Raw genomic sequence first — 56,227 nt, forward strand, 5'->3', positions numbered from 1 at the left:
TAAGAACCTGTCTAGTATCTTTTAAGAACTATCTTCAGGAAGGCCAATACAACCATTTGAAGACTGCTGTTAAGGGCACGTTCACAGTTTTTCCAAAGTCGCCGACATTTGTCTAGCCAACTCCATGAACGTTCAACGATCCATCGTTGCGGTAACACCGTGAACATATGCAACTCGTTGCGTTTAGCTACCGTCGTCTTAGCATTCAAAATGAGCTTCACCTGATCCGCAAAGTCATTGCCAGTGTAGCCACCATCAACCATGACATGCTGAACCAGCTCTAAATTTTGGCTAGCCAAACTAAACATAGCCAATGCACCTGAACGATCTGATACATTAGCTCGTGTCACGAGAATGGCTTGTGGTAAACCATTAATATCAACCGCCATATGACGCTTAATCCCTGAAATCTTTTTGCCGCCATCGTAGCCACTATTTTTCGTTAAATCAGTGGTTTTAACACTTTGAGCATCAACAATCACAAACGACGTTCGGGCCGATCGGCCCTGTGCAAAGCGATAGGAAGCAACAGTTTTTTTAAAAGCCTTTCTAATAGCGAATCAGCTGTCGGGTCTGGTTTATCTCGCCACATATCGTAATAGCGGTAGACAGTGTGCCATTCCGGGAAATCGTGCGGTAATTCACGCCATTGACACCCTGTAGTAAGCGAGTAAAGGATGGCATTGAATACGTCATAAAGATCATAACGACGCGGTCTTGTATGCTTGCGGAAGTTTTCTAAATCAGGTTGTATTAACGCAAATTGCGCTCGAGAAATATTGCTTGGATAATCTGGCATGACAAACTCCTCAGTCGGTTTTCCACAATTCTACCAGATTCAGCAGATACTAGACAGGTTCTAAGAGATCTGATCGATCAATACATGCAAAAAAAGGAATTGCTCTATCAAACTTGGTTCACTCACAGCGAAGAACGTTTAAAGGCTTTCAATCAGGTTCGGAAAGGAACTAAAAAAATTATCGAAACAATCCGCGATGCTTCTTTCCCGCGTGATCTTCACGGTTCCGCGCTTGAAACAGTCATGGACGTAATTGCAAGCCAGGAAGAGATTTTTAAAGGCGCTAAGCATGCCTTTATGTGGAAACCGAAAATGAGAATCCCCGACATCTATGAAAACCGGGAAAATCAGTTGGCATTCGCCGAGATGTTCGATCAAATACTTCACACAAATAACGATCTTAAAATGCTGATGGCAGTTAATGAATTAGATAAACATAAAATCAAAGGGCTTGGGCCTGCTGTCGCTAATATTCTTTATTTTCTCGAACCAACAATTTTTTGTCCATTCAATACGAAAATTGTCGAGGGCTATAACTATTTAACGCATTCAAAGATTCGTTTGGGCAAATGGGTCGATTACTTTAAATTACGGGATGGGGTTATTGAATTAAATCAGGCTAGTGGACTTTTCTCAAAGGATCTTGGAGCCGTTTCGGCCTTTTTGTTTGATATTGGAAAATTGAATTATGTTGTCCGGGAAAACTCGGAAGTTTATATCAAAACAGAAAATAAAACACAGAAAAAAATTGAAGAAAAATTGGAAAATGATGAATTAAAAAATTTGCACTATAAAATTCAATATATTTTAGCCGATATCGGTAACAATATCGGCTATCGTTCTTGGATCGCTTCAAATGATCATAATCGACATTATCAAGGAAATCGTCTTGGGGATGTTTCTTTAGCAAGACTTCCGGAAACTATTAATCGATTACCAATTCATATTCGTGAAACGGTCTCTTTAATTGATGTAATCTGGTTTTCAAAAAACGATCTGCCGATTGCTTCTTTCGAAGTCGAGAAATCAACATCGATCATGTCCGGCATGAATCGAATGGATGACTTCTATCAAGTTAATCAAAACGATATGATGCTCTATATTGTGGCACCGGACCATCGCGAAAATGAAGTTTTAGCACAATTCAATCGTCCTCATTACATGCGCAACCATGATTTGCATGATCATATTCGTTATATTCTTTTTAAAGATTTAATTGAAAACTATCTTTCTATTAAACGATTTGGTAAGGATTTTTCAATTTTGGCAGCTATTTCGCATTTTTCAGATGGAAATCCTGTCAAATGATCAATATTCAAAGATAACCCTTTGATCGTCTTCCAGTAAAATAACCAAGAAAATAGTTGTAAATTGGATCTTTACATGATACCTTTTGAATGAAATAAAGCTTTTCGACAAACTTCGCTAGCTGATTGAATCCTTTGGAAGCTTATTTCTAATCTATTTTAATGGAGTTTTATCATGGGATCGGAATCAACAGGAATTTTTCATTGGATTTACGTTCAATTATTCGCTAATTGGAAGAAGTTTGAAGTAATTTATATTTCAATTTTGATTTTGTTGCAATTTGCAGTCTACGCAATTGTTCCAGATTCTTTAATCGGCATGGTTTCCGGCGTTGCCGGAGTTCTCTGCCTGATTTACGGAATGAAGGGGCGGAAAATAAATTTCATTTTTGGCTTAATCCAATGCCTGGCAATGGCTTATGTCGCTTGGATCAGCCATGCTTATGGATCATTCGCAATGGATATCGTTTATGTCATTTCACAACCAATCGGATGGTTAATGTGGGGACACGACGAAGCAACTCATTCCTTTTCCAAAACAATTCGAAATTGGATCTTTTTAGGCGCCTTCATTGCCTGGGCAATTGGTTGGTGGATTCTTTCAATCATACATGGACAATTACCATACTTGGACAGCATTAACTTTGTTGTAAGCATTATCGCTCAAACGCTTTATATATTGAAGTAAAAAAAACTGGTCGCTATGGATTATTGTCAATTCAGCCAATATAATTTATTGGGCAGCTTTGGCCTATCAAACGATTGCCGGTTACACGAATATCGGTAATTTAGGAGCCAATCTTTCACAAATCGCTTTACAGGCTGCCCTGCTCTTTAACAGTATCTATGCCATCAAAGTTTGGGGAAGCGGCGAGGCCGACAATGAAGGAGGAACCAAGAATGCCTAACTTGTCATCATTAAAAAAACGGCTCCCATCATCAAGTGATGAGAACCGCTCTCGGATTATCTGAGATCCGATTTGCTCATATAGGAGAAATCTCTTTAGCAGACTCAAGCCGCTGTTTACGATCTCTATTAATCCTTATCTATATTATAACAATATAAAAAAGCGCTTTCAATACTCAATTGACTTGACATGTGGATTATCTTTAAAAAGATCCATTAATCGTGCAGGATCATACCCTTGTGGTAATTTGACAAACAATTCTACATGGATACTATCATTGCCATTTTTATCGGCACTAAGATTTATAATCTCGATATTGTTGGAGGCAAATTTTTTCTGTATAAAAGCAATCGAATCAGCTATTTTGTCAAATTCAATATCAATTTGCTCAGATTCAGGCAACGGCATCCACTTAAAATTATGACGAAGAATAATTTGAACCAGTAAAACAATTACTGTAGCTGAAACGCCGATAAAATATAATTTAGCACCAATGGCCATACCAACTCCGGCTGTTGTCCAAACACCTGCTGCCGTCGTTAAACCATTGATTGCCTGTTTTCTAACAAAAATCATTCCAGCGCCAAGAAAACCGATTCCACTAACAATTTGTGCCGCAATTCGTGACGGATCAAGTACATACCCTTTCAGTTGGACAACATCGACAAAACCGTATTTGGAAACAATCATAATCAGGGCCGCTCCAAGAGCAACGATCATGTGGGTTCGAACTCCAGCCTCTTTTAATCGGCTTTTTCTTTCATAACCAATTGCAAAACCACAAACCCCTGCAACAATTAATCTGAGCAATAATTCAATCTGTGTAATTAAATATGTATCGTTCATAGATTGTTCCTTCTAGCTAATTATGGCATAGACAAAAATTAAAAAACCTATGGCTTGAAAGCTTTTTTATTTTCCTGCTAACTCGAAGTTAATATTTTGCCTAGATACCATGTTTGTTTCAAAAAAGCTTATACAGAAGTCCCCAAGTTTCTACATAATATAATATAAAAAAGTTCATTAGAATAAGAACACAAAAATTATCTTAAAAATGCTTGATAAAATTCCTCAGAATCATTATTTGGAAGAATATATTCAATCGATATCGATTTAATTTCGCTTTCAAAAAGAAAACTTTTTTTATTCAATTGACGAGCCAGTCCTTCAGCTTGAAGTGCCCTCAGCTGTTGCCCAACCGTCAAATGAGGAACATAAGGAATATCTTTCCGCAAAAAAATGGATAATTCCGAGTTCCTATATAACGAATCATGAATAATTTCTATTTCCTTTCGACCCTGCCCGACTTCAAGCCAAATATAACCGCCACGGAAATCGCCATCCAGATGATTTAGTTCAATTTTGAAACAGTCGACTTTTTTCAAACTCTCTTGAGTAAGCGTAATTAAACGATCATCGGAAATTGGACTGTCAAAAGGAAAAACCAAGGATATATGCGGCCTGATATTCTTATAGAGAGGATCAATTCGTTTCCTAATCAGATCTATCTCCAAATTATTTGCAAATTGTGGAAAAATGAGTATCGATCTTAACATTTTATTCAAAAAAATTATTTCAAATTAGTTCATTTAAAAATTATCATGTCTTTATTCTTGAATATAAGATCATATCGAGAAAATTGTTCACACAAAATTTTTTCTTAATGGAAATTCAACTTTTTCTATCGAAAGCTTTTTTATGTAAACACAGATTGAAAACTCTGACCTCAATATAGTTGATTTGTTGATCTACAGATTGGAGTTCAATTGAAAAGTTGTATAATTAATTTAGTGAGTGACCGCTCACTTACTCAACCGATTACGAGGAAATTATGACTAACGTAATAACGCTGGAAAAAGTTTCAAAAAGTTTTGGACAAAATCATGTTTTAAAAAATATAAGTCTTCAAATAAAAAATGGCCAATTAATTGGCTTGATCGGTCCATCAGGCACCGGAAAGACGACTATGATTGCTGCTATTTTAGGCATGATTAAATTGGATAGCGGAAAAATAACCGTACTCGACAAAAGCATGCCAAACCGAGAAGTCTTAGGAAAAATCGGCTATATGGCGCAAAGCGATGCTCTTTACACATCCCTCAGTGGCAGAGAAAATTTAAGGTTTTTTGCCGGTTTAATGAAACAACCCGGTGAAATTTTAAGAGATCAGATCAAGCGGGTTAGTGAAATTGTCGACCTACAAGATTCTTTAGATATAAGAGTTTCAAATTACTCGGGAGGCATGAAACGTCGTCTATCATTGGCAATTGCTTTATTAGCGAACTCGCCAATAATTCTATTGGACGAACCAACCGTTGGAATCGATCCGGAACTAAGAGTTCAGGTCTGGGCAGAATTAAGAAAACTTCATAAATCAGGAAAAACTATTATTGTTACCACCCACGTAATGGATGAAGTCGAACATGTTGATCGGGTATTAATGCTGCGAAACGGCCAAATAATTGCCGACGATCTGCCACAAAAATTAGAGTCTGATTATAAAGTTAATTCAATAGAAAAAGTATTCATAAAAACAGGAGAAAAAAATGCGCACTCTAGTGATCTTTGAAAGAATCCTAAAAGAACCTAGTCGCGACAAAAGGACTCTAGCACTTGTATTTTTGGCGCCTTTGCTGGTTCTGGGACTTCTTTATTTAATCTTGCAATCAAATACCAATTTAAGTGCTCGATTGGGAACTGAAAATGTCAGCCCAAATTTAATGAAACAATTGAAAAAAAACAGTAAAATCAACTTGGTTGCTATCAATAATAAAAGGAGTATTTCAAGAAATTTGAAGAAGTATCATCTTGCGGCTCTTTTAAAACAAAAAAACCAGAAATTGACAGTCACCTATCAAAATGCAGATACCTCTTTAACAGCCGTTGTTAAAGAGAATCTGGTTAAAAGTATTACAAAAGATCAAATTAAATCAATTAAATCGAAAATTAATCAATCGCAACAAGAATTGAATTCCGTCATCAAATCATTGCCGACTACCGAGCAAAAAGCAATCGAAAGTAAATTAGGAAGCAAAAAAAATGGAAATTCTCTATCGCTATCAGAAAAGTATATTTATGGAAACGCCAATAGCAGTCTTTTTACCGCAATTGCGCCTGTTTTAGTTGGATTTTTAGTTTTCTTCTTTGTCTTCTTAATTTCCGGCGTTTCGCTACTACAGGAAAGAACTACGGGAACACTTGGCAGGTTATTAACCAGTCCGGTTAAAAGGCAGGAAATAATTGCCGGCTATGTTGGAGCATATGGATTACTAGCAATTCTGCAAACTATCGTGGTAGTTATTTATGCAATTTACGTTCTTGGCATAAATAGTCGTGGATCAATCTGGTTGGTAATGCTAATCAATCTATTACTCGCATTAGTCGCTTTGTCAATGGGACTATTGGTTTCAACGCTTGCCTCATCCGAATTTCAGATGATTCAATTTATACCGATTTTAATCGTACCGCAGGTTTTCTTTTCCGGAATGTTTAATCTTAGTGATATGAATAGCTTTTGGCGAATCTTCGCCCATATCTTTCCAATGTATTATGGCGGCGATGCTTTGATCGACGTAATTAAAAAAGGAGCCGGAATAGAAAATATCGGAATCGACTTATTAATCTTGGCTGCCTTTGCAGTCATTTTAATTTCTATTAACATTATTGGTTTAAGACGTTATAGGAGAGTCTAAATTGACGAAAGAAAATAGCTTACTGTCCTTATTTGAGAGCGCTATAAAAGAAAAAGTTGTTCTAACCAAAAAACAACGAGCCGTGTTAAACGCCAGCTTGATTTTATTTTCCGAAAAAGGTTACGAAAAAACTTCAACATCCGACATTGCAAAAAGAGCTGGTGTAGCAGAAGGCACTGTTTATAAGCAATTTAAAACGAAAAAAAATCTGCTCATTAACGGTATCGCACCAATATTAAAAATAGTCTTTGAAGATGCAATTAATGAATTTTCGGAAAATAGTTTAAAAGATAAGGAAATGACTCTGCATGAATATTTAACCGATATCGTGCAAGACCGTAGTAATTTCGTTGAAAAAAATCTGCCGGCAATCAAAGTTATCTTAAATCAGATGTTAACAAATCCTGAATTCGCAAAGATTGTAATCACAAAGTTTAAAAAAAGTTTAGAAGCTTATGTTAACCCGATTTTGAATAACTTGCGACAAAATAATCAATTAATCGAGCTGCCTAATTATCAAATATTCAGATTTATTTTTAGTTCAGTTGCCGGGACGGTCATAGGCTATCATGTCAACGATAAAAGTTCTCTGGGAGAGGAAATCAACGCAACAATTCTTCTACTGGAAAAAGCCTTATCAAAAGCAAATCAAGATAATTAATTTGCTTCGACAATCACTATTCTTTCAGTTTCATTCTGCCATCGAGAATTTCATAAATCTTGTCGGCAAAATCCACTAAACGCAAGTCGTGAGTGACAACTACGATGCTTTTGTGTTGTTCTTTTGCTAAAGATTTAAATAAACTGCCAACCTCTTTCACATTATCGCTATCCAGCGATGCCGTCGGTTCGTCCGCCAATATAATACTGGGGTCCGTGTACAGTGCTCTTGCAATTGCCGCTCGCTGATTTTGGCCGCCTGATAATTCCCCGGGGTATTTTTCTTGCAGTTCCTCAATTCCTAATTTCTTTAAGAGCGAATCCAAACTGGAACTATCCAAATTACCCTTATTTTTGACTTTATCAACCAAGACAAATTGTTCTTTTACGGTTAAGTATGGAAGCAAATTATATGATTGGAGAATGAAAGCAATTTTATTTAAACGCAAAGTATCCCGGTCCTTTGACGAAAGACCTTCAATTGGTTGACCTTCAATATTTACCTGACCGGAGGTTGGTTTTTGCAATCCACCTGCGATTGTCAAAAAAGTGCTTTTACCAGAACCAGAAGGACCCAACACTAAATTAAATTGATTATTTTCGGCAGAAAAATTTATATTTTTCAAGACGTGGACTCGGCTTATTTTATTTCCAAAAATTTTATTGATATTCCGTAATTCAATCACTGACATATTTATTCTCCAATCACGCTAATCGGGTTAATACGGACAATGATCCTGGCTGGAATCAATGCGCCGATAAGTCCGGTTATAATCAAACCAACAGCAACGGACAGCAAAATAGGTAAATTAAAACTCATTGGCACGGCAGTCGGGATAAAAACAGCAGTCAAAATTGTCAAAAGAGCAGCAATAATCAAACCGCTAACAACAAGAATTGCCGACTGGCAAATCGTCGCAATAACAAGAATTTTCGCCGGAATTCCTTGGGCCCGCAGAACCGCATAATTTTTTATTTTTTGAATTGTCAATATATATAAGAAAACAGCAATTACAATTAAAGAAATAATCATTAAGAAAGCAATCATGAAAGTAAAAGTTGAATTTTGGGCCGAATAACCCGGTAATTGATTAATAAATTTTCCTGATGAATAACTTTTTAGTTGAGAATTAGCTGCCTTAAAATTAGAAGATTGGGAAACGACCGCACTGGCTTTAAAGTCGCTTCTGCTACTCTGCATTTTTTTCCAGGCACTCAAAGTTCCGTAAACGACTGGAGCAACACTCAATTTAGCGCCTTTAGTAAAGCCAACAATTTGATATTTTCCAGAGAAGGAATTGAAACTGACTTTCTCGCCGAGTCGATAGCCGTCATCTTTGAATTGTTCGTCGACAACAATTTCCCGATTACTAGCTGCTTTACGTCCACTAAGCAGTTTGATATTCTTAAAAATAAATTGGTGTTTATCCAAGCCGATAAACTGAGCAGATTCCTTTTTATTCCCTTTCGATTTAACTACTATCGAAGCTTGGCCGATATAAGCATCTTTTCTGCTTAGCTTAAAAGTGCTTAACTCCTTCTTCGTGATCAAAGATTGAGATAAATTAATATCTGAATCCTTGTCCAAAACAATTCGTTTTATATGCCAAGAATCAATCACCTGAGTATTTTCTTGAGCCAGGCCCAAAGCTAAGCTGGTCAGGACAAAAATCAAATAAGCAATTAAAACGATCATCGATATAATCAGTCCATAACGTAGCTTTTCTCGTTTAATTTCTTTTAAAGCCAAGAACATTTCATTCATCCCCTTTTTTGGATAATTGTTTTAGTAAAACCGCCAAACGTGTGATTGCCATGTCCTTTATTTCTGGATTCAGCATAATCAGTTTGATAGTTTCATGGCTCATAACTTTGGCAGCCCATTGCCGATCATTTTCTTCAGTTGAGGAAGAGCTTCCTCTAGAAGGAGATTTTCTTTTACCAGCCAACAAGGATTCGTTCTTCAAAAAATGCATCTTTATAAATTGATAATAATCAGTCTGGTTAATTTGATTAACGAAATTTTCAACTTCCTCGATATATAAATTAGGATCAAAATTAAAGTTATTCAGCCGCCCAACGATATTTCGGTGAATATCAGTCATAGCCAACTTATAGAGATGTAAATATGCGTCATCCAAGTCATCAAAATATTTATAAAAAGCTCCACGAGAGATGGCTGCATTTTTAACAATCCGCGCCACCTGGGCCTCAGCCAAGGAATAACTTGAAAATTCTTGATTTAAAGCTGCAATTATCCGTGCCTGTTTTTTTGAGTCCAAATTAAGAAAAGTTTTTGATACCATTAATATCCTCTAAATAAGTGACACCACGTCACTAAGATAAATTCTATCAGAATGGTGACACGGCGTCAATTTTTCTAAAAACCAATCATATTTTTAGAAGATGATTGGTTTCTCTATATATACCAATTTAATAAAAATAGACGATTTTTTAGTCGTCGGAATATGATTAAAAAATAAGTAATTTAGTAAGGTCACTGACAAGAATAATAAATTTATATTTAACGTTAAGTAAGATAAAACTTCACCAAAAGTGGAGTTTCTTTGGATGAAAAAAAGACCACCATTGAATGGTAGTCCGATATGCATTGATCTGTTGAATCTATTTAATGAAATGAAAAAAGTTCAAAAAATTTAACTTCGATTAAAAGCCGTTCTTAATACTAAGGTGTTGTAGCCATTTGCGGCTACAAGCAATAGCCTATTTCTCAACAATTAAGTGTAAATAAAATTTTAATTAAGCGTAAATAAAGTATTTAAAAAGAAATTGTTCTTTCACTTTTTTAAATTTAATTGAATAGAAAAAGAAATAAATATATTATGAAGAGACATTCTTTTTTTGGAGAAATAAAATGAACTATTTTTTGATGATAATATTGGGAGTTTTGGGCGCGGAATCACGCTTTGCAATAGAATTAACTATCGATAACAGCGCTTATCCTTACGGTACTTTGATAATTAACATGATCGGCTGTTTTCTCTTGGGTTTTATGTATTATTTTTTTGTCGAAGCAAAAAAAACGATAAATCAACTCGTTGCGGTAGTTTCAACTGGTTTCGTTGGCTCATTCACAACTTTTTCAACTTTCGAACTAGAAATTTTCAAAATGTTTCAATTAGATCAATATTTAAAAGCTATAAGCTATTTTTTCGTAACAATGTTAAGCGGGTTATTGTTCGTCTTTCTGGGATATTGTTTAAGTAAATTAATAATAATTAAAAGAAAGGAAAACAAATGATTCAAATATTTTCAGTCGCTTTGGGCGCCGCATTAGGTGTTCTTGGTCGCTATCAAATAACCAATTCAATTAAGAAAAAATGGTTGAATATGATTTATCCCTGGCCAACTTTTTTGATTAACTTTTTGGGATGCCTTCTTTTGGGTTTGTTTTATTCGCTTAATTTATCGGAAAATGTATATCTTTTTTTAAGTATGGGCTTTACCGCTACTTTTACAACTTTTTCAACTTTTAACTTGGAGAACATAGAATTACTGAAGTCTCATCAATATCGGCAATTTTTTAAATATCTCTTGGCAACTTATTTATTAGGATTTTTCGGTGTTTTTTTAGGTTTTTTTATTGGCAATTTGTGATTTTATATATCAATAAAGTAATTAAAAACCCAAAATTTAAAATATTGCAATGTTTTATCATCAAACATCCCGTTATCTCGTTCGGGTCGGTTAAAACATTCTTTATCAGGAAATATTAAAAGCTCATTTATTCATTTTTTAATTTATTGTTCGTTTGCTATTTCTATTTGAATATAACAAGATCGAGAAAAAAATTGCCAAACATATACCCAAAATTACATAAGTCCATCGCTGCCAACTGCTGACGAAAAAGCCAAAGATAAAATCACCTAAAGGCTGAATTCCATCAAAAAACAGGAATGTCAGTCCAAATATCCTACCTGAAAATTTAATATCCGTTTCATCTTGAATAAAGGTAGTAATGCTTCCAAAGAATCTCGCCTGAAATATACCATAAATTAAAGCAATTAAGATCCAAGCAGTTAATGAAAAGAAAATTCCGCAAAAACCAGCATAATACCATAGAACAATTGCTCCCAGTAAATTCTTTCTGGTTTAATTTTACGTTTTTGAAAAGTAAACCACACGCCTCCCAACAATCCTCCAACAGCGGAAACTGTTAAAAAAACTGTAGTTTGTTGAATTTCCCTGAAAAAAATGATGTGCAATGTAAGGAGCTGCCAATAGAAAACCAGCATAGCAAAAATTAAAAATCCCCATAGCCAACATGTACATCAACAAATTTGAATGATTCTTAACGTACTTGAAACCGATCAGGGTACTTGTAACAATAGATTCTTTCGCATTATTTTTTTCATCTTGAACTTTTTTATATGGTATCAGAAAATTCATACAAAGTGCCACTATATATGACAATGCATTGATTAGCAAAAACTCGCTAAAATCAATATTCTTGATTGCTAATAATGCACCTCCTACGAGCGGCGCAGCCATATTAGCTAGATTAAAAAAAGTATTTGATATGGCATTAAATTTTTGTAAGTATATTTTAATAACCACTTCAGGAGTAATCGCTTTGGCTGCCGGATAATTCAGAGCAAGCATTAAATTCAAAACGAAAGTAATTATGATTAACAAACAGATTTGTGGTTGTTCATTATTTACGTAAAAGTTGCCTGATAAGCACATCAACGCTGAAATGGTATCTGTCCAGATCAAGACTTTTTTCGATTATACTGGTCAACTAATAATCCAACTAAAAAATCTCCTAAAAGAAATGCCAAGCCTCCTGATCCTTCGATTAATCCTAATAACTTGGTATTTCCGGTTGCTCGAACAAGTAACCAATTGAGTCCCAAAACGTAAATAGCAGAACCCAGTTGAGAAGCAAACGGACTGAAGATAAGTGGAAAATAAGCTTTTTTGAGCTATTATTCATATCTTTCGAGATTACATTAAACAATAGAAAAGAACAAGTTTAATGGAAAAACCTCACTTCAAACTTTTAATCGTCATGTTTTGTCCCTCTAACCTAATGTTGGTATACACAAAGTTAACTGACCAAGATAATTCTTATAGGCCCAATATCTCATTAGGGTTAAAAACAACTATGCTTTTAATGGAAATCAAGATAGTTATTTTGATTCTAGATCAGTTATTTAAATTAAAATAGAGCCGTAGGAAATAAAAGAGAGAAGCGACATGTATATCGGAAGGCCTTTTTTACAAATATTTCTTTTTTTTAAAAAAACTGTCATTGCAGTTATCGCAATGTATATAGCACTTGCACTAAGAATCGACAATATGGAGCACTTTCCAATTAGCGGTGATAATGTTTTAGTCACTAAAATTTCTGTCTTAATCGCTGTTTTCGTCGCAATTTTAAATGCCTATCAAATTATTTGCGTATTCATCGAATTGAATCAAACCTTCAAAATAATTTATTTAAGCAGTTGCTTTTTAAGTAATGCTTCGATAATTATCGTCTCCGCTATCAATTTAAGATTATCCCCAGCCATGTATTTAGGAATATTCGCCGGAAGCCTCGGCCTTTTGCTTTTATTATGCGAATTCTACAAAAAACAGCAGTTGCTTGCCCGAGAAAAATAAAAGCCTTCGGTTTAGCTGATCAAAGCTAGCTGCCTAAATATTAAAATTATTTATTCTTTCATTCTTCGCGAAGATCGTTAATTGATGCGAGAAAATTTCCAATAAGGCTTAATTCATTTGCACTAAAACCCTTAGAAAAATTCAATAATCGTTGATCCATTTCTCGATGGTATTCTGCGTGCAATAAATGTATTTTTTCTCCTGTTTCGGTCCCTTTCAGATAGGTGTCTTTTTTGTTATCTGCAAGATGGTACTTTTCAATCAATTGCAATCGAAAAAGCTTATTGACTATTTTAGAGACTGCCCCCTGAGTAAAAGACAAATGTTTTACAATTTCTGAAATCCGTGAATCGTGATGCCGAATAACAGTACTTAAAACGTCCAGATCAGAAATTGAAAGTGAATTCAAAAGTTCGGCTAAACCATCTGAAACGGTGTGCTCTAATAAATAGTTCCTAACCTTTTCCGTATTATCGTAATTGCGATATCGGCGAAGTTCATGACTAATCTTTTTAAAATTGTTCATAAAATAAATTCCTTGGAATATATATTGACTTTTATTGTCTAAAGTACAATAATAATTATATTCCTTGGAATATAAAAAAGAAAGTGAGATACCACAAAAATGAAAACTGTAATTATTTTTGATCATCCCTACGGTATTACCGCCAGTCATAATCAGCCACACAAGCGTTCTTACTCTGCAGCTCTTGCTCAACAAGCAATCAAGGATCTGAAAGACAGTGGAAATAGTGTTGATATAATTGACCTGCAAAAAGACAATTTTAATCCAGTCATGGGCAAAAACGATTTATTAAATTGGCGAACGAAAAGTTTTGTCGATAAACAAAGTCAGAATTACTTTGATCGTCTGCAAGATGCCGACGAGATCATTTTCATTTTTCCAATTTGGTGGGAGATGATGCCGGCGTTGACGAAAGGATTCATTGATAAAGTTTTCGCCAAAGGACAGATAAAGAAAGCAAATGGTCATAGATTAATTTTGCCGGTCAAGACAAAAATACGTGTTTTAACAGCAATCGGAACACCAAAAATTATTTATAAATTTCATTATGGAAATCAATTGGGCAAAATGCTGAAACGCGGTGTCTTTGGAAAAATGGGTCTTAAGGATTTTAAAATTATTAATTTTAACGCTGAAGATCGAAGCAAAGAACAAAGAATTAATGATTTAAAAAAAATCAAAAAAATAATTTTATAAAATCAGGAAATTCTTCAAAACGATAACTAGCGGCAAAATTTTCAGGCTTTAAAAGTACCGTGAACAACAACTTTGGTTCCTTGGGAAATGTTTTTGTAAATCCATTTGGCATCCGGAATCGATAGGTGTACACAGCCATGAGAATTCGGTTTTTTGCCAAGTTCTTTTGCTTGAGAAACTATATATTTACCGTTCTTATCTGTTGGTACCGTGTGGAATAAATAAACACCATTGTCTTTCCAAGATACCCAATAACGAGCTCCCTCTTTGGATGACGCATTATAAAAGAATGTTCCCCGTTCTTTTTGAATTTTGTAAGTTCCCGTTGGTGTTGAATCATCAATTCCAGTCGAACAATACATTTCATATAGAATTTTATTGCCACTTTTTATATATACTCTCTGTTTGGCGATGGAGACATCTATCCAAACGTTTTTATATTTTGATAAAACCGGATAAGATGCTTTTTCAGAAGGTTTTTGCCAATCTGCAGCTCTCATTCTTGACTTGAATGAGGTTTCCTTCTTTTTGTCTCGAAGTTTCTTGGCTTTAGCCCTCGATGAGATAAGTTGATTTTTATAGTGTTCCCGATTAATTCCGTATCCGGCAGCTGATAAAAAAACCAAAAACAGGAAAAGATAAATAAAAATTTTTTTCCTTTGTTTTTTCAACATCAAACCTAAGTCTATCACAGTGTTTCTAAATCAATATAAAAAATTGAAAATTTTTTTCATTCTATAGATACCTGAACTATTTTTATTAAAGTTAGATAATCACTCTAATCGTCTTCATTTTTTTTTGCCGACAACTTTTGGTTAATTTCTTTAATATCATGGTTTATTTGGCTTTTAACAATTAGCCAAACAACTATATAAATGGAAATAAATCCAAGCGAACCACCAATTAAAGTTACATGTACATTATTGACATAGGCATAAATAAAAACAGTAAAAGCGGTCAAAAAGAAATGGATTATAAGTTGGGCAAGAAAACTCAAGTATTCGTCCATTTCGAAAATCAATGAAAATAAACCAATAAAAGCGCCAAGTAGAAGAACACTAAAAATCTCGAGTTTTGAAATAGGAAGCGTTTTGGAAAAAAGTTTTGAAATAAGATAGATTGATGAACTAAAGGCAATTCCAACCAAGACACCTCTGATAGCTTTCCTTGCAAGATCCATATTTATAAGCCCAGCCTCTCTTTTAAATTGATTAAATATCTCCTACTAACATTAATTTTTCTATCATTTTTCATGATCGCCGTCATGTTTCCAGAAAAGCCAGCTTCTAAAGATTGAAGATAATTAATGTTAATAACCGTGCCACGAGCTATCTGAACGAATCGGCGATCAAGTTTTTCCAAAGTTTTATAAAGTCGGCCCCGGGTCGTGTAAGCTGTTTTTTCAGAAAAAAATCTAAGTTCGTCTCCATAAACTTCGATTGCAACCAACGAATCCTGATTAATAAATTTAATTGCATTACCGACGTTGATCGAAATTATCTGGTCGAAGTGTTTATATTCTTCTATATAAGCGATTAATTGATTGACGTTATCCGAATAATCATGTGCAGTAACCTGCACAATCACCTCATTTTCCGATAATTTGTTGTTCGATAAGAACGAAATCTTCAAATCTTTTTCTCCAGTCCTAGTTGCTGAATATTATAACCTTCTATCTTTTCGCAGGCGATTTTCAAAAAATGATTTGAAAGCAACAATCAAAAGAGCGGCCAATAATGCAATGATCAGGACAGAAAATTCTTGAGTACTCGACGTCATTGATTGCCATTGATAGCCTATTCCCAACTGTTTTTTGAAATCGATTAATTCATTGTTCGATAAATGCTTGAAAGAAGAACTCAATTGATTATTCATTAAAAGGCGCCTATATAACGATGCCGAATAAGATCCTGGATAAATTTTGATCAGAGTTTGTGCAAAAGTTGGTAAAGAACCAATCGGAATGTAAATTCCGGAAAAGAAACCTGATGCCGTGCTGATAATTGAAGAAACAGTTGAAAGTGTCGTTAACTTTTTAATGAACGTAACGACTAGTAAGCTAATTGCTGAAGCACTAAAAGCATTAATAATCGCTAAACCCAACAAAGGCAAAAAAACATTTGTTTCCACTTCGATATTATCTGAATAAGCAAAATATCCCCACGCAGTTAAGAAAACAATTATTTGCATAATAATGCCAATAACAACTGCGCTTAGAAAATATCCTAATTGGATTAAAAAGGGTTTAACAAGGGTAATTAAAAAGTCCTGCAATTGTTGTTGTTCACGATCTTTTACCAATCGATTTATGCCCGCCAGAGTTGTTGTTGTAGCGGTTACAGAAAGCATTCCACCTATCAGCCAAGGATCAAGAACCTTCACTGTATGCGGAACTTCAGACCAATTTTTAAGCATTCCGTTTTTTAAAAAAACAATATATAGACCCAGAACAATCAAAGAACTCAAAATCGAAAAGAAAAGTCCTGACCGATCTTTAAAATATAGTGTTAAATTGCGCTTCATTAATGAAAACATTAACGAATCTCCTTTCCTGTCAGTGATATAAAGACGTCATCCATTGTTCCCTGCCGAAATTCAAAATGATCAATTTGTTTTGCATATTTTGATAGCAAAGAAATTGCTTCTTGGGAACTATCGGTATCGATAATTAAACTTCCCTGCGACTCACGCAATTTGTTTCCCCAAGACAAATCTTTTTCAATAAAATCATTGTCTCCCTCAATCGTTAAAACATTTTTTGTATATTTCTGTTTTAGTTGGCTGGATGTCCCATGGGCAATCAAATGACCATGATCGATAATATAAACATCATCTGCTTGATCGGCCTCCTCCAAATAGTGAGTAGTAAGAAAAATTGTCAAATTTTCATTTTTTTGCATCGCTGACAAGGTCCCCCAAATCAGATTTCGGGTCTGAATATCCAAGCCAGTTGTCGGCTCGTCAAGAAATAAAATTTTAGGCCGATTAAGTAGAGCCCTGGCAATATCAACCCGACGTTTTTGTCCACCTGACAAGGAACCATAAGCCTGATTTTGAAATTCTTCAGCCTGAACAATTTCAATGACTTCATCAACTCTCTTTTTCGGTAGTCGCTGATATAGATTAGATCTGAAAAGCAGATTTTCTCTAACTGTCAATTCTTTATCAAGGATGCTTTCTTGAAAGACAATCCCAATATTTTTTCTAATTGCCTCCGGACTCTCTTCACCATCAACCAAAATTTTCCCCCCACTTGGTCTTAAAATAGTAGTTAACATTTTGATTGTTGTCGACTTGCCGGCTCCGTTAGGACCCAAAAAAGCGACCAGCGATCCCGCATTAACATTTATGTCGATATTGTCGACTGCTTTTTTCTTATCATAAATTTTCGTTAGCCTCGTTGCATTTAAAATTGTTGCCATTTGTTACCTCTTTTTTTAGTTATTCAACGTAAAAACAGCTTACCCAAAAAAAGATCCTCTAAATTGTAAATATAGATAAGTGGCAGTGATAATTTGATAAGTGGTAGAAATTATGATATTAAAATTTCAATAATAAATTAAAAAATGATAAGCCGGAAAACAGACAGAATTTCATTATGTATTAAAAAGCAGGGCAACATGAAATGGTCTGCTTTTTATAAATATCAGTTATTTTGAGGAGAAGTAGTTGCACGAATTGATTCTTTGACAGATTCGACGAGAGGCTAAAAAAATTAAAATCTTATCGTTTTTTTAAATCAAAAAGCGAACGAATCAAAAATCCAAAGGTAAAACCGGCAATCATATTAGTGGCCGCAAAAACAAGAACTTTCTTAGCCGGCAATCTCGTCTCGATAGTCAGAGCTTGTTGAAGCATATCACAGTCCTCTAGATCTTTATTTTTCATATCAATACCGCCTTTATTTTTTATACCTTGGAAACAAAATAGTTATTAAAAAACAGCCCCATCAACAGTGGCAGATCATATGGTTTTAACATAATCACTAAGACTGTCTAACATTTGTAAACACTAACTTTAAAGCAATAAGCTTTGATGTTTCATGCCACTAAATGTTGGTGGAAGCTGCTTTCCGGATTCCCGAGACCCTGTTCCCCTCTCAGGAAACACCTCTGACGAAACCAATCATCAGTTTCGATCTCGTTTAAACCCTATTTATATTATATCAGCTTTCACGATAAATTGAAAGCGCTTTCTATATAAAAGGATACAAAAAACTATGACAAACGTTTTTCTGCTTGATAATTAATTGGCAGCCATTGCAAAATATTTTCTATATATTTACTCCAGTAATACCATTCATGATCGCCGGGGTTAGTTTCATAAGAAACATCGTATCCCATTTTGCGCAGACGAGGAATAGCCTTTTCATTAGCACCATAAAAAAAATCCTGTTGTCCAACCCAAGCATAAAGTTTCGGTAGTTCTATGCCGGTGTTGGATTGGCGCTTTGCTAGTTCGAAAATATCATTTTTTGAACCGGAAAATTTATCAAGATCACCAAAAATTCCTTTCCAATAAGCTTGTTTTTCCATATCCAAAAAACCAGGATAATTTAAACTGGATATCAAGGTACCGGATAAAGAGGCTGCATAGCTGAAATAACTGCTCGAGAAAGCCAATTTAAAAGCGCCATAGCCACCCATCGACATGCCGGCGACAAAATGTTTCTTCCTTTTAGTTGAAATTTGTGGAAATAAACTGGCAACTTTTCTGGGCAGCTCCTGAGATATTGCATCGAAATAATTCATACCGTAATCAGTATTTGTATACCAGGCCAAATCGGCCGCAGGCATAATAACTGCCAACTTTGTCTGCCGGAGTAAACGTTCAATATCGCTTTTTCTCTGCCAATCAAAATGATTGCCGGACATGCCATGTAATAAATAAAGTACCGGCAAATCTTTCAAACTGTCATTTGTCCAATTTGGATTATGATCAGATTCTTCAGGCAAAAGAACGTTCATCACCCGATTCATTCCCAAAACCCGTGAATAATAATTAACTTCTAAAAATGCCATTTGTTTTTTGAAACTCCCTAATAAAAATTGAAATATTTGATAAATATAGATAAAGAATAATTCAGTAATTTTGAACTGTGAAAAAACTTATCAAATTTTAATTTGTTTGAAAACTTTTGCTGAAAAACAGTTGTCGCCAAGCACGAACTATAAAATTAGTTTCCTTGACCCTTTCGTTACTGTCAACTTTAACTGACAAATATTTCCCATAGAGAAAATCATTTGCTAGATTACTGCTTGTTTTTACTTCATCATATCCGATCATTTTTCCTTTAGATAAGGGATACGAAATATTTTTCTTAACTTTTATGCTGCTATAAACTAGACTTGTCTTTTTTTTCGGAACAAAAAGTGAATATCGATAGCTATTAATGGTTTTTACTTTTCCATTTTTTCCAGTAGCGGCAATTAGTTTGGCTGAGCCTTCGCTTTTTGCGATTTTCTTTATAGAACTTGCCTTATTAAGCTGTGAAAGCATCGAAACAGTTTGAACAAATCTGGTTGATTCATCAGTCATCGAGCCACTGCCTAAAACAACCGTAATTACTTTTTGGCCTTTGATTCTTGTTTCACCGATAAAATTCCCACCAATAGATTCGGCTGATCCTGTTTTAATTCCAGTGAATTTGTATGGAGACTTAATGTTCTTTAAAAGTTGATTCGTATTTTCGATTGTATAAGAAGACCCGCTGGTCGAACTGACGACCGCAGAAGATTTATCGGTAATTTTTCGAATTGAAGGAAAATCAAGCATCAAATGACGGGATACCTCTGCCAACTCTTTAGCAGATAATTTATTTTCAGCATCATCAGAAGCCGATTTATCTTTATAAGCTCCCATTTCTCCATTTGTCAATCCAGCCGGTGAATATATTTTTACTCCCTTGATATTCCATGAGTAAAGAAGCTTTTCCATTGCTGTCTCGGTTTTTGAAACACTTCCAGTAATCGCCGCTCCTAAAGCAATTGCAGCACCATTTCCCGACGGTAGCAAGGCATCCTCCAGCAACTCCTTAATCGTATATGAGCGAGTAGCACTCAAAGGTACATTAGTAATGGTTGTTTCCTGACTAATTGCCACAATTCCGGATGGGATTTTAACTTTGGTGTTTAAAGATATTTTATTTTCTTTTATTCTTTTTTCAACCAGATAAGCAATTAACAGCTTGCTTATAGACGCAATCGGATAGCGTTTATCAGCATTTTTCGAAGCAAGAATCTGTCCGGTTTTTTCATCTATTACAATTGCCCCCTTCGCCTTGATTGAAGGAGTAATAATTGCTGCTTTCACTTTTAAAACGTTGATTGAAAATACTGTAAAAAAAGCAAACAAAGATAATATGAATTGCTTAAAGGTTTTCAGTTGCACTAATTTTTCCTTTCCAGTTATAAAACTTGTTTATTCAATTGATCAATATTACTAAATAAAAACCACCAATCAAATGGTGTTTTTTTGCTTTCATGAAAAAGGTCAAATCCACCCACTAAAGTCAGATTTTCTGACGGTCTGTTTTCAATCAACAAAAGAAATTAGTGATAATAGAGATTAATTTCATTTGTTCTACCAAACACAATGATCAATGTAGTCAAGAAAACTTAAATAAAATTAAACTGGATATTAAATAAAAAATAAAACCGTCGCTAATTAATAACGACGGTTCGCGCAATGAAAAAATAATCTGAAGCTCAAATGTTCAATTAAAAGCTATGTTTATGTAGTCACCTATTTGGCTACAAATAAGATGCTAACATCAAATTATCAAGTTTACATAAAAATAAAATTAACTATAAATAAAAAATATCGAATAATATGTTCTGACGCCAAAAAGTAATTTCTGATTTTTACCCAATAAAATTGGAAAATAATTCATCGTAAAAATGCGTAAATTAATATAACTGTTTTCTTTGAAACTCCTGTCGCCACTTATAGATTGTCGTCGAACTAATACCGATATAATCAGCAATCGCCGAGTAGGATATGCCTTCCTTGCGCATTTGATAAGCCTTTTGTTTCTTTTGGTATATATTTAGCTTTTTGGTTTTGTTTGGGTCAAGCAATTCTTTTTTATGATCACTGTCTGATAAGTGATCCCACAAATCACGAACTTTTATCGCCAAATCTCCGTAACCGTGTTCTGTCGAAAAACGAATCGAATCTTCAATTTCAGTTCGATATGATCTTGGCGTGAAATGATCCTGCTTTTGTAAATCCAATAGTTTGCTGGCTAAATCTGTTAGGTCGGTCACGGCTGTCTCCTCTCTTAAAAACGTTCTTCTCATATGAATGAATCAGTTTTCATTACTAAATAAATACATGAGTAGTTAACGTTCTAAACATTTAAAATTCTAATATTTGAAAACAATTTTTTCTATTAAATGAAGATTAGATATTGGCATAATTTTTTTAATTTTTTTCAAATACAACCAAAAAATGATCCAAAAGGACAATTCCAATAGCGATATTAATATTTAACTTCTTGGCGAAAAATTCCCATTAGATAGCTATCATGATATTTTCCATTAGCAAAAAAATGTTTTCTGAGTTTCCCTTCTTCAACGAAACCAATTTTTTTGTATATGTGAAGTCCTTTAACGTTATCTACGTCAACGTATAAATATACTTTGTACATATTCAATGTATTGAAAGCATAATCCAACCCTTTTTTCATAGAAATTGTTGCAATGCCATTTCCACGAAACGCTTTCTCGATAATAATTTGAATTTCGGTAGTTCTGTGGATAAAATCAATATCTACAAGTTCGAGAATACCGGCAAATTCACCATCCTTATCAACCACAAAACGACGCTCCCGATCATCATGAATATGCTTATCGTATAAGCTAACTAACTCATCAAATGATTCGTAAGGTTCTTCGAACCAAAAAGCCATCGTCGTTCTCTCATTATCCAATTTGTGGACAAGATCTAAGTCCTTTCTCTCCAACGTTCTAATTTTTATCTCCATTTATTTGCTCCTACTTTAAATCGTCCATAACCTATATGCATTAATTAAATTTTACACAATCAGATTACCTCAAAGAATGTCTTTAAAACTTAACGAAAAAAGATCGGTTCTCATCAAAAACAAAGTTTTGCTATTATTAATCACAAATAAAAAACATTTTTAAGAACTTGTTGGGAGGAAAATTATGCCATTGAAAAATAACAAAAGTAAAAAACAAGGGCAAATCAAAAAAACGATTAAAGAAACTAAAGAAATTCTTTCAAACGCTAAAGATCTCGCCGAAGACCGAGCCGAAGACATTAAAAAGAACTTAAATAATGAAGATGATGAGGAAAGCAAAAAGCAAAAAAAATAAGTAGATAAAAATTATTTAAAAAAAGAGCAATCGAGTCTTTTTATTAATCGTTTAGTCAACACATCAGTTCCAAACGGAATGTTTTTAATAGTATTAGTGATTTATCGACTAGCTATTTCTGAAAGTCCGGATAAAACTCCAGGCAGTGAAAATAATACACATCAACAAAAAAAGTATATAAGTGATCGCTGATATTTGGATAAACATCAAAAAGAAAAGATATAAAAACGATAATGTTTCCATAACTAAATCCTAAGAAGCTGGGGTTAAATAAATATATATTTAAGGATAAAAGAATATTAATCAATTCCATTAAAAAGGATTTTTAAGAATATTTAATTTCAAAATTGTTTTCTTGTGCTTAAATACGAATATGAAAAAAAGTTACAAATACTTTTTAAGATTGCTTATTTTAATTATTGTGCTGGGCTCTTTATCATGGATTGGAGTTATCTTTAATCGGCAACTGGCGATGCAAAGCAAAATAAATTTAAAAATTAAAAATAATTTGTCATATAAAAAAAGTCAAAAAAGCAGTTATGGAGAAACAGATTTAAAAACAATCAAAAGTATTAGTTATGACATATTTTGGAAAAAAATAACAATTAAAATTAAAAACGATCTGCTACAGGAGACTAAAGCCAAGAGAAAGAAAGTTATTTTAGCCGGAGAAAACATCGTTGCCAAATCTATTTCAAAATATAACAAACAGCAACATTTGAAATCTTGGAATTGGTATCGCTCGACAAATGTCTATTCAGGTAAAGAAAAATTAGCTTCGTCTTATGTAAAAAATAATAAAGCTTATATAAAATGGAAAAAATAATCCAAATTATTTTTCCTACTATTGGAAACAATTGATACTCTAATCGCATAGCCATTAAACTACAATTACCAAATCTCTTCAGTGAAAGCGTAGGAGCAATCATTAAAAGTCTGATCGGTGGTTATTTTGGAATGTTGGCTTTGGTTGATAATTTCTCAAGGTTTAGGAAACGAAATAAATTTTGCTTCACTTAAGTACAAAAAATCGGTTTCAAAAAGTTTTTATGTGCGCCAATATATTCAACGATAGTTGCTTTTACTTCGGTCTTTTATATCTATTCCTATCCATAAAATAAATTAAAATTCAGTGTATTAGTAATTTATTTTCCACAAGACCAATTCCCAATCTTGTGTTTGGGCCAGCCTCGTATATTTAATATGGCGGTCATCCCTTGCTCCAAACGCAATTGGAAAAAAATGTCAATTTGGCAAAATGCTCTAGTCTAAATCCTAAAAGTCAGAAGTAGACGATAGAATTAAGCAGCAATATTGAACAAATATTTAATTACGCCTTATCTTATTCCCATAAACATATTAAAAATTATGTACTTGAAGCAACTATTTTATTTAACGCCCCTCCTTTAAATAAATAAGAAACATTCATATTAATAAAACAATTAAAAAAGGGTCTCTAATCAAGCTGTCTTTTAACATGTTTGAAGGTTTTTGCGGAGTCTATTCCTAAAGTATTGAAGAATTTGAAATGATCAGAATAGTATTCAAAAGAATCTTGGAATTAAATTATTTTAAATTTCAACGATGCCTTGGCCGATTGAACCAATTTTTTAGTTGATCTTCACTGATATTAAAAGATTTTTTTGACTCTTGGACAAAATCATTCCAGGCTTTTTCTTTAAGCGCTTGATTACTGCCACTTAAATGGACCTGGCGCCTATATCGTTGTATCATTTTTTGGAAATCTACTCGGTCTTTGCCAGACATATCAAGGTAGGTTTTAATTCCTTGACTCGGCATTTTTTCAACTTCTTTGAAATCGGTACGATCATCGTTAATTGTTAGAAAAGATCTGATTGGAATTGCTAAATACAAAAATAAAGCAATTTTCGGTAAAAATAAGGCCAAGAATATCAAAACAATATTTAAAATAGTTTGTTGATTATTATGTTTCCCGTAAATTGAATAATAAACCCGCTGCATATCGCTCTTATTGGAATATTTGGAATGAATAAGGTCTATTGCTATCCACCGAAATATAAATTCAATCATTAAATACAAAAGCCCATAAAGTATAACCGTGGCTGAAATAGCATCTTCAGTCATCAATTTAGTAAAAGTTGGAATCAGCGAAAGAAAAAATACTAAAATAAGTTCTCTTAATATAATACCCTCGGATACTTTTTCAACTTCGGAAAATAAAACCGCATGTTGATATCATATGTTCGCCAAAAAACAAAAACTTACTAAATAAACACCAATAGATATGAATAAGTTAACAAAATCAATTTGCCTATTAACTATTTTGATTGGCAATTCCAGAACCATGACTGTCGCAATAATTGCCAGAATTGCATCAACGAAAGTATCGAGTCTGTCTTTTATTTTCTCTGAATTCATTCAAAATCCTTTCAACCAAAATCATGTTTAAAATAAATTGAATTATTCATAAATTTTAGCCCACGAGATCTAAGAATAATAAAAATAATCTTAGACATCATTTATTCGACTAGTATAACCCATCAATTATCCTTAAAAAATACCATGAAACTTCCTTTATGCCCCCAGGATCATATCTAAATTTGATCATCGATTATTTAGATTTATAGTTCAGGATTGATCATCAACTTAAAAATCGCGAAAAAACAAAAACCAATCTGGTTAGGGATTGGTCGATAATTACATATATTATATTCTAATGTTTATTTTACTAGAAATGCAATCTGTCAAATGATTGTTAGGCACCCTATTAAGGTGCCTTATATAATTATATAACGTTTTAATACAAAAAACATCAGAATATTCTCCGCTTGATATTTTTGAACATAAGATATCAATAAAGAAAAGAATTCAAGTTATGCATTAGTAAAAAACTAAAATATATAGCTAATAAAATCGTATCTGAGTCCTTTAAAAAAATAAAAACTATTTTGCAACTAAATAAAATTAAAAAAGAACAGGCAAAGAGACTGTTGATTCTACAGTCAAAACAGCCCTAATTGTTATATTAAATTGTTTATGTTGCAAATAAATAAATGAAAAGAGAATAAGGGATCAAAAAATAATAGTTTTTTCATAATGGCTCACACTATCCTGTAGCTAATATATTGCTACAGGATCAATGTATTGCTGATTAATTAAAAGCAAATAAATTTTGACTTAAATGAACATAAAAAGCTTTAAGAAATAGCGTTAACCAGAGAATGTTTAAGTTTTAAATTTATATTCTCACATTTATAAAAAACTAAAAAAGCCACCCAAAAGTGGCTATAATTTTTGAAATGTGAAGGTCTAAACGGAGTTATTTGGTGTTGTTCTTCAACACCACCATTAATTATAGTACATAAATGTAAGCGCATACAATAATATGCTGATTTTTAATAATAGGCGGACCCTAAGAATTAGATAATTATTTTTTTATGTTCTACCAGGAATTCATTTTTTAGTCTTTTCAACAAAATATTAGCTATTTTCTGAAATTCCTCCGAATTTTCCTTGCCAAACCGTGTATTTAAAATATTCCAAAATCCGTCAAAAAGAAAAAATGTTTTAACCAGAAATCAACCCTTTTAGTAATGAAATTTAAAGAACATCTTAAAAACCAACTAAGCAAAGCTTTTCTTCGTGTCTATGGAAATACGCTCTGGCTGCCATTTGTTGTGCTTTTAACAATTCCTATTTTTAATTCAAAAAATAGTATTAAAAACTTAAAATTCTGCGCCCTTTAAAATATTATTGAGCAAAAAAATACCGCCAAACAAATGTTTGACGGAAACAAATTGGATACTTTGCTTTTATTTTTGTGGTTTAAAAACTTTATGGTTTAAAAACCACGCGGTTATTCTACAACAAAAATATTTTTTGTTTATTAAACAAATACAAAAATCAAACTTATAGATTTCCGAAATTTCTGATATTTTTTTAGAATACTCATCCAAAAAAATTATTTTATCAATAAAAAATAGTACCCAATTATTTACAATCGGATACTACAAAAAAATTACAGATCTAAAAGTTATCTTTTACACTTGGATATCGGTAGCCGATATCCATGTCTTTATTATAAGCGGTTATTTAATTATCGATATAGAATCACACCTTGTATTGAAAGTTAAGATATGAGAAAGTGTTTAAAAAATTAAACAAATAATTAAAGTTCATTTCTTTATTCGAATAATTCCTTTAATAAATATTTATCATTTTGAATATCAATCAACTTATAGGTTTTGTCGAAGTATAATTTGACCTCTTGGTTAAGTATTTTATCTTTGACTATCCTTTCAGCTTTAATATTAACCATAATTTTATCTATTATTTTTTCACTTAAACCAACGGTTTGATTTTCAGCGGAAATAAAACAGCATTACGAAGACGATCAAAACGATCTGGGGCATCGGTTCGAATATCTTGAACCGTGAATGATATCGAATTCAATTGTGGATCGCTGTCATTAAAATCGACATCATCTTTGTTAAATAAGTAATCAAAATTAATACGCATAATATTTTTCCTTCAAATGTTTATCGTCATAACAATATAAGCATAAGATTTTGGAAAGGTTTTAAATCGATAATTTCCAGCCAACCGCCGCTTCTTTAAAAAAAGATATCATTCATTAGCATTTAATTGATCAGAAAGCTTAAAAATGCGTTTTAAGTGAATGATCAACTTTTTGTAAACAGCTTCGGTTATTTCTATATGATTAGAAAGTCCGCTCAATGAGCCTTGGAGAGTGTAAACCCGAGTTTTGAAATTAAATATTTGATTAGAATCCGCTTTTTTGTTTCCCATAATTTCGTGCAAAAAACGGTAGCAGTCACTGCAATCCATTCTAAAAAAAATTCGTGCATTATTCTGTTCAATTTTCTCTCGATCGAAATCATGTAATTCCCCATCAGGAAAATGTTTATCAAACTCATTAGTAAATCCAGTAAGTTCATTATCAATACGATTTAGCAGCTCGGAATTACTCATAACTAGATTATTAATCAAATTGCAAAAAAATAAAATACACATACTAATCATCTTTCAAAAAAAATATAAATCCTGATAAAATAATCCTTATTAGCACTTTTTGATTTTTTTGATAGGATAGATTGTTATGAATATAAATAAAAACGAATATAAAATTCTAAATAAACTTTATAAAACAAAGAAAGCAATTAATATAGAAAGATCAGACACCTTAGATTCGCTGGTCAAAAGAAACCTTGTATCTGTTATAGGAACTGAAGAAAAGTTCATTCTGGATGCCGGTGGAAAAAAAGCCCTGAAAGAATATTTGGCCAACAAGAGTTCATCCTATGTAAGAATATATAATTCCGTGCTTTCTCTATCCGCCCCACTTAAACCTTTAAACCATAATTATTGAACTTTAAAATGACAATATTCTTAAGTGGAAACTTGTCGTTTTGACCGCAGGCGATCTGTTTGGTATCCGGAGAATTTTTATATCGCTTTTATACGTGCAAAAAAATTATGAGATGATCATAAACAACTGTGAGCTAGATTTTCGCTCTACATGTTCGTGATTATCTTTTTTATATTTTTCATTAAACACGAACATTAAATTAAATTTAAGTTTTTTTAGTTAATATTTAACGATTATAAAGATTTTTTTTGATTAATATTAATTGTTCCATGTACTAGAATACGAACTAGGGAAAAGGTCTTTTCCAAACGAAGAAAGGAGAATTAATTGATATCATGGAATTTCGTAAAGTTATGTCAAACAACATTAATCACGTTGGTTATGACCAAAATACTGGAAAATTAACCGTCATTTTTCGTGACGGTCGTGTCTACAGTTATGGAAATATTGCTTTTAAAACTTATTATTCATTCATCAACGCGACATCAATCGGAAGATATTTTGCAATCTACATAAAGCATCGCCCTTATCAGCGAGGCTACTAAATTAAATTTCCATAAACACCCGGATTCGGTTGAAATCAATTAAGGTAAAAATTTAAATCGCTAATTGAATTAAAAAAACACCACTATTAAGGTGTTTTTTTAATTAACACGCCTAATAAACAAACCGAAAGAATTAAGTCTATCAATAAGCCCCAGGAATAAGTAAACATCATACTTAAAACACCGCTTTGTCCAAATAGAGAAGAAAACAAATTCCTCTGGTACAAGAATCTAAAAAACGGACTGATGACCGACAAAAGAATTACTATGTGAGCGGTGACGGATAAAGAGGTAAAAAATACCGATTTGCGAGATTCTTTTTTGAATGCAAAGAAAAGTGTTGTAGCAACTAAAACCATCAAAACAATAAACAAGAACAAATAAGCGGGACTGGTCATTAACTGCCAGTAGTTTTTAGTTGCAATCGAAAATTTTTTTGCCTCTCCAATCCCTGTGTGAGGTAAAAAACTAATAATAAATAATAAAACAAGCAAAGCTTTTAAAATATTCCTTTTTATCATAATTTTCCCCATTCAATTACATATCGATCAAATATTAATTTAACAAGATATTATCAATAATTAGTTAAGTCAAAACCAATATAAGCTTTTAAAAAGCAAACATTTTATTAACGTATAACAAAATTGAAATAAAAAAAGCTAGCTCACTATTTTAAGATGACCCTCGAAACACCGATTGACAAGGCCACTCCAAGACCTAAAGGCAGAAAAGCCGAATAACCGAGATGGCTAATCTCGATAAGCATGAATAAGGCCATCAAGGGCGCCTGTTGAGCTGCGGCCAAAAAAGTAACAGCCCCGACAACAGCACATTGCCAAATCGGAATGGAGGGCCATATGAAAAATAAAATCGATCCCAAAAGAACACCAGTAACCGCTCCAATTGAAATGGAAGGTGTTAAAGTACCGCCAGCAGTTCCTGAACGAATCGTAAATAAAGTTAATGTAACTTTTGCCACAGCGCCGAACAAAAGCAGCATCATATAACTTAGTCCCTGAGTACTGGTATTCATTGCCATTTGCGCCAAAGCACGGCCATTTCCCATAATCTGAGGAAAAAATGTCGCTATCAAACCGGTCGCCAAAGCTGCAAGCGGTAATTGCCATAAAATATGCCAATTTTTTGTCTGTTTTTTTTCGGCCAGACTGACTGATTTGTGGAAGAAAGCCCCCAATATTCCACAAATCGGTGCGATGCAAAGGATAATCAGCAAAAAGATGAAAGAAAAATTATTGTCCTTCACCAAATAATAGGGTCCAAAGCCTTTGGCAATCGATCCAACCAAAGTCGCAATCACGGACATAACCAAACTAACGCTAATGGCACGCGGCGTGATCTTCTTCAACAAAATTTCCAGACAGAAAAAACTACCTGCAAGGGGCGCAATATAAACTCCGGCAAAACCCGCTCCGGCGGCAGCGGCAATCAACAATTGATAATCTTCTTTAGATAAGACTGTCAAATGCCACTTTTGGATTAATTTCTGCCATTGTTGGGCAATCGCAGCCCCGGCTTCTCTTGGCGCTAATTCTCGGCCAATCGACCCACCACTGCCAACGTAGAAAATCTGCGTCAAAACATCGATAATAGTCGCTAAAAACGGCATGCTGTCGCCATTCACTGCTCTTTTGACTCCGATAATGGATTTAAATCTGTTACGTAAAACGTACCAAACCAGAGCCACTATTATGCCGCTAATCAAAACAGAAAGAAGCCGGTGCAAAGGAGAAATTCCAATTGAACTTGGTTCCAAGGCTGTTTCTTTGAATTTTAAAAAAATCCGCTCGATTAAATCAAGAAATAGGCTAAGAAAAAGTGAACTAGCCCCAACAATTAGTCCCAACACCACCGTTGAAAGTGCCAGAACAAATGTTTCCTCTTTTCCGAAATACCGATTCTTTTGTTCCACTATCTCCCCTAAACGCATTCGTTACACCAAACCCATAAACAGTAAATGCGATCCTTACCTTTTAATTTTAACTTTCAAATTTCATAAAACTTTATTATTCAATCAGGTCAACTCTTTGCTTCTATTTGCTATCCAGACATCTAACAATGTTTTTTTGGAGTTCTCATCATTCTGAGGATATTGCATAAGGAAGAAGAAATTGAAAAACTGATTTTTTAACGCACTGCCCCATAAATTTTATACCATTATCAATTCCAATTGATCGTTTTTATTAAGTTTATTTATATGGCAATTACTATAAGAGGAGGTGTTCGGTATGATTGAAATAATTTTTGTATGTGAATTATCAATCCAGTTCAAAAATCAGAATTAAACAGCACATAAAAAACAAAGCCGTCTCTTATGAGGAGACGACTAAGTACATATGAAAACTTAAATTTTTTGATTACTGATGGTCGGCACCTTCAAACAGCACCTTAATTATAAATATAGAATTTCTGAATTAATTATAAATAAAAACCGGCTCAGCAAAGAATTTTAATAAGAATTATGTTTTTGAATAACTATCTGTCATAACATCTCTGTAAATTGAAAAACCAAAAACAAAAGCATATACGAATAAAAAGATACCACTGAAAATTAAAATGTTGGAACCGTTGATAATCTTTTGAAACAAAAAGGTATAGAATAGCGTGCCGACTGGCATTATGGCAGTTACAGCAGTCACCAGAATCGACACTACCCGACCAAGAATATACGTTGGCACGCTAGTTTGCAATTTAACATTGACTGCGACATTGAAAATTCCATTCATAAAGCCTGATAACATAACAATCAAAAATCCATACAAGCTTATCCTTAAAGGGTCGTGAAATATATCAATTAAGAAACCTAATAAAGCCATCGAAACACCCATAAGTGGCAAAGGCAAAGAAAATTTGAAAAATAGGTATTTATCACTCGGTAAAATGCTCATCAACAAACTGCCCAGTAACAAACCAAGCGCAAAACCAGTTTCTATATAACCGACCGGTCCGTTTCCGTCGTGCAAACGAGTAACGATCATAAACGGCATTCCAACAGTTATGGCCGTGAAAAGAAAATTAATGACAACGGCAACGAAAACAATGTTTTTAATTAACGGGCGTTCTTTAATATAAGTTAATCCAATTTTAAAGTTCGAGAACCCGGATATAGCATTATCTAATTTCGTTTTGGAATAATTTTCTCTTTTTTCATAGTGGAAATTCATCGTTAACAATATTGCAAAGGAAACCAAAGTCGTAATGATTTCGATAAAAATGAAGAATCTAAAACCTGTCAAAGCATACAAGGCCACTCCGAGGACCGGTGCCAAAATAGAAGAAAGTGCCGATGCCGACTGGCTTAGCGAACTTAATTTCTGGATTTTTTTATCATTGACAAGTTCATGAACCGAGGCTGAATAAGCGGTAGTAGAAAAATTAGTTGAAATTGAATTTACGGTAACGAAAATCGCTACCGGAATCAATTTATAAATACCGAAAAAAATATTAATAGAAAAAGCAAAAATCAGTAAAAATATTATTCTTAACAGGATGCTGCTGACTAAAATAAATTTGTGTTTGTATTTATCAACAAGATTTCCAACCGGAACTAAAAACAGCAAACTGACAATTGGAGAAATAATCGTCTCAAGCCCAAAACTAAGTGGCGATTTAGTATCATGCAATAGCATTAACCCCATCGCAAAAGAGAACATTCCACCACTTAAAGAACCGATCAAATTACTTGACACATCCTTGATTATTTGCAGATTGGATTGAGAATCTGTAATTATAGATTGTGAGTTCTCATCCGTCATAAACGATATTTTCCCTATTAAATTTATTTAGTAGATTGATAAAAATGTAATCGATTGATTATATTTTGTCAAGGTTTTATTATTATTTTAAGAGGTTGAGAAGATGAAAGAAAAAACAGTTTCGCAGTTGGCTAAATTAATGGCAGACGAAAAGATTATTGCCATTCTAAAAGCGACAAAGAACAAAAAAGGTCTTACTTCTAAAGAAATTTCCAAAAAAACCAATATACCGGCAAACCAACTTTATTATTCAATTAAAAAAATGTTGGACCAAGGTTTATTGGAAATTTCCCAAAAACAAAATATAAATAATTTTCAAGAATTTTATTATTCCAGCTACAAAATGACCCATCAAAACCCGAAAATATTTCCAAGTTTAGATAGTGATTCGGAGAGTGACATAAATATTTCAGCCTCTTGGATTAAAGAACACGATAAAGAAATTGTGAAATGGATTATTTATGAAAATCAACAGTTTTTAGAAAGCTTACAATCGGATATTCGAAAAAATGGAAACGATAAAGAAATAGATGAAGATATGCGCACCAGCGCTTCTAAAAGTTCTTTAAAGTTATCGGAAAAGGCCGAAAAAAAATTAATGAAGGATATACTCCTATTGCTAGCAAAAGCCGAAAAAAACGATAAGGAAAAAGACAAAAGAACCGTTAATCTCCTCCTCGAAAAATGGTAAGAAGAGGAGCGGTTTTCCCGTAAATAAGGAAAAACTTAAGATGAATTAATTATTCAATGTGTTAGTAACATACTTATTCAACCATGATAAAACAATTATATGAACAGCTATTTGAATCAAACAGTTTATTAAAAAATATTGGCAAAGGCATCATTAGAGTAATTTAAAAAAGAAAATTAAAACCGTCTCTGAATTAGGACGGTTTTAATTTAGAGAAAAATATGTTATTAAATAGAAAAACTAATCAATTTATTTTTTCCAATAATCATCATCTCCAAAACTCAGGTGTGTCTCATCATCACGATATTCCTTGAATTCTGAAAGAGAATTTTCATAACCTTCTACAGCCATCTTGTACGCATCAGTTCCAAATAAATAATGCATAGGCTGTTCTTTCATATGAGCCAATTTAATAAATGCTTTGGCAGCCAGTTTAGGATCTCCGTCCTGCGATCCGGAGCGTTTTTCCGATACTAGGCGAGCCTCATGTACCAGCGAATAATCATCGATTAAATTCTTAGCTCCCTTATGGCTGGCGCCGGCCCATTTTGTTCGAAAGGCGCCCGGTTCTACATTAGTAACTTGGATACCCCAGGGTGCAACCTGCTTACGCAATGACTGAAATAGACCTTCCATCGCAAATTTTGTTGCATGATAATAAGCAAAAGTTGGAAAAGCGGCTAAGCCGCCTATTGATGTAACGTTGATGATACGTCCGGATCTTTTCGCTCTCATTTTTGGTAATACCGCTAAAGCCATATTATTAGCACCCCAAAAGTTTGTTTCCATCATTTGACGGACTTCGGTCTGATCTGATTCTTCCATTGCCCCGAAATAACCATAGCCGGCATTGTTCACTAGCACGTCAATAGATCCAAAATGAGATTCTGCTTGTGAAACGACATCACGAATTTGTTCTGGTTGAGTCACATCAAGAGACAACTTTAAAATATCGGCTTCCCCTGTTCCTAAATCTGAAAGACTATCTAATTTTCTTGCCGTTGCCACGACCGGATATCCATCACTAATTAATTCTTCAACGAGTGCCCGACCAAAGCCTGATGAAGCCCCGGTTACCAACCAAACTTGTTCTTTTTTATTCATTTTAATGACCACCTTTCAATCGATGTTTTCATGCTAGCATGTTAAAGTAGCTTGAAGTCAAGTTTAGATTTGGAGTTAATCACGTGTCATCTATTTCAGAAATAGCTAAACAGTACAATTTTTCAGCTTCGGCCATCCGTTATTATGAAAGCCAAGAACTAATCAAAATTCCACGAGATGAAAGCGGCCAACGATTTTTTGACCCTAAAACTAAAGAACGCATTCGCCTTTTAGTCCATCTGCGTCAAGCAGGCTTATCGATGGCCGAGATGAAAAATTACCTGAATCATTTACAAGATCACGATTATGAAGTTAGACTGCTCGAACAGAGCCACAAACGGTTGACAGATAAAATAGAACAAATGAAACAAACGTTAAATTTTTTAGATTATAAGATTGAGTATCACAAAAATTCAAAAACAAATGAACATGTACTTAATTAAACAGTCATTGTTTAGAAAAAATTATATTTTTTCTAAGTAAATACCGAGTTGCTCAAAAAAATATTCTAACAATCTGGTAAATTGTTATATATATATATATATCGCTCCAAAATGGAAATAATAGCAACCAGTATAATTAAAGCTATCAGGAACAATCCTATATAAATAGAATGGCTGAGAGAACATATTATGAAAATTGTGCTTTTAGATGGTTATGCTTTGAACAAGGATTTAAATTGGCAACCGTTAAATGAACTGGCTGATTTCGAATTTTACGATCGGACAGCAGCCGACAATAATAAAGAAATTTTAAAAAGAATCGGCAATGCCGAAATCGTTTTAACTCATAAAACACCCTTAAACGATGAAGTGATTAAGAAATCCAAGCAATTAAAATACATTGGAATTATGGGCACAGGGTATGATGTTATTGATATAAATAGTGCTAACAAGAATGGCATAGTTGTTACAAATGTTCCGACTTATGCCACTGATGCCGTAGCCCAATTTACTTTTTCTTTATTGCTGGAAGTAACGGGACAGGTTGGCCTGCATGATCAATTAGTTCATAAGGGCACATGGTCAAAAGGCCCTGATTTTACTTTCTGGAATAAACCGCTTTTCGAATTAAAAGGTAAGACGCTAGGACTAATCGGCTATGGACGAATTGCTCAAAAGGTTGCTGAACTTGGGCATGCTTTTTCCATGAATGTTATTTTTTATAATCACCGCCCTAAAAAAATAGCCAAAAAATGGATAAAACAAGTTACCTTAGATAAACTTTTACAAAAATCTGATGTCATAAGTCTTCATATTATCCAAACTCCAGAAACTATTGATTTAATCAATAAAAAAACTATTGAGAAAATGAAAAAAGGGGTTATTTTATTGAATACAGCGCGAGGAAAATTAGTTGATGAAGCAGATCTTGCAAGTGCGCTAAATGGGGAAAATATTTATGCATATGCCACTGATGTAGTACAAAAAGAACCAATTAATAGTAATAACCCATTATTAAAAGCCAAAAATTGTTATATCACGCCCCATATTGCATGGGCTCCTTTAGAAACCCGAGAAAGGTTGCTAGATATAACAGTTGATAATTTAAAACAGTTTTTGAAAGGACACATTCAAAATAAAGTCGATTAATTAATATTTTTAATTCGAACACAACATAAATATCACTAAAACAGGGTTTTCTCAACGAATGCATGCAGCCATTTTTAATATGCCATAAATCATATATTGAAATATTTATCGTTTAAAAAAGTTATTCTCAGCAAAATACAGATTATTCAATTACAGAATGAACATTTGAAAAAATTCATACTTTTAGACTAATCGGTTTTAAATTAAATAATAAAGAAAAAACACCCGATAAATAGATCAGATGCTTGAATAAATTGTGACAAAAAACAAAATCGCCTCGGATAGGAAACAATTTTTAATTTAGTTTTTATTTTTCGATAAATTCGGTAACGCTTTTATTGAAATGATCAGCTTCTTCAAAAAACAGCATATGACTAACATTCTCAAATAATTCGAATTCTGAGTTTTGAAGTTCTTCGCTAACCTTTTTAACTAACTTCCAATTGAAAAAACTTTTCTTTCCTGAAAAAACAAGAGACGGAATATCAATCGTTTTGATGATATCAGACCAATCATTAGCCATATGATTATAGAAAAGTGGTGAAACAAAATCAGCATTTGCTTTATCTGTATCTTCGATTAAATCGTTTAAGTTTAAACTTTTATCAATTACAATATTTTTGATAAAACCATTGAGTGCCCCTTCTTTATCCGTATAAAGAGAGGAACAAAAATCAAGCGTCTGCTGATAATTCAATAATCCCGAAGGGTTGTCTTTAGTGTCCAAACCCAAAGCTGGTTCGTCAACAAAAATAAACTTCTTCAAACGGTCAGCGCGAAAAAGATCCCAGTAGCTCCAACCAACAGAGCATCCCATTGACCAACCCAAATATGTCACATCATTCAAATCAAGATGCTTAATCAGTTCATGGACATCAGTAGCTAATCTAGAAATTCTTTTCCCTGAAACAGCTTCATTAGAATTTCCATGGCCTCTCAAATCAATTGTCACAACATGGAAATGTTTGCTTAATTCCGGAACATTGTTTTTGAAGTATTTCCCAGAGCAACCATAACCATGAACCATCAAAAGGTTCTTTCCACTTCCTTGTTCAGTATAGTAAATCTTTGTATCATCGTTTGTAACAAAATAAGACATTCTGTCTATCGCCTCCTGTCTCAGATTATCACTATGGGTAACTCTATAAAAAGGAATTTCCTATAGTAACTATTAGTAACTATTAAGAAAATTAATAACTAAAAAAACGCCCACCACAATTAAGTGACGGACGCAGTGAGATATATTCGTATAGGCGAAAGCTCTCCACTTTCGATGTTTTTGTATATAAAAAACAGCCCTCTTTACAGTTTCAAGTCAATCAGTTCTACCTGATATCTCTAGCTGTTCACATCCCAATGTAGGTTAACTTTGAAACTTGCGCTTCAATGTTTCATTACATGAATGCCAAGAGAACTGCTCTTGGGTCCTTTGAGATCCAATCTTACCCCTTACAGGGTCTTGTCTTCGTCAGTATCTAGAATACGCTTTATGATCTCTTCAAACCCTATTTATAGTTTAACATGATTTAGGATAAAAAGAAAGCGCTTTCTAATTATCAAGAGTAATCAAAAATCCCCGCATAAAGCGAGGACTTATCATAGCGTGAACTATGAACGAAAATATTGGATATCGACCATGACATCCATAGGCAATTATATACGATATCTGTGTTTTGTATATATAAAACACCAAATCGATAAGATTAGACGATTTACAGTCATCTGTTAGGATTAACAATCAAATTACTTGGCACTGTCAATCCCAAGGGCACTTTGCAATTAAGATATAAAGCAATAGCTTGAGTGGCCGAAAACATTTGTTTGGAGCCTAAATAATTAGTATCTACCTGTGTGATAAAATATGACTTCAATTAAAAAATGGCAGCTGTTTTCGCATCCAAAATAGCTCCATAACCTGGGTTTTAAAAATGGACTTTGGAAAAGCAGACACTTTCTGTATATAAATCTGTCTTTTTATTATTGAAAAAATATTAAGCAAATACGTTATTAAAAGGTTCTAGCCAAGTTTAATTTCAATAATTAATTAACCCGTCTGGAAAAGACCATGACGTAAATACTGTCCAAATAAGTAAAAGACTAGGACATGCGAATTTAATGATTACAGAAAAAGTTTTTTCCCAGCTTTTGGAATCAAAAAGAAAAGAAGATGATGCCAAAGCTATGAGCATATTTTAGTGTGGCAAATTTGTGGCAAATGTGGCAAAAAATAGCACTGAATCGAGTAGAGAAAAGTAGTATCTAGAGTGCTTAGAAACGTTGATATATCGACATTTGGATACAAAAAAGGCTTTATACCGGTAATCGGTATAAAGCCTATTAGTAGCTCGATCGGGAATCGAACCCGAGATTTCGCCGTGAAAGGGCGACGTCTTAGCCGCTTGACCATCGAGCCAAATGGTCGGTGTCACAATTAAGCAACGTAAATATAGTACGGGAAAAAGTCACGAAGGTCAAGCGTTATTTTCAATTTTCTTTGTCATTTGCCAAAACTATTAAGACAGCCAAGGAGAAAGGCACCAAAACGTAGATATTTAAGCCCAATATTTTTTGAAATTTGGGTTCACAACAATAATAAAATTGGATCAAATTAATTTAGGCCAGAGACAAGAAATCTCAAATCATATTAATGTTTCCTGTATCTTAGTCTATAAAAGCATCTTTAATTTCTTCACCATCAATTGAATTGGTAAATTTCAGACCAAGAATTCTGGCAAAAGTGGGCGCTTCGTCAATCAAACGAGCAGAGCGAATTTTTTTGGCTGCTTTAATTCCCGGCCCAGATAAGATCAAAGTTGTTTGATAATTTTTTCTTGTTGGAAGAAAACCATGGACGGCATGATAACGATCCGTTTGGCCAATTGAATTCGCGTCAACTTCCTCAATCAAAGATGTAACTGAAATTTCATCAGTAAAATAGTACCCCGCTTTGGCTTCAACCATTAAGTCAGCTTCCGGATCCGCTCCCAATTCGATTAATTCTTTTTTAGAATATACCTTTTCAATCCCTTGACCCGCATGTTCCTTAATCAAACGTGAAATCCCAGCTGCCATTTTCGGATCCTTTAAATAAATGTAAGTAGATCCATCGGTCGTTTTAGCCATGACACGCCAGTTGGTAATAACTTGTTTTTCTTCGTCATAATCCAACCAGGAATTTTGTTTAAATAAATAATTCAGGTGAATCATCCTTGAAACATCAATCTGATAATGATCGCCAAGAATAGCAATATTTGTTTCCTGCAAACGATTAATTTTTTTCAAGGAATCAAGCATCATCCCCAAATGGGTATCAAGCCTCTCTAATGCTTCAATTGCTTCTTTGGATTCAACCCCGTAATGGTGCCGCATCGAATCAAGATCCACCAAATGGACAAGCGTCAAATCAGGATATTTGTGTTCCAAAGTCCAGCAAACCGAGGCAGTCACAAAGTCATCAAGTTGTGGTTGCGCGATCCCATTACGTAATTTACCAAATTTAGAATTCATGTGAATGGTAAAAAAAGGTGAGCTGGCCTTAAATGATTGAGTATATTGATTCTGCCAAATTCGGTTAGGAAAAATTTCAGCAATATTATATTTAATTGCCGGGCTTCCAGCGGTTACAGGCCATAAAAAGGCAGCAACGTCCATCCTTTGTTCATACGCCAGTTGATACAACGTCGGTGCTTTAACATACTTAGACCACCAATACCAATCAGGAGCAGAACCACGTTCGATCTGAGTCAAAGTATTATTAACGATAGCATGATTTTTTGGGTAATCTCCGGTCACAATAGTTGTATGGCTAGGATAAGTGAGTGTTGGATAAATACCAAATATTTTCTTGACATGTGTCCCCTGTTCAATCAAAGACTTCAAATTCGGCATGATATCCAAATGATTTTTTGCATCCAGCGCACCAAAAGCATCAAAAGACACAACCAATAAGCGTTTTTTATCCTTAAACATTAACCATATTTTAGATCAGGATACAAAAAATTGCTTCGAACAAACGAAGCAATAATGTTTAATACCAGCCATATTCACGATGATGTGCAGCAGCGGCAGCCCAAGAACCATAACGGGCTGCAACATATTTATCGGCTGCAGAACCGGAATAGCCGCCATACTCAGCTGCGACTTGGCTGCTCAACTGAAAGGCTCCCTGATATTGCCCATTCGAGGCATTTGCATCCCCACCTGATTCAACGCTTTCGATCCAAGCCTTGGAGGGATCGCTAATACCATAGCTGTCGGAACTGGAAGTCGTAGTGGTAGTGCTTGCGGAACTGGAATTAGCAGTTGTACTACTGCTTGAAGAAGTTTGATAACTAGTATCCGTATATGTTGCCTGTTGACCGGATTCCTGTTGGGAGGATTCATTTTCAGCAGCTTTAGCCTGCGCAGCTTTAGAAGCAGCCGACTGTTGGGCAGCCTTCTCAGCTGCGTTCTTTTTGGCTGCCGCTTCAACATTAGCTTTTCCTTTGGCAGTATATTGCTCGGACAATATTTTGTCCGTCATCGCATGAATTTCAAAAGGCTGATTAAAAGATGACTGCTTAATTTGCTTTTGAAATTTACTTTGATTATTGGAAACCGCTCGAGCGGTTGTTAAAGAAGTTGATTGGATTTGTATAGGAACAATAGCTGCTGCCAAAATGACAGACCTAACAAGTGAGTTTACGCTTATTCGTTTCATTGCAAAGCATATATTGGCTGGCAAAAATTACTTGAAAATATCAAGAATATTGTTATTTTGTAACAGACCATTTAATTTGTATAATGCAATAAGCTTCAATAAAAGCTTTTGGCTTTGTAATATTTTGAGTTAAGAACATTTTTCACTTAATTATTTTTTAATATATTCAAAAAAAGCTTGAAATAATCCCCACTTGTATAATATAAACATGGAAAATATGATAGAAAAAAGCTTTTTTTAATGAAAAAGACACAAAAATGGGTATCTTTTTTAGAAGTTATTTTTAAAATTATGAGAATCATTTTTAATGAAGCTTACAATTAAAAAAATATGAGGCCGCATTTTTACGCAATCATTAATCAACACGCTGGTAATTATCGAGGACGTGAAATCTGGCATAAGATACAAGATTATATTATTGGTCTTGATATACGCCTTTCGGTTCTGATTTCATCCTATCCTGGGGCGCCGAGAGACTATGCTTATGATTTGGCAAGCGACTTGCCCGATAAAAAATCCAATATTGTAATTTTGGCCTTTGGAGGGGATGGAACCCTCCATGAAGTTCTAAACGGTCTGCTTGACGCGAAACGAAAACATCCCCTGCCGCTGGCTTATATAGCTGCCGGTTCAGGCAATGATTTCGCTCGGGGAGCTAAATTAGAATCTGCCCGACATTGGAAAAAAATCTGCAGGAGTTGTTAAAAGTCGATCATTCCAATAATCTGAATATTGGCGTTTATCAACTAAATAATAACCCAAAGAAACACTACTTCATGAATAGATTCGGGATCGGATTCGACGGGGCAGTCGTCAACGCAAGCAACAAATCAAAGTTTAAAAAAAGATTCAACTATGTTGGATTTGGGGCAGTTAGTTACCTAATCTCGGCAATTGCAATGGTTTTTCAAGCAAAATCATATTCAGCGGAATTCGAGGGCAACAATCTGCAAAAGAAATTTCCCAACGCTTTTCTAATGACCGTGACCAATCATCCATATTTTGGCGGTGGAATCAAGATTGCCCCCGATGAGAAAATTGAGATGCACAACTTAAAACTGGTTGTTTTTCAAAAAAATAATTTAATTCAACTAATCGGTAATTTGCTGACAATCGTATTCGGATCTTTTCAATACAAAATGAAATCAGTCTACAACAAAACTTTAAAAGATGATTTCAGCTTAAATGTCGATTCCAAACAGTTAGCTCAAATTGATGGCCAGGTCTTGAATGAAAATTCTTTTCAATTAAATTTTTCTCGAACAACATATCCTTTTTGGATACCGACAAAATCCGAAAAATAATATAAACGAATGAAGCAATCGCTACCACAGACCGTTTGTACTGACGATCGTTGTACAATATTATTCAGGAGAGGTTTTAATGGCCAACACTCAATTAAGCGATGCGACTCATGTTTTAGTTTATATTGCTCTGCACAAAAACAAACAATCCGTTAAAAGTTCCGAAATTGCGGTTAGTTTGCAAACGGCCCCCAGTTTAGTTAGAAGAATTATGAGTAAATTAAAAAAAGCTCACTTGTTAAATGCCGTTCAAGGTTCACCTCAACCGGTCTTGGCAAAGGCTGCTGAGCAAATTACTCTCCAAGAAACATACCTTGCAGTTTCCCAAAAAAGAAATCTATTAAACGTTGATCAAAATACCGACATGCTTTGCCCGATCGGTACAGCCATTCCAAAAGTTCTGGATCATTATTATAGAGAAATCCAGACAGCTGCAGAAATGAAAATGGCTGAAATTACACTACAAGATATTATTAACGACACTAAAGCGCGGGAGAAACAATTTGATAGCATCAAGTAATTTTCACTATTTTTTAATTTGCATCTTGTTATGAAAATTATCTTCTGCTAGAATATTTTTTGTGATTTATTTTACAAATATTTATACGGATAAAATTAGAGGCAAAGATGTCAAATAAAGTTGCAATTATTACGGGAGCTGGTCAAGGAATTGGTAAAGCAATTGCTCAAAGACTGGCAAAAGACGGTTTCAAGACGGGACTGATTGGTAGACATTTAGAAAAAGTCGAAGCAGTGGCAAAAGAACTAAATGAAGAATATGGTTCCGATACTGCTATAGCCAAAAAAGCCGATGTCTCAAAACGCGACGAAGTTTTTGCAGCTTTTCAAGAAATAAGCGACAATTTCGGAGATTTGAATGTTGTCGTCAATAACGCTGGCGTTGCTCCAACCACTCCAATTATGGAAGTCACCGAAGACGATATGGAATGGACCTGGAAAATCAACGTTGATGGTGTTGTATGGGGAATTCAAGCGGCTGCGACCATTTTTAAGAAATTCAATCACGCTGGAAAAATCATCAACGCTACCTCCCAAGCCGGAGTTCAAGGCAATCCAGATTTAACCGCTTACGGATCGACAAAATTTGCGATTCGTGGAATTACTCAAACAACTGCCAAAGAGTTGGCTAAATTTGGTATTACTGTTAATGCTTACGCACCTGGAATTGTAAAAACACCAATGATGGAAGACATTGCGCACGAAGTCGGCAAGAATGCCGGAAAAGACGACGACTGGGGAATGAATCAATTTGCCAAAGGAATCGCCTTGGGTAGAATTTCCGAACCGGAAGATGTTGCCAATGCAGTTGGCTTTCTAGCAAGTTCTGATTCGAATTATGTTACCGGTCAAACAATCGTCGTTGATGGAGGTATGGTTTTCAACTAAAACATTATCAAGAAATCAAGATTAATAAAAAAGGACCACTTTTATAGGTGATTCTTTTTTTATTGGTCCGAATTAATAAAAAAATCAGTATTTTTTGTTCTTTCGACTCCACAAAGACTGATAATTAATTATCAGCATTTTTGTTGAAATCTTGGAGGGATAAAACAATAAAATGTCTAAAATTAAAATTGCAACAGCTACTTTATTTTTCAGCAACGGAGAGAAATTAAAAATAACCGAAAATGATAAGTTGGGTGGTCTGCGGCCTCATAATGCAGATGAAGTTTTTAAAAGGCATGATGAAAGGGTCTATAAAAGCAAAAAAGAATACTTTGATGCTTTCCCAAAAGAATTTTCCAACCATCTTCTACCGGATTTGTCGGTTGGGGTCGACGCTACCGTTGGATTATTGGACTATATAACCGATTTAATAATTAACTACGGTTTTTTCTATGTCGGTGACGATATAAAAAATGTTTATTCGACTTCGGCAATCGTTAAGATCCAAAATGCCTTTGAAGAAAGCGAAAATTAATTTTTTCGTACTTGCATACAAAATTTAAAATAAAAAATCAGCGTTGAAAGAGCTCGTTAAACTTATGATTCAAAATATCAAAATCAAGATCTTTTTCCAAAAAACGAATTCCATCTGCTGTTTCCTGACCGCCCCACTGTAATTTGTTAACAGTTCTTTTATAGCTGCCATGAAATTTGGCTTTAAATTGTGCAAGCTTATTCTTATCAAGCATTAAGTACTGATAAACCAAAAAATTTTTGTAATCTGGTAATCCTTGATAACAATCTTGATCCATGTTCAACCTCTTTTTAAATCCTCGTCGTAAAATTTTGCAAAAATATTTGTTTCCCCTTTAAACAAGGGCTACGACTATCAATATATTTTAAAATCATTAAGCATAAATAAAAGTAAAATTAATCATAAATAAAAAATATAAAGTTTTGTTCACATTGATCCGCTGATTCTTCCTGACTGATTTTTTTGGACATGCGATCTTTATGCATTTTCTAAAAATATTAAACTTACAAAAAATTAGACATTTGAATAATTTAAAAAAGATTGGCTCCTCCTCGATTTGAAGAAGCTAATCTTTTTTAGCAATTAAAAATTTTTTTTGATTTAATTAAAAAAACAATTTTTATAACCAGACCGCTTAATGCAAAAAAATAATTACTACGTTATTGCTCAAAAAACCTGTATAAAAACAATTTTCCAATAATAACGAGTAATTTATCCAGAACGATGATGAAAAAGCTAAGATCTTTAATCAATAACGATCAAGGCCTAATCAAGATGATATTGATTTTATCGGAACTGATGATCGCTTAAATTCAATTAAATAAAAAGAACGAGAAGAAATTCAAGCCATTTCAAATCATCAATATTCTGGCACAAATAACCAACATATGGTGATTATTCCCGAGGGAAACGGATTTGACACCGATCCGACATATTAAAGAGACATAACAAAACCTTTTTTACGGCGTTGCTGTGTATTCGTTATCAAAATAATTCATTCTTAATTTGTTCCTATGTTTATTTATTAAAATCAATATATTTTTGTATCTTTCCACTATTACTCGAACGTTTTTCTGTTCTTTATATTTTTGCTTTGAATTTTAATGGTTTTGAAAATAAAGTTATGCAAAAAAGGACATTTTACTTTTTCAAGTTGTGTCTCCTGCCCAGCCAGTAGGCCAAAGCCAGTAACAGAAGAACAATAAGTAAAGCTAAAGAGAACCAAATCCATGAATAATTGCGTTTAATGACAATTTTCTTGTTAACACGGGCAGCCATTTTCTTAGAAATTGTAAATTTTCTGGAAAAATTCCAGTTCCGAGTTCCAGATTGTGCCTCGAGTTTTAAGATATATTTCCCAGCCTTGATACTTTTATCATTTGTGCTAATAGCATAATTAAAATTTGAATTAGGGGCCATCTGCATATTTGTATTGGAACTTTTAGAAATTACTGTATTCCCATCGCTATCGAGAACCTCGGAAGTTATCTTTAGTTTTCCGAAAACCGTTGGCGTTTGATTGGAAATTTTAGCTAGAATCACAGGAACTTTATTGATCGATGCTGGTTTTACATTTTCTAAAAGTAACTTGGTATGAACAACTTTGTCTTTTTCAGACAAAAAGACCGGAACCACTACTGCATAAGTATTTTTTAATTGAATACCACTGCCGCTTTTTTTATCGTTTTGGCTATTTGCTTCTTCTTTAATGTATAATCCACCGACAACCGTTCCGGAAAAACTTTTTTTGGAATTTTTATTTTAAAAGTCAGTGTTTTAGACCTACCAGCTTTTAAGCTTGCTCTTTGAACATGACCAGCCATTTTTGAAAATAGCAGTTTTCCTTTAACCCTATGACCTGTATTTCTAAGATTATATTGAATTAAACCAGAATCTCCTGTATAAGCAGTGTTGGCTTCAGCCTTAAATGTTTTCAAAGAACTGCTTGTATTTTTTATAATTAATTTGACCGTCCGTACAGTATTCGGATTTACTTTTAATTCAAAATAATCCCTATGATTGTTAGCATCTGATTGCACCGGTTTAACCGTAAAACCGGCTTTTGTTTGTGCACTGGCATTGAAACCGTTAATTAACAAAAAACCCAGTAAAGATATCAGAATCAAATTGAAATGCAGAAGAAATTTATACATGAACTTCCTTTAACCTCCCTAACAAAATAAAAAGCCAAAGAAATTGATCTCCGGCTTGCATAAAGAACAAAGAAACGAAAACAATTATTCAGCACCTTGAGTTTCAGCGGACGTATTAGCCGTTAATACCCAGTTAACGCTTCCCGAATAAGTGCCAGCTAGAACATTTGTATCTTGTCCAAGCGTAATCGAAGTATTGCTCGAGCTGAGTGCTTGAGTCAATGTTCCGCCAGTCGATGCAGAATTATCCCAAACCGTACTGGTGGTACTTCCATCAGTTGAAGGAGTAATAGAAACATTATTGATAGTCAGTGACGATACATCAAGTGTATTATCTCCATTAGTTAAATCCGTAACTCCAGCTGCAAGAGACCAACCGTCACCTGAACCGGTATCATCTGTAACCTGGATATTTCCCGCTGTGTCCAAAGGGCTGTTTACGGTCGAGGTTGCATTAGCAATATCACCAACTCCTAAAGAAGTGAAAGCAAGATCAGGAGTGCTATCTAAAGACAAGCTCCCCGCGGTGACACCTACACTCGTCGTACTAGATCCTGTTGTATCGGCATAGGCACTGCTAATTGGGCTAACCAGAGCAAACAGCCCCAATGACAGCGACGCCAATAAGGACAGTGGGGCAATTTTTGATATTTTTTTCATAAAAAACTCCTAAGCCATTTTGAAAAGGCTTTCCTTAAATGCAATTATTTTATTAAACGAGATTAACTTTCGGTCATGTGCCATACATTCATGGTCTTCTACATTATGGGTAGACCCTAAAAATTCGATCCTTATAAAATAATTTTCTTGAAAAAGATCAATATTCTATCAATAATTTTGCTTTTTTAAATTAAAAAGATTGATTTGATAAGCTTTAGTGATTTTACTCACTACTAAATTTATTATGCTAAAATTTAGGTGCCTGTATGTTTAGGGTCTACCCATAGCGCAATTAAAATAAAATTGTTAAACTGAAATTAATAATCATTACTTTGGAATGTTTAATAAATATTTGGATACTATAAAAAATGAAAATTGCTTATGCACGGGTTTCTTCTCAGGAACAAAACTTAGCTCGGCAAATTGCCCGCTTAAAGGCTATTCCAGTTGATCGTATTTTTGCCAAAAAACAATCTGGTAAAAATTTTAGCGAACGAAATAAATTAAAAAACTTATTATTTTCTCTTAAAAAAGGAGATATTGTATATGTGACCAGTCTTGATCGTTTGGGACGCAACGCTAATGATTTAACTAAATTAATTCAACTAATCCGAGAAAAAGGTGCTACATTTCAAAGCCTGGACTTACCGGATTTTTCGGCTATCCCAGATCCGAATTTGCGAAATATGTTAAACGACATATTGTTAACTGTTTTCAAATTTCAAGCACAAAGCGAGCGGGAAAGAATTCACGAACGTCAAAGACAAGGAATTGAAATAGCTAAAACAAAAGGAATATACAAGGGTCGGCCTGTTCTTTATAGTGCTTTAACGAATAATATACATAGACGGTCAATATATTTAGCAATTAAAAAGGACTTAAAAAAAGGTGAATCTGCAATTCGATTAGCTAAAAAATATGGTGTAAGTCATAGTACGGTTTATCGAATCAAACACGAATTACATTTATGATTAAATTATTGAATATATCGAAAATATAAAATAATGTTTTAAAAAAATCGTCAGGATTGTTTCTAACGATTTTTTAAAATTATTCATAAGTGCAAAATAAAACTCTCGAAAAATCGAGAGTTTCCATATCATTCACCATAATCATCAGGAGCAGTCCTTGGTCATTAATCTTTTTGGCAATAACCAACGGAACCGTTATTTTTGTACCAGAAGTTACTTTATAAGTGTAATCACCCTTTGATTTGCCATAAAATTGGATCTTATCATTCTCCAAGATATGTGATCCGTTCATAATCGAAGGATCAAAGGCGACATAGACTATATCATCATAGTCACCATTGATCGCAACCCGCAAATCGGTTTCGTCATCACCTTCCAATACCTGAACAACTTCTCCGGTATAAACCACTTTTTGTCCTTTGTATTGATCGGGGTTTCTGGCCAATGAATCATAAGTTATATCGGATCGATAATCAGCAGAGGAAAAAGCCTCTGTAGATGACGACGAAGACGCTGCAGTTGATGAGGAGCTCGAACTACTCGAGGTTGTCTTTTTCTTTGAAGATAGGCTTTTGATATACCGTGACATTGCTCCATTCACGACCAATGTGGTATAGCCAAATTTGCCTGCCTTTTTAAGAATATTTTTTGAAATCTCGGGCGAAGTCCATTTCTTTTGATAATTGGTTACGGCCAAAATAGAAGTTTTCGTTTTATCTCCACTTTTGGGATCAACAGAATTAGTTATACCTATCGGATCAACTACAACAGAGAATTTCCCATTGCTAACTTTTGCCCAACCTGCTCCAGCTACGGATTCACCTGCTGTAAATCCGTAATTCAGGTTACTTTGACTATATGGAGTAACAATTATTTTAGAACCATTAGGAGCTGAAGTTGTTCCTTTAAGTAACCAAGTGTAATAACTATTTGATTTCACAGAAGTTATTTTTGTTTGGTAAACTCTATACTTCCCTGCTTGATAACTCTCACTATTTTTTACCATTGTAAAAACAGTTAATAGAGCAATCACGGCTAAAGCAACAAGGACCAACCAAAACCACCATTGTTTGTAAAACGATTTATTTATTTTTTTCATTTCCCTCTCCAAAAAATTAGTTCACTATCCCTTCACAAATGTGAACCTGTTTAATTGTAAACGTTTGTATAGCAAACAATTACAAATTAAAAGATAGAAAATAAAAAAATAATTAAATGATATATTTTTAATACTACAAAAATAGAACTTGAGTTATTAATATGTAAAGGTTTCGGTACAAACAAGCAACTACTACTAATCCCAAACTTTTAAATAAAGTCCGAAATCCAATTAGTTTTTTAAAAGGATAAAAATAAAAAAATTAGTGAAAATATTTGGGTAAATTGTGGTGGCGCTCTTCGGTATGCACAGACGGATTCAAAATAAAAAAACAGTTACAAATAGAGCAGAAGCACCTAAAAGATCGCAAAACAAAAAAATTACCGAATCCTTGGCTATTTCCTGGATCTCTTGTTACTTTGAACTTGTATATCTAATAAAGAACTTGACTACCCTGTCCTTGATAAACGCTTCGCAGCTTTTTCTTGTCACGCATAAAAATATCTGTTTCTTCCATATCGATATTGTTTCGTAGCGGAGATTACCCAAATAGATTTGATAAACGACGTAATATCGCGCATCATACTGGAAAGTTTTAAGAACTAAAATTCTCAAAGTATGGAGATTTTAAAAAACTTGGAACTAATTCTTAAGATTGTCTCAATAACGGCTCAAAACCGGCTATTTTTATCGATATTCAAACAAATATGGATATTGAGGAGGTTAAAGATCCCACGATTGAAGATATCGATTTTATTCATTAAAAAATAGGATTGATAAATTCATGGATAGATTTGGAAAAATCAAAGCTTCAAAAAAAGATCGGCAAGTAAAACCGCACGACTACGATATATAAAAAAATTGAACTTATTCAAATATTTCAAAGAAAATTAAGCTTTGCGCTATACGCACCATAGCTATACCCTTTTTTACTGTCCAAGGGTATCTCAATTCGATATGTCTAAACCCGCAAAACTATTACGATTATAAATTTTCAATAAGATGTTGTGCAGTAAATTATGCATTTTTAATGAGCATCCGTCATAGACAGTTAGATGTTTGAGCAGATCGCAAAAGGCTTGCAAATCGGCATTTGGGTACAAAAAAACCGCCATATGGCGGTTATTCCCAAGGACACCAGATTGACCATCTAGTGCCCCCTCCCGGACTCGAACCGGGGACCTTGGGATTAAAAATCCCCTACTCTAACCAGCTGAGTTAAAGGGGCATTGCTTTTTACGCAACAAAAATATTTTACGGGAATATAAACATTTTTGCAAGCTTTTTTTACTTTGTTGTATCTCGCATTACAAATTCGTGAGGTAAAACAACTTTTGAATCATCAATTTCCTGTCCAGACATTAATTTCGTCAGCAAGCGCATTGCAACAGCACCGATGTCAAACTTAGGTTGCGTAACCGATGAAATGGCCGGGCGAGCCATTTTGACAAGTTTTGTATCATTCGAAGAAATAATTTGAAACTGGTCGGGAACTTTAATTCCGTTATCCTGCATATAATTTAAAATTCCCAAGGCTGGTTCGTCTTCACCGACAATAACCGCTTTAATACCATCTTCGTACAAATGCTGGGCTAAATTATAACCCGCTTGATAATCGTCATCCGATTCATAAATTTTTCCGCCAGAAACGGCATTTAAAAATCCTTGTTGTCTCAAACTTGATAAGCTTCCCTCTCCAGGATTATCAACCAAAGCAACTTCGGACTCGTCAAGATCGCTTTTCTTAAGCATTTCACCAGCCTGACTGAAGGCCTTAACGTAATTAATATTAACCGAAGGAAGTTTTCCCTGGGGATCGACCGAGCCGGCAAAAACGACTGGAAAAGGAGAATCTTCCAAAAGTTTCAACATTTCCCCGGAAGTCTTATTGCCCATGTAAATCATTCCGTCAACATGTTTGTCGATTAAAGTATTCAGAGCAGCTTTCTCGGCTTCCGGATTTTCGTCGGAAACAGCAAGAGTAACCGAATACTTATAAATTTTCGCAACCGCATCGATTCCTTGAGCTAATTCCGCATAATACAAATCAGTCAAGTCGGGCATAACCATCCCGATCATCGTAGTTTTTGAACTCGCGAGTCCCTTGGCCATTGCATTTGGTCGGTAATTTAGCTCTTTAATTGCTTTTAAGACTTTTTGTCTCGTTTCTGATTTAACTTTGCCGTTATTGTTAACTACACGACTAACTGTCGCAAGACTAACGCCAACCCTTTCCGAAACGTCATATATTGTTGGTTGCTTGTTATCTGTCATCACTTTTACCTATTATATAAATAATAACGATTATGAAAACATTATGCAAGCGATTACATACGAAATATTCTAATAAAGTTAGTAAAAAAGCTAGGAATTATCCTAACTTTTCATCATTTATCTTCTTTTTCGTCACTATCCGGTTTTGTCAAATCGTCTTTTAAAGCATCATCTTCTTCTAAATCGATGTCTTCTTTGGAAAAACGGTGACGTAAATCATCAATTGTGTCTTTGGCTTTATCGACATAAGGACTTGCTTTATCGACTAAATCATAAGCTTTGTCCTTTGCCTTTTCGACATAAGGGGAAGCCTGATCAATAACGTCTGCCGCCTTGTCTTTAACTCCTTGATAGGTATCGGCGTATTTCGAATCTTTGATTTGCTCATCAAATTCGCCAACTTTATTCTTTGCTTTTTCAGAGAGGTCACCTGCCAAATCAGCGCCAGCGTATGCGGCATCATACCCTAAATCTTTTAATTTATTACCGGTATCTTTGGCTTTTTTAATTAATTCATCTTGTTTCTCTTGAGGCAGAGCTTTAAAAGCAACATAAGCTGCCGCAGTTGCCAAAATACCTGCTACCAATCCTTTTGCCATTTTTATCATCCTTTCTTCTTTGCTCTACTCTTTTTGAATCGATTGAATACTGCTTCTCCCGCACTGAAGATCACACCAGACTTAAGTGCCGAATCGGTCAAGTTGTTAACCATTTTCCAGGCTTTTGCTTTTTTGCCGACAACCTCAGTCTTTTTTTTATTAATCTTATCCGTAAAGTGGCTGACTGTCGAGCCTAAATCCGCCGTTGCCTGAACGACCGGATCCAAACGTTCTACCTTGCTTGTCAGATCATTTAGAAGCGACTTAGTAGTGGCAGTAATTTGATCAGCGTCGCTTGCAATCGGTTCAATGTGTTTTTTTAAAATCCTTATTGTCTGATTAATTGAAATCAAAACAACGACAATTGCAATTACGAGGACTGCGAAAGCAATCGCAGCAATTAATCCTGCTATTTGACCAATATTCATATGCCCTCCTGTTTTCTACATTATAACTGCTTTCAAGACGAATTATCTGCTGAAAACCTGGCGTAAAAATGGTATTTCCTTGAAACTACGCGAAAAATATTCAACGATAAATTCACTCTTATTAATAGTTAAAATCACATAAGTGCCACCGATCGATCGCTGTGGTCCACGGGGATATGTAGTTGAGCCAGGGTTTATAAATAGCTTCCCATTGTATTTTTCGGCCAAAATAACATGCGTGTGCCCAAATAGAACAATATCGGCATGGTGCTTGTTTGCTAAGTGATCGAGCTTTTCAAAACCATTGTTGACATGAGCCAAATGCCCATGAGTTTGGTAAATAGTTATATCGTCAGTTTTATTTTTATAGACATTTTCAATTGGAAAATCACTGGAAAAAAGATCCATATTGCCTAAAACAACATGAATATTCTCCCAAATTGGATCGTCCGATTCGAATTGAGAATCTCCATTGTAAAAAATAGCGGCAATCTCCGGATTATCTCGATAATGATTGAGAATTTCCTGAAATTCAGCCCTATCGCCGTGTGTGTCACTAAAGATTAAATATTTCATTCTTTTAAACCTTTTTGATCAATATGAAGTTCTTTAATCGTTAAATTGCTTTTATTGAGCCATTCACGAGTGAATTTGGAAAAACGGCCAATATTTCCAGTCGTATAAAAAACGTCTTTTTCATGATGATTAATATTCTTTGAATCGTGAAAAGCGTTATTTTTTCTCATTATCTCCGCTGTTTGAAGGATTTCCTCTGAAGCCGGATCAACAACTGCTACGTTTTTATCGACCGCTGCCTGAATTTCCTTCTTCAAAATAGGAAAATGAGTACATCCTAGAACTAAGGTATCGGATTTTTTACCATCGTTTTTTTCTTCCATCCAATTATGAATCGCTTGATAAACGATTTGTTTTCCCTTAGGAGTTCCCGCCATATCGCTTTCAACAAGTTGAACGAATTCAGGAAGAGCTTTTTGTTCAATAACCAAATCGGAATTCAGGGCTATTAATTGGTCATAATAAGCCTTCGACTCAACAGTCGATTGGGTTCCGATGACATTGACATGTAAATTTCTTGTCGCATTGATACCGGCGAGCGCCCCGGCAGAAATAACACCAATTACCGGTATCTCCAAATACGCCCTTAACTGGGGCAGAGCCTGTGCGGTAGCTGTATTACAAGCAACGACCAACGCTTTAATATTGTGTTTTTTAACGAGAAAATCGGCCATTTGCAAGGTAAATTTTTGAATTTCAACAGTTGGTCGCGGTCCATAAGGCATTCGCGCTTCATCACCAACAAAATAAACCGACTCATTCGGTAATTGTTTTAAAGCTTCGCGGACAACGGTTAAACCGCCCAAGCCAGAATCTATGTATCCAATTCCTCGATTATCCATATCTTAAGTATAGAATGTTTATGTAACTTTTATGATTCGTTACAAAAAGCTATACTAATTGGTGTGAAGAAAGACGCTTATAAAAACCTTTCAAAATTTTCAAATAATCAAACAGCCTTTTCGTTGGCCTTATTACGTGACGGAATTTTAAATGATATTTTAGATGACGATGCTAATGACATTCTTTATTACGCGGGAAAAGAAGTTGCCCGGCAATTTTATACAAAAACGTTAAACGGCATTCAAGAATTTTTTTCAGCAGCCGGATGGGGAGATATTCAGATTTCTTCTCAAAAGGAAAACAAAGAAAGCTGGCTTTTAACAGGCGAAGCAATAAAAATTAGGTCTGCAGCAATCGATGAGCCCTCATATTTTCTCGAAGCCGGATTTTTAGCTCAAGAAATTCAGCAACAAACTCATAGAGGAACTGAATGTTCATATCAGTCCGATGATAAATCGCGAGTTATCTTTACGGTTTACATTGACTAATTAATCAGCGACGACTTTGTCCGCCCATTTTAATCGGCTCGCTCAAAAATTTGATTCTCTCGATTATTCGCGCTGCCTTAATTGGCTCTGCAACTCCCCGAGCTATAGAAAGATATTGTTCCTGCAGAGACTTTATATCAAAATTGGAAGTAAAAAAAGTCGGTCGTTGATAATTCATCCGGTCGTCAAGAATTGCCCCAATAACGTTATCGCGGACCCAGGTCGTTAAATCACCAGCTCCCAAATCATCAAAAACAAGAATTCGGCTGTGCGCGATTTTGCGAATCAGGCGCTGCTTTTCCAGCATCTGAATTTCATTCAGGCGGTTAATCAATGCGGAGACATTCACGAAAGCTGTTTCGATATCCTTGGCAGCCAATTCGTTTAGTAAAGCCGACATCAAATAGCTTTTTCCAACACCGAAGTTTCCCCAAAGATAGATGCCCTTCTTAAATTGTTGACTTGCCGAGTAATCCTCGAAAAAAGAAATTGAAGCCAACAAAGCTTGATTTCTCTGTTCATCAACACTAAAATCGGCAAAAGTAACTTTTGCCAATTCTTTGGCTTGACCAATCCTTAACTGATTCTCAGAAACGGCATTGGCCGCTTTTTCGTAGAAAATATTGATCGTGTCGTTAACCAAAAAGAGTTCCGGATAATAATCCGGAAATAAAGGCTGCTTGATTTGATTGACAAAATCAGCCAAAACATCTGCATTATCTTTCAGTAGCCGTTTTTTATCCTGTAGATGATTTTCTGTAACGAATTTATTGACTTGTGGATTTTTTAAGATTTCGGTTAAATTCATGAGTTCTTCTTCTCATGCTGATATTTTGCCAAAGCATCTAAAGCAATTTGGTTATCTACTTTTTCAGCGGTTCCATAATCTATTTTCTTTTCCTTTTGAAGCGGTCCATTTTTAAAATTATGTTTTTCATTCTGTTTTTTTTGCCGGGACTTAATTGACAAAATTGCTTCCGCAGCATTTTTAACTTTAGCCTGCAGAAAAGAATCGGCAATTGCCTGGGAAAGAGGCGCAGGCAGATTACTTGACTCCATCCCAATTATAACTTGATGGGTCAAAATATTAATCACGTCTGGAGCTAATCCCAAGTCGAATAAATGTTCCAGATTTTTTTGCTCCGAACTCGTTACAATGCCACCACGGACCTGCTTTAATTGAGCCAAAAATTGATAAGGCGCAAGTGATTGGGCTGCCTTGACCAATTGTCGCTCGTCATTGGATAACTGCCCAGAAAGGTCAGAATCGTCCCTTTTTTCAGCCTGTTGTCGCGGCTTAGAAGCTAATTTATTAATCTGTTGACGAAAAAGACTGTGTTCAATCGTTTTTTTATCGATTAAAAGTGAATTCGCCAGTAAATCAAGTATCTGTTCCTCGGAAAAACCATAAATCAAATGCTGTGAAACAATAAAATTATGTTCCTTGGATATTTCTGTTTCGGAAACACCGTATTTTTTTAAATTATCTTCGATGATAGAAAAATCAAAATCGTCAGCATCGATATTCGGAAATGATTTTTTGGTTTTCTTGAATTGTGATTGATCTATTTTCGGTTTTTTTAAAGATAAATCGCCAAAAGCTTCATAAAAGTTCGCATTAAGCTTAATTCCAGAGAAATTGGGAAAAGTCTTTTTTGTCCCATCGACAATTATTTGAAAGCGTTCCTCGCCAACAACACTGAAGAAAAAGCTCGATAATAAATCATCGGAAAAAAAATCATCCCGAGAAAGTGGTTTTTTTAATTTGAACAACAAAGTTCGATCGTCCAGATAGCTGTTCAACAAACCAGTAGCTTCAAGTTTTTTTCTTGCATCATCAAACCCGGTTAAAGAAATATTTAAAAGATCCAACAAATCGTTTATTTGATAGGATGTTTCGCTTGAATCCAATAACTGAAAATAAGTTGAAAAAGAATCAACTCCAATCAGTGGTAGATAAAAACGGGTCAGGTTTTTAAGATCATTGCTGTCAAAACTAACGGGATTAACGATAAAATTCCAATATGAATTCAATTGTGTTTGTCTTTCAATCATGGTTCAAGCTTATTTTCAGAGATAAATTTTAGCACGCATTCCTTTAAACTGGCTTTATCGCGAGAATTATCCACGACAAAATCAGCTCTATCAACTTTCTCCTCCAAAGGCATTTGGGCCGCAATCCGGTTGATTGCCTGCTGTTCGGAAATATGATCACGCATAATAAGGCGCCTGAGTCGAGTTTTTTTATCGGCATCAACAACAATCACAGAATCCAGTTGGTTTTGCCATCCACCCTCGTAAAGCAAAGGAATATCAAGAATCAGTGTCTTGATTCTGCCCTCGTTTTCAAAAAATTCCATCTGCATCTGCATCAATTGTCTAATAGAAGGATGGGTAATTGAATTTAATGTTTTCAGCGCTTCTGGATCAGAAAAAACAATTTTTCCTAGTTCTTTTCGGTTCAAAGAAGCGCCCTTCATAATCGGTAAACCAAAAGCATTTTTGATTTCTTCTAATTCCGGGCGTCCTGGCATAACTACTTCGCGGGCTATTTGGT

General features: G+C 34.4%; 64 protein-coding genes, 2 tRNA genes and 1 pseudogene (1 of these 67 cut by a window edge). 23 read left to right on the forward strand and 44 right to left on the reverse strand.

Translation table 11 applies throughout. The features are described 5' to 3' along the window. Positions 1–11: 11 nt before the first annotated feature. A protein-coding gene (locus tag A3G9_RS1000000109930; RefSeq protein ID WP_094515910.1) for an IS5 family transposase occupies positions 12–799 on the reverse strand; the annotation gives its coding sequence in 2 pieces (ribosomal slippage) (positions 12–532 and positions 532–799; 789 coding nt in all). An 84-nt stretch (positions 800–883) separates the two neighbouring features. Here A3G9_RS1000000109930 and A3G9_RS0106680 point away from each other — a divergent pair. Both A3G9_RS0106680 and pnuC read left to right on the forward strand, forming a co-directional pair. Next, positions 884–2,107 (forward strand): hypothetical protein, encoded by a 1,224-nt coding sequence (locus tag A3G9_RS0106680; RefSeq protein ID WP_002818595.1) that lies wholly within the window; start codon positions 884–886, stop codon positions 2,105–2,107. A 174-nt stretch (positions 2,108–2,281) separates the two neighbouring features. Then, positions 2,282–3,014 (forward strand): annotated as a pseudogene (pnuC, locus tag A3G9_RS01000000109540) (nicotinamide riboside transporter PnuC). Between the two features lie 168 nt (positions 3,015–3,182). On the opposite strand, the gene A3G9_RS0106690 reads toward pnuC, so the two are convergent. Together A3G9_RS0106690 and A3G9_RS0106695 are read right to left on the reverse strand one after the other, a co-directional pair. Next, entirely contained in the window at positions 3,183–3,860 is a 678-nt protein-coding gene (locus A3G9_RS0106690; RefSeq protein WP_002817379.1) for an MgtC/SapB family protein, read from the reverse strand. Positions 3,861–4,057: 197 nt separating this feature from the next. After that, positions 4,058–4,570, reverse strand: coding sequence for a 2'-5' RNA ligase family protein (locus A3G9_RS0106695; protein ID WP_002820279.1), 513 nt, complete (start codon positions 4,568–4,570; stop codon positions 4,058–4,060). Between the two features lie 275 nt (positions 4,571–4,845). On the opposite strand from A3G9_RS0106695, the gene A3G9_RS0106700 reads away from it, so the two are divergent. Genes A3G9_RS0106700 through A3G9_RS0106710 form a run of 3 tightly spaced genes read left to right on the forward strand, consistent with a single transcriptional unit; the run spans position 4,846 to position 7,367 of the window. After that, entirely contained in the window at positions 4,846–5,583 is a 738-nt protein-coding gene (locus tag A3G9_RS0106700; RefSeq protein ID WP_002818590.1) for an ABC transporter ATP-binding protein, read from the forward strand. Beyond that, complete coding sequence (locus A3G9_RS0106705) at positions 5,561–6,706, forward strand: ABC transporter permease (RefSeq protein WP_002821604.1); 1,146 nt, start codon at positions 5,561–5,563, stop codon at positions 6,704–6,706. Before A3G9_RS0106700 ends, A3G9_RS0106705 begins: the two co-directional genes overlap by 23 nt. 1 nt (position 6,707) lies before the next feature. Further along, on the forward strand, positions 6,708–7,367 hold the full coding sequence (locus tag A3G9_RS0106710) for a TetR/AcrR family transcriptional regulator (protein ID WP_002817381.1): 660 nt from the start codon (positions 6,708–6,710) through the stop codon (positions 7,365–7,367). Positions 7,368–7,383: 16 nt separating this feature from the next. On the opposite strand, the gene A3G9_RS0106715 is transcribed toward A3G9_RS0106710, so the two are convergent. The 3 genes from A3G9_RS0106715 to A3G9_RS0106725 are packed head-to-tail and all read right to left on the reverse strand — an operon-like array spanning position 7,384 to position 9,672. Beyond that, positions 7,384–8,058 carry an ABC transporter ATP-binding protein gene (locus A3G9_RS0106715; protein WP_002817382.1) on the reverse strand — a complete coding sequence of 225 codons (675 nt, stop codon included), beginning with the start codon at positions 8,056–8,058 and terminating at the stop codon, positions 7,384–7,386. Between the two features lie 2 nt (positions 8,059–8,060). After that, positions 8,061–9,122: an ABC transporter permease gene (locus A3G9_RS0106720; RefSeq protein ID WP_002818587.1), complete on the reverse strand. Its 1,062-nt coding sequence runs from the start codon at positions 9,120–9,122 to the stop codon at positions 8,061–8,063. Position 9,123: 1 nt separating this feature from the next. After that, on the reverse strand, positions 9,124–9,672 hold the full coding sequence (locus A3G9_RS0106725) for a TetR/AcrR family transcriptional regulator (RefSeq protein WP_002817384.1): 549 nt from the start codon (positions 9,670–9,672) through the stop codon (positions 9,124–9,126). Positions 9,673–10,241: 569 nt separating this feature from the next. Here A3G9_RS0106725 and crcB point away from each other — a divergent pair. Together crcB and A3G9_RS0106735 are read left to right on the forward strand one after the other, a co-directional pair. After that, positions 10,242–10,628: a fluoride efflux transporter CrcB gene (gene crcB / locus A3G9_RS0106730; RefSeq protein ID WP_002817385.1), complete on the forward strand. Its 387-nt coding sequence runs from the start codon at positions 10,242–10,244 to the stop codon at positions 10,626–10,628. Further along, positions 10,625–10,984 carry a CrcB family protein gene (locus A3G9_RS0106735; RefSeq protein WP_002817386.1) on the forward strand — a complete coding sequence of 120 codons (360 nt, stop codon included), beginning with the start codon at positions 10,625–10,627 and terminating at the stop codon, positions 10,982–10,984. The genes crcB and A3G9_RS0106735 overlap by 4 nt, the downstream gene beginning before the upstream one ends. A 501-nt stretch (positions 10,985–11,485) precedes the next feature. On the opposite strand, the gene A3G9_RS1000000110490 is transcribed toward A3G9_RS0106735, so the two are convergent. Further along, complete coding sequence (locus A3G9_RS1000000110490) at positions 11,486–12,073, reverse strand: MFS transporter (protein WP_002818585.1); 588 nt, start codon at positions 12,071–12,073, stop codon at positions 11,486–11,488. 615 nt (positions 12,074–12,688) lie between these two features. Here A3G9_RS1000000110490 and A3G9_RS0106745 point away from each other — a divergent pair. After that, positions 12,689–12,994, forward strand: a complete 306-nt coding sequence (locus tag A3G9_RS0106745) for a hypothetical protein (protein WP_002824371.1) — start codon at positions 12,689–12,691, stop codon at positions 12,992–12,994. A gap of 58 nt (positions 12,995–13,052) precedes the next feature. Here A3G9_RS0106745 and A3G9_RS0106750 read toward each other — a convergent pair whose 3' ends face one another. Continuing rightward, a complete protein-coding gene (locus A3G9_RS0106750; RefSeq protein ID WP_002818582.1) occupies positions 13,053–13,520 on the reverse strand; it encodes a winged helix DNA-binding protein in 468 nt (155 codons plus the stop codon). A 99-nt stretch (positions 13,521–13,619) separates the two neighbouring features. Here A3G9_RS0106750 and A3G9_RS0106755 point away from each other — a divergent pair, with 99 nt between their 5' ends. Further along, on the forward strand, positions 13,620–14,216 hold the full coding sequence (locus A3G9_RS0106755; RefSeq protein ID WP_002818580.1) for an NAD(P)H-dependent oxidoreductase: 597 nt from the start codon (positions 13,620–13,622) through the stop codon (positions 14,214–14,216). Between the two features lie 41 nt (positions 14,217–14,257). Here A3G9_RS0106755 and A3G9_RS0106760 read toward each other — a convergent pair whose 3' ends face one another. From A3G9_RS0106760 to A3G9_RS0106805, 10 genes are all read right to left on the reverse strand, one after another. Further along, a complete protein-coding gene (locus tag A3G9_RS0106760) occupies positions 14,258–14,890 on the reverse strand; it encodes a L,D-transpeptidase (RefSeq protein WP_002818578.1) in 633 nt (210 codons plus the stop codon). Positions 14,891–14,994: 104 nt separating this feature from the next. Next, on the reverse strand, positions 14,995–15,396 hold the full coding sequence (locus tag A3G9_RS0106765) for a DUF3021 domain-containing protein (RefSeq protein ID WP_002818576.1): 402 nt from the start codon (positions 15,394–15,396) through the stop codon (positions 14,995–14,997). A gap of 2 nt (positions 15,397–15,398) precedes the next feature. Next, on the reverse strand, positions 15,399–15,848 hold the full coding sequence (locus tag A3G9_RS0106770; RefSeq protein ID WP_002821602.1) for a LytTR family DNA-binding domain-containing protein: 450 nt from the start codon (positions 15,846–15,848) through the stop codon (positions 15,399–15,401). Positions 15,849–15,878: 30 nt separating this feature from the next. Next, positions 15,879–16,751, reverse strand: a complete 873-nt coding sequence (locus A3G9_RS0106775; RefSeq protein ID WP_002821601.1) for an ABC transporter permease — start codon at positions 16,749–16,751, stop codon at positions 15,879–15,881. Continuing rightward, complete coding sequence (locus tag A3G9_RS0106780; protein ID WP_002818571.1) at positions 16,751–17,638, reverse strand: ABC transporter ATP-binding protein; 888 nt, start codon at positions 17,636–17,638, stop codon at positions 16,751–16,753. The genes A3G9_RS0106775 and A3G9_RS0106780 overlap by 1 nt, the downstream gene beginning before the upstream one ends. 301 nt (positions 17,639–17,939) lie before the next feature. After that, positions 17,940–18,104 carry a hypothetical protein gene (locus A3G9_RS1000000110245; RefSeq protein ID WP_002818570.1) on the reverse strand — a complete coding sequence of 55 codons (165 nt, stop codon included), beginning with the start codon at positions 18,102–18,104 and terminating at the stop codon, positions 17,940–17,942. Between the two features lie 329 nt (positions 18,105–18,433). After that, positions 18,434–19,237, reverse strand: a complete 804-nt coding sequence (locus A3G9_RS0106790; protein ID WP_002817398.1) for an alpha/beta hydrolase — start codon at positions 19,235–19,237, stop codon at positions 18,434–18,436. A 97-nt stretch (positions 19,238–19,334) separates the two neighbouring features. Next, the gene (locus A3G9_RS0106795; RefSeq protein WP_002821600.1) at positions 19,335–20,606 is read right to left on the reverse strand and encodes a D-alanyl-D-alanine carboxypeptidase family protein; all 1,272 of its coding nucleotides are present in this window, start codon (positions 20,604–20,606) and stop codon (positions 19,335–19,337) included. A gap of 518 nt (positions 20,607–21,124) precedes the next feature. Beyond that, positions 21,125–21,484 carry a helix-turn-helix domain-containing protein gene (locus tag A3G9_RS0106800; protein WP_002818567.1) on the reverse strand — a complete coding sequence of 120 codons (360 nt, stop codon included), beginning with the start codon at positions 21,482–21,484 and terminating at the stop codon, positions 21,125–21,127. A 215-nt stretch (positions 21,485–21,699) separates the two neighbouring features. Continuing rightward, positions 21,700–22,203, reverse strand: coding sequence for a GNAT family N-acetyltransferase (locus tag A3G9_RS0106805; protein WP_002820281.1), 504 nt, complete (start codon positions 22,201–22,203; stop codon positions 21,700–21,702). A gap of 184 nt (positions 22,204–22,387) precedes the next feature. Here A3G9_RS0106805 and A3G9_RS1000000110250 point away from each other — a divergent pair, with 184 nt between their 5' ends. Together A3G9_RS1000000110250 and A3G9_RS0106815 are read left to right on the forward strand one after the other, a co-directional pair. Further along, positions 22,388–22,558: a hypothetical protein gene (locus A3G9_RS1000000110250; protein WP_002818565.1), complete on the forward strand. Its 171-nt coding sequence runs from the start codon at positions 22,388–22,390 to the stop codon at positions 22,556–22,558. Between the two features lie 373 nt (positions 22,559–22,931). Further along, positions 22,932–23,384, forward strand: a complete 453-nt coding sequence (locus A3G9_RS0106815; RefSeq protein ID WP_002818561.1) for a hypothetical protein — start codon at positions 22,932–22,934, stop codon at positions 23,382–23,384. A gap of 752 nt (positions 23,385–24,136) precedes the next feature. On the opposite strand, the gene A3G9_RS0106825 is transcribed toward A3G9_RS0106815, so the two are convergent. The 4 genes from A3G9_RS0106825 to A3G9_RS0106850 all read right to left on the reverse strand — a co-directional run bounded on the left by A3G9_RS0106825 (position 24,137) and on the right by A3G9_RS0106850 (position 27,574). Continuing rightward, complete coding sequence (locus tag A3G9_RS0106825) at positions 24,137–24,664, reverse strand: hypothetical protein (RefSeq protein WP_011677541.1); 528 nt, start codon at positions 24,662–24,664, stop codon at positions 24,137–24,139. A 111-nt stretch (positions 24,665–24,775) separates the two neighbouring features. Beyond that, on the reverse strand, positions 24,776–24,958 hold the full coding sequence (locus tag A3G9_RS0106830; protein ID WP_002818556.1) for a TMEM175 family protein: 183 nt from the start codon (positions 24,956–24,958) through the stop codon (positions 24,776–24,778). A 1,923-nt stretch (positions 24,959–26,881) separates the two neighbouring features. Continuing rightward, positions 26,882–27,058 (reverse strand): hypothetical protein, encoded by a 177-nt coding sequence (locus A3G9_RS1000000110255; RefSeq protein WP_002818554.1) that lies wholly within the window; start codon positions 27,056–27,058, stop codon positions 26,882–26,884. A gap of 108 nt (positions 27,059–27,166) precedes the next feature. Beyond that, positions 27,167–27,574, reverse strand: coding sequence for a hypothetical protein (locus A3G9_RS0106850; RefSeq protein ID WP_002818552.1), 408 nt, complete (start codon positions 27,572–27,574; stop codon positions 27,167–27,169). Between the two features lie 85 nt (positions 27,575–27,659). Between A3G9_RS0106850 and A3G9_RS0106855 the strand changes: the two genes are divergently transcribed. Continuing rightward, positions 27,660–27,929, forward strand: coding sequence for a hypothetical protein (locus A3G9_RS0106855; protein WP_002816753.1), 270 nt, complete (start codon positions 27,660–27,662; stop codon positions 27,927–27,929). A 335-nt stretch (positions 27,930–28,264) separates the two neighbouring features. Further along, entirely contained in the window at positions 28,265–28,474 is a 210-nt protein-coding gene (locus A3G9_RS0106860) for a KTSC domain-containing protein (protein WP_002818550.1), read from the forward strand. A gap of 86 nt (positions 28,475–28,560) precedes the next feature. Here the strand turns inward: A3G9_RS0106860 and A3G9_RS0106865 are convergent, their stop codons facing one another. The 3 genes from A3G9_RS0106865 to A3G9_RS0106875 all read right to left on the reverse strand — a co-directional run bounded on the left by A3G9_RS0106865 (position 28,561) and on the right by A3G9_RS0106875 (position 32,247). Next, entirely contained in the window at positions 28,561–28,995 is a 435-nt protein-coding gene (locus A3G9_RS0106865; protein ID WP_002818548.1) for a hypothetical protein, read from the reverse strand. Between the two features lie 146 nt (positions 28,996–29,141). Then, the gene (locus tag A3G9_RS0106870; RefSeq protein ID WP_002816749.1) at positions 29,142–30,422 is read right to left on the reverse strand and encodes a chloride channel protein; all 1,281 of its coding nucleotides are present in this window, start codon (positions 30,420–30,422) and stop codon (positions 29,142–29,144) included. A 529-nt stretch (positions 30,423–30,951) separates the two neighbouring features. Continuing rightward, positions 30,952–32,247, reverse strand: coding sequence for an MFS transporter (locus A3G9_RS0106875; protein WP_018025275.1), 1,296 nt, complete (start codon positions 32,245–32,247; stop codon positions 30,952–30,954). 103 nt (positions 32,248–32,350) lie between these two features. Here A3G9_RS0106875 and A3G9_RS0106880 point away from each other — a divergent pair, with 103 nt between their 5' ends. Beyond that, the gene (locus A3G9_RS0106880) at positions 32,351–32,938 is read left to right on the forward strand and encodes a winged helix-turn-helix domain-containing protein (protein ID WP_002816747.1); all 588 of its coding nucleotides are present in this window, start codon (positions 32,351–32,353) and stop codon (positions 32,936–32,938) included. Positions 32,939–33,187: 249 nt separating this feature from the next. On the opposite strand, the gene A3G9_RS0106885 is transcribed toward A3G9_RS0106880, so the two are convergent. Next, complete coding sequence (locus A3G9_RS0106885) at positions 33,188–34,042, reverse strand: oxidoreductase (RefSeq protein ID WP_002818545.1); 855 nt, start codon at positions 34,040–34,042, stop codon at positions 33,188–33,190. Positions 34,043–34,125: 83 nt separating this feature from the next. On the opposite strand from A3G9_RS0106885, the gene A3G9_RS0106890 reads away from it, so the two are divergent. Together A3G9_RS0106890 and A3G9_RS0106895 are read left to right on the forward strand one after the other, a co-directional pair. Then, positions 34,126–34,485 (forward strand): MerR family transcriptional regulator, encoded by a 360-nt coding sequence (locus A3G9_RS0106890; protein WP_002816744.1) that lies wholly within the window; start codon positions 34,126–34,128, stop codon positions 34,483–34,485. A 189-nt stretch (positions 34,486–34,674) separates the two neighbouring features. Beyond that, positions 34,675–35,634: a D-2-hydroxyacid dehydrogenase gene (locus A3G9_RS0106895; protein WP_002818544.1), complete on the forward strand. Its 960-nt coding sequence runs from the start codon at positions 34,675–34,677 to the stop codon at positions 35,632–35,634. Between the two features lie 307 nt (positions 35,635–35,941). On the opposite strand, the gene A3G9_RS0106900 is transcribed toward A3G9_RS0106895, so the two are convergent. The 4 genes from A3G9_RS0106900 to A3G9_RS0106920 all read right to left on the reverse strand — a co-directional run bounded on the left by A3G9_RS0106900 (position 35,942) and on the right by A3G9_RS0106920 (position 40,333). Further along, complete coding sequence (locus A3G9_RS0106900) at positions 35,942–36,733, reverse strand: alpha/beta fold hydrolase (RefSeq protein WP_002818543.1); 792 nt, start codon at positions 36,731–36,733, stop codon at positions 35,942–35,944. Positions 36,734–37,975: 1,242 nt separating this feature from the next. Next, positions 37,976–38,047: transfer RNA gene (locus tag A3G9_RS0106910), tRNA-Glu, on the reverse strand. A 248-nt stretch (positions 38,048–38,295) separates the two neighbouring features. After that, on the reverse strand, positions 38,296–39,603 hold the full coding sequence (locus A3G9_RS0106915) for an alkaline phosphatase family protein (protein WP_002821597.1): 1,308 nt from the start codon (positions 39,601–39,603) through the stop codon (positions 38,296–38,298). A gap of 58 nt (positions 39,604–39,661) precedes the next feature. Next, a complete protein-coding gene (locus A3G9_RS0106920; RefSeq protein WP_226489928.1) occupies positions 39,662–40,333 on the reverse strand; it encodes an aggregation-promoting factor C-terminal-like domain-containing protein in 672 nt (223 codons plus the stop codon). Positions 40,334–40,663: 330 nt separating this feature from the next. On the opposite strand from A3G9_RS0106920, the gene A3G9_RS1000000110500 reads away from it, so the two are divergent. The 5 genes from A3G9_RS1000000110500 (at position 40,664) to A3G9_RS0106940 (ending at position 43,579) form a co-directional block, all read left to right on the forward strand. Then, entirely contained in the window at positions 40,664–41,038 is a 375-nt protein-coding gene (locus A3G9_RS1000000110500; protein WP_004164862.1) for an acylglycerol kinase family protein, read from the forward strand. Next, positions 41,011–41,637 carry a diacylglycerol/lipid kinase family protein gene (locus tag A3G9_RS1000000110505; RefSeq protein WP_226489929.1) on the forward strand — a complete coding sequence of 209 codons (627 nt, stop codon included), beginning with the start codon at positions 41,011–41,013 and terminating at the stop codon, positions 41,635–41,637. Before A3G9_RS1000000110500 ends, A3G9_RS1000000110505 begins: the two co-directional genes overlap by 28 nt. A gap of 79 nt (positions 41,638–41,716) precedes the next feature. Continuing rightward, positions 41,717–42,157, forward strand: coding sequence for an Rrf2 family transcriptional regulator (locus A3G9_RS0106930; protein WP_002820284.1), 441 nt, complete (start codon positions 41,717–41,719; stop codon positions 42,155–42,157). A 107-nt stretch (positions 42,158–42,264) separates the two neighbouring features. Continuing rightward, complete coding sequence (locus A3G9_RS0106935; RefSeq protein WP_002820287.1) at positions 42,265–43,044, forward strand: (S)-acetoin forming diacetyl reductase; 780 nt, start codon at positions 42,265–42,267, stop codon at positions 43,042–43,044. Positions 43,045–43,216: 172 nt separating this feature from the next. After that, positions 43,217–43,579, forward strand: coding sequence for a hypothetical protein (locus A3G9_RS0106940; protein ID WP_002820288.1), 363 nt, complete (start codon positions 43,217–43,219; stop codon positions 43,577–43,579). A gap of 37 nt (positions 43,580–43,616) precedes the next feature. On the opposite strand, the gene A3G9_RS0106945 is transcribed toward A3G9_RS0106940, so the two are convergent. The 4 genes from A3G9_RS0106945 to A3G9_RS0106960 form a co-directional block, all read right to left on the reverse strand. After that, on the reverse strand, positions 43,617–43,856 hold the full coding sequence (locus A3G9_RS0106945; protein ID WP_002820289.1) for a hypothetical protein: 240 nt from the start codon (positions 43,854–43,856) through the stop codon (positions 43,617–43,619). An 863-nt stretch (positions 43,857–44,719) separates the two neighbouring features. Beyond that, complete coding sequence (locus A3G9_RS0106950; protein WP_002820290.1) at positions 44,720–45,214, reverse strand: DUF3324 domain-containing protein; 495 nt, start codon at positions 45,212–45,214, stop codon at positions 44,720–44,722. A 17-nt stretch (positions 45,215–45,231) separates the two neighbouring features. Continuing rightward, positions 45,232–45,678 carry a WxL protein peptidoglycan domain-containing protein gene (locus A3G9_RS0106955; RefSeq protein WP_226489930.1) on the reverse strand — a complete coding sequence of 149 codons (447 nt, stop codon included), beginning with the start codon at positions 45,676–45,678 and terminating at the stop codon, positions 45,232–45,234. A 138-nt stretch (positions 45,679–45,816) separates the two neighbouring features. Then, positions 45,817–46,392, reverse strand: coding sequence for a WxL domain-containing protein (locus tag A3G9_RS0106960; RefSeq protein ID WP_002820292.1), 576 nt, complete (start codon positions 46,390–46,392; stop codon positions 45,817–45,819). Positions 46,393–46,760: 368 nt separating this feature from the next. Between A3G9_RS0106960 and A3G9_RS0106965 the strand changes: the two genes are divergently transcribed. After that, positions 46,761–47,363, forward strand: coding sequence for a recombinase family protein (locus A3G9_RS0106965; protein ID WP_002821596.1), 603 nt, complete (start codon positions 46,761–46,763; stop codon positions 47,361–47,363). A 79-nt stretch (positions 47,364–47,442) separates the two neighbouring features. Here the strand turns inward: A3G9_RS0106965 and A3G9_RS0106970 are convergent, their stop codons facing one another. From A3G9_RS0106970 to murI, 7 genes are all read right to left on the reverse strand, one after another. After that, positions 47,443–48,462, reverse strand: a complete 1,020-nt coding sequence (locus A3G9_RS0106970; protein WP_002820294.1) for a hypothetical protein — start codon at positions 48,460–48,462, stop codon at positions 47,443–47,445. Between the two features lie 1,154 nt (positions 48,463–49,616). Further along, positions 49,617–49,690 (reverse strand) — tRNA-Lys (locus A3G9_RS0106975). A 59-nt stretch (positions 49,691–49,749) separates the two neighbouring features. Further along, entirely contained in the window at positions 49,750–50,736 is a 987-nt protein-coding gene (locus A3G9_RS0106980; RefSeq protein ID WP_002820135.1) for a LacI family DNA-binding transcriptional regulator, read from the reverse strand. Positions 50,737–50,849: 113 nt separating this feature from the next. Then, complete coding sequence (locus A3G9_RS0106985; protein ID WP_002820136.1) at positions 50,850–51,335, reverse strand: hypothetical protein; 486 nt, start codon at positions 51,333–51,335, stop codon at positions 50,850–50,852. A 5-nt stretch (positions 51,336–51,340) separates the two neighbouring features. Then, positions 51,341–51,763: a DUF948 domain-containing protein gene (locus tag A3G9_RS0106990; RefSeq protein WP_002820137.1), complete on the reverse strand. Its 423-nt coding sequence runs from the start codon at positions 51,761–51,763 to the stop codon at positions 51,341–51,343. A 42-nt stretch (positions 51,764–51,805) separates the two neighbouring features. Then, positions 51,806–52,339 carry a YfcE family phosphodiesterase gene (locus A3G9_RS0106995; RefSeq protein WP_002820138.1) on the reverse strand — a complete coding sequence of 178 codons (534 nt, stop codon included), beginning with the start codon at positions 52,337–52,339 and terminating at the stop codon, positions 51,806–51,808. After that, entirely contained in the window at positions 52,336–53,181 is an 846-nt protein-coding gene (gene murI, locus A3G9_RS0107000; RefSeq protein WP_002820139.1) for a glutamate racemase, read from the reverse strand. The genes A3G9_RS0106995 and murI overlap by 4 nt, the downstream gene beginning before the upstream one ends. Before the next feature lie 63 nt (positions 53,182–53,244). On the opposite strand from murI, the gene A3G9_RS0107005 reads away from it, so the two are divergent. After that, complete coding sequence (locus tag A3G9_RS0107005; RefSeq protein ID WP_002816729.1) at positions 53,245–53,670, forward strand: YslB family protein; 426 nt, start codon at positions 53,245–53,247, stop codon at positions 53,668–53,670. 4 nt (positions 53,671–53,674) lie between these two features. Here A3G9_RS0107005 and zapE read toward each other — a convergent pair whose 3' ends face one another. The 3 genes in view from zapE to coaE are tightly spaced (each overlapping or abutting the next) and all read right to left on the reverse strand, a layout consistent with a single transcriptional unit that may run on beyond the window. Continuing rightward, positions 53,675–54,478 (reverse strand): AFG1/ZapE family ATPase, encoded by an 804-nt coding sequence (gene zapE / locus A3G9_RS0107010; RefSeq protein WP_002820141.1) that lies wholly within the window; start codon positions 54,476–54,478, stop codon positions 53,675–53,677. Then, a complete protein-coding gene (locus A3G9_RS0107015) occupies positions 54,475–55,725 on the reverse strand; it encodes a DnaD domain protein (protein WP_002820142.1) in 1,251 nt (416 codons plus the stop codon). Before A3G9_RS0107015 ends, zapE begins: the two co-directional genes overlap by 4 nt. Then, positions 55,722–56,227 carry the 3' portion of a dephospho-CoA kinase gene (gene coaE, locus A3G9_RS0107020; protein WP_002821595.1) on the reverse strand. Its footprint extends 118 nt past the window's final position, so the window shows 506 of its 624 coding nt (coding positions 119–624); the start codon falls outside the window, past its right edge; it ends in the stop codon at positions 55,722–55,724. The genes A3G9_RS0107015 and coaE overlap by 4 nt, the downstream gene beginning before the upstream one ends.

The organism is Oenococcus oeni DSM 20252 = AWRIB129 (assembly GCF_000372485.1).
GTDB classification, from domain to species: domain Bacteria; phylum Bacillota; class Bacilli; order Lactobacillales; family Lactobacillaceae; genus Oenococcus; species Oenococcus oeni.

Coding starts and splice junctions, on each gene's coding strand:
- A3G9_RS0106680 (WP_002818595.1), top strand. CDS start 884: ATGCAAAAAAAGGAATTGCTCTATCAAACTTGGTTCACTCACAGCGAA.
- A3G9_RS0106690 (WP_002817379.1), bottom strand. CDS start 3,860: ATGAACGATACATATTTAATTACACAGATTGAATTATTGCTCAGATTA.
- A3G9_RS0106695 (WP_002820279.1), bottom strand. CDS start 4,570: ATGTTAAGATCGATACTCATTTTTCCACAATTTGCAAATAATTTGGAG.
- A3G9_RS0106700 (WP_002818590.1), top strand. CDS start 4,846: ATGACTAACGTAATAACGCTGGAAAAAGTTTCAAAAAGTTTTGGACAA.
- A3G9_RS0106705 (WP_002821604.1), top strand. CDS start 5,561: ATGCGCACTCTAGTGATCTTTGAAAGAATCCTAAAAGAACCTAGTCGC.
- A3G9_RS0106715 (WP_002817382.1), bottom strand. CDS start 8,058: ATGTCAGTGATTGAATTACGGAATATCAATAAAATTTTTGGAAATAAA.
- A3G9_RS0106720 (WP_002818587.1), bottom strand. CDS start 9,122: ATGTTCTTGGCTTTAAAAGAAATTAAACGAGAAAAGCTACGTTATGGA.
- A3G9_RS0106725 (WP_002817384.1), bottom strand. CDS start 9,672: ATGGTATCAAAAACTTTTCTTAATTTGGACTCAAAAAAACAGGCACGG.
- crcB (WP_002817385.1), top strand. CDS start 10,242: ATGAACTATTTTTTGATGATAATATTGGGAGTTTTGGGCGCGGAATCA.
- A3G9_RS0106735 (WP_002817386.1), top strand. CDS start 10,625: ATGATTCAAATATTTTCAGTCGCTTTGGGCGCCGCATTAGGTGTTCTT.
- A3G9_RS1000000110490 (WP_002818585.1), bottom strand. CDS start 12,073: ATGTGCTTATCAGGCAACTTTTACGTAAATAATGAACAACCACAAATC.
- A3G9_RS0106745 (WP_002824371.1), top strand. CDS start 12,689: ATGGAGCACTTTCCAATTAGCGGTGATAATGTTTTAGTCACTAAAATT.
- A3G9_RS0106750 (WP_002818582.1), bottom strand. CDS start 13,520: ATGAACAATTTTAAAAAGATTAGTCATGAACTTCGCCGATATCGCAAT.
- A3G9_RS0106755 (WP_002818580.1), top strand. CDS start 13,620: ATGAAAACTGTAATTATTTTTGATCATCCCTACGGTATTACCGCCAGT.
- A3G9_RS0106760 (WP_002818578.1), bottom strand. CDS start 14,890: ATGTTGAAAAAACAAAGGAAAAAAATTTTTATTTATCTTTTCCTGTTT.
- A3G9_RS0106765 (WP_002818576.1), bottom strand. CDS start 15,396: ATGGATCTTGCAAGGAAAGCTATCAGAGGTGTCTTGGTTGGAATTGCC.
- A3G9_RS0106775 (WP_002821601.1), bottom strand. CDS start 16,751: ATGTTTTCATTAATGAAGCGCAATTTAACACTATATTTTAAAGATCGG.
- A3G9_RS0106780 (WP_002818571.1), bottom strand. CDS start 17,638: ATGGCAACAATTTTAAATGCAACGAGGCTAACGAAAATTTATGATAAG.
- A3G9_RS1000000110245 (WP_002818570.1), bottom strand. CDS start 18,104: ATGAAAAATAAAGATCTAGAGGACTGTGATATGCTTCAACAAGCTCTG.
- A3G9_RS0106790 (WP_002817398.1), bottom strand. CDS start 19,237: ATGGCATTTTTAGAAGTTAATTATTATTCACGGGTTTTGGGAATGAAT.
- A3G9_RS0106805 (WP_002820281.1), bottom strand. CDS start 22,203: ATGGAGATAAAAATTAGAACGTTGGAGAGAAAGGACTTAGATCTTGTC.
- A3G9_RS1000000110250 (WP_002818565.1), top strand. CDS start 22,388: ATGCCATTGAAAAATAACAAAAGTAAAAAACAAGGGCAAATCAAAAAA.
- A3G9_RS0106815 (WP_002818561.1), top strand. CDS start 22,932: ATGAAAAAAAGTTACAAATACTTTTTAAGATTGCTTATTTTAATTATT.
- A3G9_RS0106825 (WP_011677541.1), bottom strand. CDS start 24,664: ATGACTGAAGATGCTATTTCAGCCACGGTTATACTTTATGGGCTTTTG.
- A3G9_RS0106830 (WP_002818556.1), bottom strand. CDS start 24,958: ATGAATTCAGAGAAAATAAAAGACAGACTCGATACTTTCGTTGATGCA.
- A3G9_RS1000000110255 (WP_002818554.1), bottom strand. CDS start 27,058: ATGCGTATTAATTTTGATTACTTATTTAACAAAGATGATGTCGATTTT.
- A3G9_RS0106850 (WP_002818552.1), bottom strand. CDS start 27,574: ATGTGTATTTTATTTTTTTGCAATTTGATTAATAATCTAGTTATGAGT.
- A3G9_RS0106855 (WP_002816753.1), top strand. CDS start 27,660: ATGAATATAAATAAAAACGAATATAAAATTCTAAATAAACTTTATAAA.
- A3G9_RS0106860 (WP_002818550.1), top strand. CDS start 28,265: ATGGAATTTCGTAAAGTTATGTCAAACAACATTAATCACGTTGGTTAT.
- A3G9_RS0106865 (WP_002818548.1), bottom strand. CDS start 28,995: ATGATAAAAAGGAATATTTTAAAAGCTTTGCTTGTTTTATTATTTATT.
- A3G9_RS0106870 (WP_002816749.1), bottom strand. CDS start 30,422: ATGCGTTTAGGGGAGATAGTGGAACAAAAGAATCGGTATTTCGGAAAA.
- A3G9_RS0106875 (WP_018025275.1), bottom strand. CDS start 32,247: ATGACGGATGAGAACTCACAATCTATAATTACAGATTCTCAATCCAAT.
- A3G9_RS0106880 (WP_002816747.1), top strand. CDS start 32,351: ATGAAAGAAAAAACAGTTTCGCAGTTGGCTAAATTAATGGCAGACGAA.
- A3G9_RS0106885 (WP_002818545.1), bottom strand. CDS start 34,042: ATGAATAAAAAAGAACAAGTTTGGTTGGTAACCGGGGCTTCATCAGGC.
- A3G9_RS0106895 (WP_002818544.1), top strand. CDS start 34,675: ATGAAAATTGTGCTTTTAGATGGTTATGCTTTGAACAAGGATTTAAAT.
- A3G9_RS0106900 (WP_002818543.1), bottom strand. CDS start 36,733: ATGTCTTATTTTGTTACAAACGATGATACAAAGATTTACTATACTGAA.
- A3G9_RS0106915 (WP_002821597.1), bottom strand. CDS start 39,603: ATGTTTAAGGATAAAAAACGCTTATTGGTTGTGTCTTTTGATGCTTTT.
- A3G9_RS0106920 (WP_226489928.1), bottom strand. CDS start 40,333: ATGAAACGAATAAGCGTAAACTCACTTGTTAGGTCTGTCATTTTGGCA.
- A3G9_RS1000000110500 (WP_004164862.1), top strand. CDS start 40,664: ATGAGGCCGCATTTTTACGCAATCATTAATCAACACGCTGGTAATTAT.
- A3G9_RS0106930 (WP_002820284.1), top strand. CDS start 41,717: ATGGCCAACACTCAATTAAGCGATGCGACTCATGTTTTAGTTTATATT.
- A3G9_RS0106935 (WP_002820287.1), top strand. CDS start 42,265: ATGTCAAATAAAGTTGCAATTATTACGGGAGCTGGTCAAGGAATTGGT.
- A3G9_RS0106940 (WP_002820288.1), top strand. CDS start 43,217: ATGTCTAAAATTAAAATTGCAACAGCTACTTTATTTTTCAGCAACGGA.
- A3G9_RS0106945 (WP_002820289.1), bottom strand. CDS start 43,856: ATGGATCAAGATTGTTATCAAGGATTACCAGATTACAAAAATTTTTTG.
- A3G9_RS0106960 (WP_002820292.1), bottom strand. CDS start 46,392: ATGAAAAAAATATCAAAAATTGCCCCACTGTCCTTATTGGCGTCGCTG.
- A3G9_RS0106965 (WP_002821596.1), top strand. CDS start 46,761: ATGAAAATTGCTTATGCACGGGTTTCTTCTCAGGAACAAAACTTAGCT.
- A3G9_RS0106970 (WP_002820294.1), bottom strand. CDS start 48,462: ATGAAAAAAATAAATAAATCGTTTTACAAACAATGGTGGTTTTGGTTG.
- A3G9_RS0106980 (WP_002820135.1), bottom strand. CDS start 50,736: ATGACAGATAACAAGCAACCAACAATATATGACGTTTCGGAAAGGGTT.
- A3G9_RS0106985 (WP_002820136.1), bottom strand. CDS start 51,335: ATGGCAAAAGGATTGGTAGCAGGTATTTTGGCAACTGCGGCAGCTTAT.
- A3G9_RS0106990 (WP_002820137.1), bottom strand. CDS start 51,763: ATGAATATTGGTCAAATAGCAGGATTAATTGCTGCGATTGCTTTCGCA.
- A3G9_RS0106995 (WP_002820138.1), bottom strand. CDS start 52,339: ATGAAATATTTAATCTTTAGTGACACACACGGCGATAGGGCTGAATTT.
- murI (WP_002820139.1), bottom strand. CDS start 53,181: ATGGATAATCGAGGAATTGGATACATAGATTCTGGCTTGGGCGGTTTA.
- zapE (WP_002820141.1), bottom strand. CDS start 54,478: ATGAATTTAACCGAAATCTTAAAAAATCCACAAGTCAATAAATTCGTT.
- A3G9_RS0107015 (WP_002820142.1), bottom strand. CDS start 55,725: ATGATTGAAAGACAAACACAATTGAATTCATATTGGAATTTTATCGTT.